36 protein-coding genes (1 of these 36 only partly in view) are annotated in these 57,370 nt (G+C 28.3%); 23 read left to right on the top strand and 13 right to left on the bottom strand.

Annotation, left to right across the window (positions count from 1 at the left end; all coding sequences use genetic code 4):
- Positions 1 to 257 (top strand): hypothetical protein (locus ACNQ12_RS01165; RefSeq protein ID WP_474623482.1); only part of this gene is annotated, 257 nt, incomplete at its 5' end.
- 131 nt (positions 258 to 388) lie between these two features.
- Positions 389 to 4,963 (top strand): hypothetical protein, encoded by a 4,575-nt coding sequence (locus tag ACNQ12_RS01160; protein WP_418036943.1) that lies wholly within the window; start codon positions 389 to 391, stop codon positions 4,961 to 4,963.
- Positions 4,964 to 5,065: 102 nt separating this feature from the next.
- On the opposite strand, the gene ACNQ12_RS01155 is transcribed toward ACNQ12_RS01160, so the two are convergent.
- The 3 genes from ACNQ12_RS01155 to ACNQ12_RS01145 form a co-directional block, all read right to left on the bottom strand.
- Entirely contained in the window at positions 5,066 to 14,650 is a 9,585-nt protein-coding gene (locus tag ACNQ12_RS01155) for a hypothetical protein (RefSeq protein ID WP_418036942.1), read from the bottom strand.
- A 163-nt stretch (positions 14,651 to 14,813) separates the two neighbouring features.
- Positions 14,814 to 16,688 (bottom strand): type I DNA topoisomerase, encoded by a 1,875-nt coding sequence (topA, locus tag ACNQ12_RS01150; protein WP_418019091.1) that lies wholly within the window; start codon positions 16,686 to 16,688, stop codon positions 14,814 to 14,816.
- Positions 16,689 to 16,814: 126 nt separating this feature from the next.
- Positions 16,815 to 18,092 (bottom strand): amidohydrolase, encoded by a 1,278-nt coding sequence (locus ACNQ12_RS01145; RefSeq protein ID WP_418036940.1) that lies wholly within the window; start codon positions 18,090 to 18,092, stop codon positions 16,815 to 16,817.
- 152 nt (positions 18,093 to 18,244) lie between these two features.
- Here ACNQ12_RS01145 and ACNQ12_RS01140 point away from each other — a divergent pair, with 152 nt between their 5' ends.
- The 6 genes from ACNQ12_RS01140 to ACNQ12_RS01115 all read left to right on the top strand — a co-directional run bounded on the left by ACNQ12_RS01140 (position 18,245) and on the right by ACNQ12_RS01115 (position 24,218).
- The gene (locus ACNQ12_RS01140; RefSeq protein WP_418036939.1) at positions 18,245 to 19,411 is read left to right on the top strand and encodes a restriction endonuclease subunit S domain-containing protein; all 1,167 of its coding nucleotides are present in this window, start codon (positions 18,245 to 18,247) and stop codon (positions 19,409 to 19,411) included.
- Positions 19,412 to 19,550: 139 nt separating this feature from the next.
- On the top strand, positions 19,551 to 20,627 hold the full coding sequence (prfA, locus tag ACNQ12_RS01135; protein WP_474623453.1) for a peptide chain release factor 1: 1,077 nt from the start codon (positions 19,551 to 19,553) through the stop codon (positions 20,625 to 20,627).
- A 3-nt stretch (positions 20,628 to 20,630) separates the two neighbouring features.
- On the top strand, positions 20,631 to 21,344 hold the full coding sequence (prmC, locus tag ACNQ12_RS01130) for a peptide chain release factor N(5)-glutamine methyltransferase (RefSeq protein WP_418027253.1): 714 nt from the start codon (positions 20,631 to 20,633) through the stop codon (positions 21,342 to 21,344).
- Between the two features lie 91 nt (positions 21,345 to 21,435).
- Positions 21,436 to 22,818: a hypothetical protein gene (locus tag ACNQ12_RS01125; RefSeq protein ID WP_418036938.1), complete on the top strand. Its 1,383-nt coding sequence runs from the start codon at positions 21,436 to 21,438 to the stop codon at positions 22,816 to 22,818.
- A 180-nt stretch (positions 22,819 to 22,998) separates the two neighbouring features.
- Entirely contained in the window at positions 22,999 to 23,511 is a 513-nt protein-coding gene (locus ACNQ12_RS01120) for a hypothetical protein (RefSeq protein WP_418042097.1), read from the top strand.
- On the top strand, positions 23,511 to 24,218 hold the full coding sequence (locus ACNQ12_RS01115) for a hypothetical protein (protein ID WP_418027250.1): 708 nt from the start codon (positions 23,511 to 23,513) through the stop codon (positions 24,216 to 24,218). The genes ACNQ12_RS01120 and ACNQ12_RS01115 overlap by 1 nt, the downstream gene beginning before the upstream one ends.
- A 382-nt stretch (positions 24,219 to 24,600) precedes the next feature.
- Here ACNQ12_RS01115 and ACNQ12_RS01110 read toward each other — a convergent pair whose 3' ends face one another.
- Positions 24,601 to 25,086 (bottom strand): hypothetical protein, encoded by a 486-nt coding sequence (locus ACNQ12_RS01110; RefSeq protein ID WP_418027248.1) that lies wholly within the window; start codon positions 25,084 to 25,086, stop codon positions 24,601 to 24,603.
- Between the two features lie 717 nt (positions 25,087 to 25,803).
- The gene (locus tag ACNQ12_RS01105; protein WP_418027247.1) at positions 25,804 to 26,631 is read right to left on the bottom strand and encodes a PTS sugar transporter subunit IIAB; all 828 of its coding nucleotides are present in this window, start codon (positions 26,629 to 26,631) and stop codon (positions 25,804 to 25,806) included.
- A 301-nt stretch (positions 26,632 to 26,932) separates the two neighbouring features.
- Between ACNQ12_RS01105 and ACNQ12_RS01100 the strand changes: the two genes are divergently transcribed.
- The gene (locus ACNQ12_RS01100) at positions 26,933 to 27,709 is read left to right on the top strand and encodes a hypothetical protein (protein ID WP_418036932.1); all 777 of its coding nucleotides are present in this window, start codon (positions 26,933 to 26,935) and stop codon (positions 27,707 to 27,709) included.
- A gap of 43 nt (positions 27,710 to 27,752) precedes the next feature.
- On the opposite strand, the gene ACNQ12_RS01095 is transcribed toward ACNQ12_RS01100, so the two are convergent.
- The gene (locus ACNQ12_RS01095) at positions 27,753 to 30,149 is read right to left on the bottom strand and encodes an MIP family Ig-specific serine endopeptidase (protein WP_418036930.1); all 2,397 of its coding nucleotides are present in this window, start codon (positions 30,147 to 30,149) and stop codon (positions 27,753 to 27,755) included.
- A gap of 113 nt (positions 30,150 to 30,262) precedes the next feature.
- Positions 30,263 to 31,570 (bottom strand): hypothetical protein, encoded by a 1,308-nt coding sequence (locus ACNQ12_RS01090; RefSeq protein ID WP_418036928.1) that lies wholly within the window; start codon positions 31,568 to 31,570, stop codon positions 30,263 to 30,265.
- Positions 31,571 to 32,527: 957 nt separating this feature from the next.
- Here ACNQ12_RS01090 and efp point away from each other — a divergent pair.
- From efp to ACNQ12_RS01035, 11 genes are all read left to right on the top strand, one after another.
- Positions 32,528 to 33,091 carry an elongation factor P gene (gene efp, locus ACNQ12_RS01085; RefSeq protein ID WP_416754215.1) on the top strand — a complete coding sequence of 188 codons (564 nt, stop codon included), beginning with the start codon at positions 32,528 to 32,530 and terminating at the stop codon, positions 33,089 to 33,091.
- Positions 33,091 to 33,408, top strand: a complete 318-nt coding sequence (locus tag ACNQ12_RS01080) for an MMB_0454 family protein (RefSeq protein ID WP_416741502.1) — start codon at positions 33,091 to 33,093, stop codon at positions 33,406 to 33,408. The genes efp and ACNQ12_RS01080 overlap by 1 nt, the downstream gene beginning before the upstream one ends.
- Position 33,409: 1 nt before the next feature.
- Positions 33,410 to 33,739, top strand: a complete 330-nt coding sequence (locus ACNQ12_RS01075; RefSeq protein WP_418036926.1) for a hypothetical protein — start codon at positions 33,410 to 33,412, stop codon at positions 33,737 to 33,739.
- An 11-nt stretch (positions 33,740 to 33,750) separates the two neighbouring features.
- Positions 33,751 to 34,800, top strand: a complete 1,050-nt coding sequence (locus tag ACNQ12_RS01070) for an MAGa3780 family membrane protein (protein WP_418036924.1) — start codon at positions 33,751 to 33,753, stop codon at positions 34,798 to 34,800.
- A 41-nt stretch (positions 34,801 to 34,841) separates the two neighbouring features.
- Positions 34,842 to 35,843, top strand: coding sequence for a nicotinate phosphoribosyltransferase (locus ACNQ12_RS01065; protein WP_418036922.1), 1,002 nt, complete (start codon positions 34,842 to 34,844; stop codon positions 35,841 to 35,843).
- A gap of 87 nt (positions 35,844 to 35,930) precedes the next feature.
- Positions 35,931 to 36,524: an FMN-dependent NADH-azoreductase gene (locus ACNQ12_RS01060; protein WP_418036920.1), complete on the top strand. Its 594-nt coding sequence runs from the start codon at positions 35,931 to 35,933 to the stop codon at positions 36,522 to 36,524.
- 105 nt (positions 36,525 to 36,629) lie between these two features.
- Positions 36,630 to 37,730 carry a hypothetical protein gene (locus ACNQ12_RS01055; protein ID WP_418036918.1) on the top strand — a complete coding sequence of 367 codons (1,101 nt, stop codon included), beginning with the start codon at positions 36,630 to 36,632 and terminating at the stop codon, positions 37,728 to 37,730.
- 108 nt (positions 37,731 to 37,838) lie between these two features.
- On the top strand, positions 37,839 to 38,858 hold the full coding sequence (locus tag ACNQ12_RS01050) for a glycosyltransferase (RefSeq protein ID WP_416754225.1): 1,020 nt from the start codon (positions 37,839 to 37,841) through the stop codon (positions 38,856 to 38,858).
- On the top strand, positions 38,858 to 39,511 hold the full coding sequence (locus ACNQ12_RS01045) for an RDD family protein (RefSeq protein ID WP_416754227.1): 654 nt from the start codon (positions 38,858 to 38,860) through the stop codon (positions 39,509 to 39,511). The genes ACNQ12_RS01050 and ACNQ12_RS01045 overlap by 1 nt, the downstream gene beginning before the upstream one ends.
- Positions 39,512 to 39,513: 2 nt before the next feature.
- Complete coding sequence (locus ACNQ12_RS01040; RefSeq protein WP_416754228.1) at positions 39,514 to 41,700, top strand: ATP-dependent helicase; 2,187 nt, start codon at positions 39,514 to 39,516, stop codon at positions 41,698 to 41,700.
- The gene (locus tag ACNQ12_RS01035; protein WP_416754230.1) at positions 41,700 to 43,346 is read left to right on the top strand and encodes an MHO_4530 family protein; all 1,647 of its coding nucleotides are present in this window, start codon (positions 41,700 to 41,702) and stop codon (positions 43,344 to 43,346) included. The genes ACNQ12_RS01040 and ACNQ12_RS01035 overlap by 1 nt, the downstream gene beginning before the upstream one ends.
- 73 nt (positions 43,347 to 43,419) lie before the next feature.
- Here ACNQ12_RS01035 and ylqF read toward each other — a convergent pair whose 3' ends face one another.
- The 5 genes from ylqF to ACNQ12_RS01010 all read right to left on the bottom strand — a co-directional run bounded on the left by ylqF (position 43,420) and on the right by ACNQ12_RS01010 (position 47,765).
- On the bottom strand, positions 43,420 to 44,274 hold the full coding sequence (gene ylqF / locus ACNQ12_RS01030) for a ribosome biogenesis GTPase YlqF (protein WP_418027236.1): 855 nt from the start codon (positions 44,272 to 44,274) through the stop codon (positions 43,420 to 43,422).
- A complete protein-coding gene (locus ACNQ12_RS01025; RefSeq protein WP_416754233.1) occupies positions 44,267 to 44,530 on the bottom strand; it encodes a DivIVA domain-containing protein in 264 nt (87 codons plus the stop codon). The genes ylqF and ACNQ12_RS01025 overlap by 8 nt, the downstream gene beginning before the upstream one ends.
- 7 nt (positions 44,531 to 44,537) lie before the next feature.
- A complete protein-coding gene (locus ACNQ12_RS01020) occupies positions 44,538 to 45,269 on the bottom strand; it encodes a TrmH family RNA methyltransferase (RefSeq protein WP_418036915.1) in 732 nt (243 codons plus the stop codon).
- Positions 45,247 to 45,789, bottom strand: coding sequence for a tRNA (cytidine(34)-2'-O)-methyltransferase (locus tag ACNQ12_RS01015; protein ID WP_416754235.1), 543 nt, complete (start codon positions 45,787 to 45,789; stop codon positions 45,247 to 45,249). Before ACNQ12_RS01015 ends, ACNQ12_RS01020 begins: the two co-directional genes overlap by 23 nt.
- Positions 45,790 to 45,893: 104 nt before the next feature.
- The gene (locus ACNQ12_RS01010; protein WP_418036913.1) at positions 45,894 to 47,765 is read right to left on the bottom strand and encodes a ribonuclease J; all 1,872 of its coding nucleotides are present in this window, start codon (positions 47,763 to 47,765) and stop codon (positions 45,894 to 45,896) included.
- A 330-nt stretch (positions 47,766 to 48,095) separates the two neighbouring features.
- On the opposite strand from ACNQ12_RS01010, the gene ACNQ12_RS01005 reads away from it, so the two are divergent.
- Entirely contained in the window at positions 48,096 to 48,317 is a 222-nt protein-coding gene (locus tag ACNQ12_RS01005; protein WP_418019075.1) for a hypothetical protein, read from the top strand.
- Between the two features lie 29 nt (positions 48,318 to 48,346).
- The gene (locus ACNQ12_RS01000; RefSeq protein WP_418036911.1) at positions 48,347 to 49,315 is read left to right on the top strand and encodes a hypothetical protein; all 969 of its coding nucleotides are present in this window, start codon (positions 48,347 to 48,349) and stop codon (positions 49,313 to 49,315) included.
- A 379-nt stretch (positions 49,316 to 49,694) separates the two neighbouring features.
- On the opposite strand, the gene ACNQ12_RS00995 is transcribed toward ACNQ12_RS01000, so the two are convergent.
- Positions 49,695 to 53,195 carry an MIP family Ig-specific serine endopeptidase gene (locus ACNQ12_RS00995; protein ID WP_418036909.1) on the bottom strand — a complete coding sequence of 1,167 codons (3,501 nt, stop codon included), beginning with the start codon at positions 53,193 to 53,195 and terminating at the stop codon, positions 49,695 to 49,697.
- A 158-nt stretch (positions 53,196 to 53,353) separates the two neighbouring features.
- On the opposite strand from ACNQ12_RS00995, the gene ACNQ12_RS00990 reads away from it, so the two are divergent.
- Positions 53,354 to 57,370: the 5' portion of a PDDEXK-like endonuclease domain-containing protein gene (locus tag ACNQ12_RS00990; RefSeq protein WP_418036907.1), read on the top strand. It continues 357 nt past the right edge of the window; the window shows 4,017 of its 4,374 coding nt (coding positions 1–4,017); the start codon lies at positions 53,354 to 53,356; its stop codon lies off the right edge, out of view.

Raw genomic sequence — 57,370 nt, 5'->3', positions numbered from 1 at the left:
GAACAACTCCAGGAACAACTCCAGGAACAACTCCAGGAACAACTCCAGGAACAACCCCTGAAGTAAAACCGGCGCCACAACCAGGAACAACCCCTGAAGTAAAACCAACTCCACAACCAGGAACAACTAGCTCTGTTACAACACCAACTGACAATAATAATGTTGATGACAGCATTGTTTATTGATTACCATTATTAATTATTGCAGGAGTAATTGGAATAACTGGGTTAATTGCAGCATTTACAAAGAAGAAATAACTATTTTAAACATTACATCATATGTTATGTATGATGTTTTGTTTTACTCTATACCACTTTTTTAAAAATATATAAATGGAATTATGAAAAATTATTATAATTTTCAAATAAAAATAAAAAGGAGATATGAAATGAAAAAGAATAAACTACTTATTAATCTCGCTAGTTTGCCATTAGTAGCTAGTATACCATTAACTTTTTTATCTACAGCTGTTACTGAAAATAATACAGATACAGCAGCTTCTTTGGCAGATATTGAAACTTTTAAAACTTGATTGCAAGAACATAAATTCGCCTCAGCTATTGGTGGACTTAGAAATGATCAAGTGAAAAAATACACAGATCAACTTAATGATGCCCAAAATATCACAAATGCAAAATTAAAAGAATTGACATCACAAGCCAATGATGACTATAACATGATGGTTAAATATTACCAAATGGCTCAAGTGAACTCACTTGGAGACCCTGAATCATATGCTGCATTAGGTTTACAACAAGGACAAATGTATAATTCAAATCAATGAGGTTCAGGATCAGACTCATTGGTTGAAAAACTTAAACCATATTTCAAAATATTCTACGCTGATTCTAATGATGAAGTAAGTGTAGAAATATTGGATGGGAAAATTGCCCAAATGGCCCAAACGTTTGAACAAGGTGTTAAAAGCACTACAAATGGTGCTCAATTCTGAGATTTATTTAATGCTTACTATAATGTAAACACCATTTTTAACACAACAAGTGAAGATATTGATTCAGTTCGTCACTCTACTTCTAGTGCCCTAGTTACATTTGCTCTAATTTATGCAGGATTAAGAGACAATTATGCAGCTGTTACAGATGCTAATGTTTTAAACACTGAATTTGTGAATATAATGCTTAAACCAGGTATGGCAATGTATAAATCATTATTGAGAGAATTTGAAAAAACATTTGGTGGTTTAACACCTGAAATATATGAAAAAAGTAATACATATAAGAACCTAACTACAGATTTCCAAAGAACAAATGCTCTTAAAGTTATTAACTATATGAATGCAAATACCAAATATTTAGCAAACGTAAAAGCAGCTAATTTTGGTACTCACACATTGCAATATGGTACTGGACAATTAACGAACCTTTTAATTGCATTATTTTCAAATAACAGTAATAGAAATATAACTTTAATTGAATCATTGAAAAGCAATTTTGATACTTCTGTAAAAATTGATGCTCCTGCTAACTATAAATATTATGAAAATGAATTAAATAATTTAAGTTATGCTCCATATACTGTTCAAACAGCAGAAGCATTAAAAGCAAATGCTAATACACCAGGAAATAAAGCAAATGTTGAAACAATGCAAGCTATAATTAACCAATATACACCTGTTACTAATGCATATAACACAATTATTGCTGCGTATAATGAACTAAAAGATATCATTAATAGTCCATTGTATACACAAGCTACTCCAGAAGTTAAAAATCAATATTTACAAGCATGAGACAATATTAAATCTACTTTAGATTTATCAGATCCAAATAGCCCTAAAGCAAATGTTACAATTTCAAATGGTCAAATTTCAGTTCCTGAAACTAATAAAACAAATATTTTAAGCAACCCAACAGAAATCGTAGCACAATTGGTTTCAGCAGCAACATCGGCGAAAAATAATCTAAATGGATACTTGAAACAAGCCCAAGATGAATTACATAATAATGTTAAACAAGCCCAAAATAATAATGAACAACATAACTCTATAACACCAGAGCAAGCTGCAAAAATTCAAGCAGCTATTAACACCATTCCAAATAGTCAAGAATCAGCAAGAATTAACAAGGATAAAGTATTTTTACAAAAATTAATAGATGATCAAAAAGATTTGAATGCTTTAAATTATCAAATTAACAATTTCCTTTCACCAGAAAATTCAAGTTTCAATATAAACCCTCAAGATTTACAAAACAAAATTGACAGTAATTTAACTAATCCAAATGGTTATGATTCTAATAATTTAAGTGATCTAAATTCTGGATTAAGTACACTAAACCAAGAAGTTGATAAAGCTATTGAATCAGAAAAGCAAAGCAGAAATAACCAAGTTAATGATTTTGTAACCAATAAAGATACAAAGTTAACTCCAGATATGCTAGCTAAAGTTAAAGAAACTTTAACAAATAGTGCATTATCATACAGCCAATTTAGTAATGCACTACAAGCTGTGCAAAATATAAATAAGGCATATACACAATTAGATAATTTAAAAAATGTTTTAACTGAAGCACAACAAAATGCTCATTTATCTAGTGAGCAAAAACAAACATTAAATGAATTATTACAACAAGTAAATAATCAAATTGCTGGAATTAAATTAGATTCATTTGATAATATAAATACCACATTAGCTCAATTAAACAGTAACATTACTGAAGATACAAATTCTTTAAGAAATAGATTAAATGGTATATATAGAGCTAATAATTCACAATTACCACAAAATATTATTCAAAACTTTATAAACACAAATCAAGTTGATCCACATTTAGATGTTTTAACTTCAAACTTTAAATCTTATCTTTCAGCAATCAATAGCGCTTCATTGCTTAATGAAGTTCAACAATATGCTCAACTTAAAGAAAAATTAGCTCAAAAGGACTACTTAAAATACATTCCACAAGATGTTTTAAATAATTTTGACAACTTATTAAATGAAGTTAAAAATTATGATTCAAAAACATCACAAGAACAATTAAGCCAAAAAGCTACTGAATTAGGCAAAACATTTGACACCATTAGAGAAAACATTTATCAAGGATTAACTAACTCAAAAGATACAAGCAGTCTACCTACAGCAATTAAAAACGCATATGCTGATGGTGATACAGAACAAAAAGTGTTAGATAACAACAGCTTTATTAACAATATCCAAGGTATTGCAAATAAAGTTACAAATAATATTGCTGCATTCAATAACCTTAAACACCTTGTTTCAGCTTCAAAACTTAACAATGACTCAGATACTTCATTAAGTGCTGATGAAAAAGAGCAAAACAAGAACACAACTTTAGCATACAAATTATCTAGCCCAGAAGAACAAAAAGCATATGATCAAGCATTTGAACAAGCACAAAACTATGTTAATAATGTTGATAATAATACAACTGCCAAGTTGGATCCTGCTCTAATTGAACAAAATAGTACTAATTTAACAACTGCTAAAAACAATTTATCTGGTAAAAACTTGTTAAATGAAATAGATGCTCAACTTAAAGCATTAAAACCTTATTTAGCAGCTGAAGCTTACAACGTTTTAGAAGCACAACGTAATAATTTAAGTTCTATACAAGCAGCAAATGAATTTAAGACTTCATTGCAAAACTCATTAACAGCTATCGAATCATTTAATAAATTATTAAATGGCGATAGTACATTAAAAGCAATGGAAAACCTAAATAGTTTTAAATACAATGATAACAATGTCAATATTCCTGCTAGCTTAAAAGAACTACAAGCAAGTGGTAATAGTACATATCAAAGTGCATTAGAAAGAAATGGTGTTTATAGTGAAAATAAAGCATTCTTAGCCTCAAATCAAGAAGTAATTAAGCAATTTTATGATGCTGCTACAAACAAATTTACTAATGCACAAGCTGATAAAATTAATAGCGTAATAACAAATGTTGATAATAAAGCAAAAGAATTAAATGCAAGTATTACTACTCAATGAAATGCATTAAATGACGAGTTAACTACATTAAACAATAATGCAAATGAGCTTAAAAATTCAAAAACTATTTCACAAATTAATGATCTTAAAGCAGCAATAGCTCAGATCGCTAATAAAGATATTAGCTCTCTTCCAACATTAAATGTGTACAAAAACTTAATTTCAGCATTAAAAAATGATTTATACAATGCTCAATTTTCAACAGAAAATTATCCTAACTTGTCAAGTGATGTACTTAAAGGATTAATTAATAAGGTAACTTCCGAAGATCAAGCATTACAAGCCACTGCACAAGAAGCAAATGAATTTAATGATGCAGCAGCTAAGCTGAAAAATGCTATTGCATATGCTTCTGAAGCTGCTCAACACAATTCCACAAATCCAAATGATTTACAAAAACTAATAAAAAATGCTAACAGTTTACTAGCAAATGGTAAATTAAATAGTGATATTTCATTAACTGATCTTAATAAACAAATTGATCAATTAACACAAGCAGCAAATGAAAATAATAAATTCTATTATGTTCAAGTAATCAATAAATTAAACTTAACTAATGAACAAAAAGCAGAATTAACAAAACAAATCCAAGCTGCTAACACTTCAGAACAATTACAAAGCATTATGACTAATGCAAATACACTAGTTGGTGCTGATAAAAATGCTAATGATGCATTGTCAAACTACCAAGACTTTGTTGATAAAAATTCAGCAAAATTACCAAATGCTTATACAAGTGCAAAACTTGAAAATGCTTATAGCACATTAAAAGATGCGCAACAAAAAGGTTTTGCCGGTATGACAGCAGATCAAATTAATAAATTAACAAACGACCTAAATAATGCAATTAATGAAAATGAAAAAGAATTAGCAGAAATGGGTGGTTCACACTTTATGTTCTGAATTCCACTATTAGTACTTAGTGTCATAACTTTTGCTGCTGGAATTATTATGTATATTGCCAAAAGTAAGGGTAGAAAAAATAAATAATCACTTTAGTATTAGCTCAAAAACATTCTCAACTTAATGAGAGTGTTTTTATTTTTTGATACAAAAAACCTCATAGGACATAACCTATGGGGCTTTAAATTATTATTTTTTCTTATAGCATAGAACAATAATTCCAGCAATTCAACCAACAGATGCGATTGCAACTAAAATAGATCATCAAGCTCAGGTACGAGACATTTGTAATTTTTGATCTAATAGAGATTGAATTAGTGGTGAAGCTTTTTGGTATTCAGAAGATTCTTTCATTTGCGCTATTTTATTTAAATCTTCTTTGGTCAATGACTTATCTTTTGCATTAGCTAAGATTGAAATGAAATCATTATCTTTCATTGCTTTAGCTAGATTTGCATTATTTTTATCAATTGGATTTAATAAGTTTATTCCTTTAGTTAATTTTGTTTGATCTTGCGTTTTGATTGCATCTAAAATTTCTTTTATACCAGCAGCGCGGGCTTTTAAGTTTTTAGATTGTGAATTTAAAAGATCACTAAATTCTGTATAAGATTCAAAATTTTGCTCACGGGTATTGTTTATTTTTTCAGTAGCAGCATCATAAACTTTATCGTTAATATATGGATTTTGCAGTTGTATTTCAAAAAGCTTTTTGTTATCTTGCAATAATTTAGTTTGTTGTCTCATTAAGTCAATTTCATTAACTAAATTTTCTTTTGCTTTAGGTTTAATAGCGTCTATTAATGTGGCATTTTGCTTGCTATTATCATTTTTATTTTCTAAAATGTCTTGCAAGTTTCTTACAACTTGATCAATTTTTGATTTTAAGTCATGATTTGTGAAGATTTGACTATCTAAAATGTCTTTTGCTTCTTTATATGTTAAAGCTTGGTTAAATTTAGATAAATTTTCTTGTGAAATTTGAGCCTTAACAAACTCTGAATTATTATTTATCGCATCTTGAATCTGAGTAATACGAGTATTGCCTTGCATAAATACTTGAGGTGAAAATTGTTTAACTTGTTCATTTAGTTTGTTTAGTTGATTTATTAGTTCTTTTAACTTAGCATTTCCTTCTTGCATATAATCAGCATGATTGTCAAAATATTTATTACTTAAATCTTTAATTTGGCTTTGTAAGGTATTTACTGATTCTTGAATTGCTTTAGGTGAATTGAATAATTTATTAGCATTAGCGTTTAAATCACTTTGCAAACTATCGACTTCGCTATGTAGCTTAGTAAATTCTTCTTCCATCACTTTAGCTTGGTTCTTTCCTTGACCAAGTAAATCAAGAGCTGTATTCAAATCACTGTTTAGTTGATTAATTTGAGCTGGTAAATTATCTATATAAACTTGGCCAGTTTCAGGAGTTATTTTACCTACGATAGCAATTATATTTTTAATAAATTGTTGTTTATTTGCGGGTGCAAAGAAGAATTCATATGGTAAGTTAGTTTCGTTTTTATATGCTTGATCAACTTTAGTGTAAGTGTCTTTTAATTCACTCATTGCTTTATCTAACTGACTGGCTTGTGTAGTAATATTAATTAATTGTTCATTATCTTTAGCTTTCGCTATAGCGTTAGCTAACGTACTTTCTTGAGCATTATTTAAGTTAGTTAAATTAACTAATGAATTTAAGGCATTTGCTTTAGCATTGTTTAATAATTGTTTATCAAGTTGTGTTTTAATTTCTTGAGCACTAGCATGTGAATTATTGCTTACTGCTTGAGATTCTCGCACAATGCTTGGAACTAATGAAGCATATTTATCATTAATTACCACAGCAGCTGCAATAGCTTTATCAAGCTCATTTGTTGCATATTTATGTTGTAATTTTTCTAATGCATTTTCTATCGCAACTACACTACTGTCTTTATTTATGTCCTTAGTTTGATTTAAAGCAGCTTTTAATTCATCTGACTTGGCATCTTCAGGCATAGTAGCAATTTTGTTTCTTAATTCTTCTAATGTTTTATAAACATCAGCAATTGTCTTTTTAGCACTTGTAACAGCATTATCCAAGGCTGCTGCAGCTGTATTATATCCAGCTTGAGTATCTTTTGCATTTGCAGCAGTTTGTGCAGCTGGAATATCATTAGTATTTAAAGCATTAACTATTTTATTTCTTAATTTGCTGTGAAGTTCTTTGTTTCCTTCTTGTAATTCTTTAACAAAGTCTTTAGCTTGATTAATAGATGCATATAATTTAGCTTTATCAATTTCATTTGCAAGTTTATCACTAGCAGTTTTAATTGCATTTTGATCAAATGTAGAATTATTTAATGCATCTTGAGCTTGTTTAATAGCTTCATCAAGCTGACTTGATTTTTCTGCTACTTGAGCTTTAGCAATTACATTAGCTAAATCATTTTTAGCTAATGATAAGTTTAATTTATCAGCTTGAGCATCATAAGTAGCTCTTGGAGTTGCTACATCTGTATTAGCATATTTTAATAATTCTAAAGCTTTAGATTTTTGTGTTTCAATTTCTTGCTTTAAGTTTTCAGGAAGAGAATCATTAATATTTGATTTAAATATGGCATCATATGCTTTTGCAAGTTTGTCTTTATTTAATTGATGCGTAATCTTAGCTAATATTTTGTCATCGCTTACTTTTGTATTTGAAGCCTGCAATTCTTCTTGGGCTCCATTTAATGTAAGTGCAAAGGCATTTGAATTTTTTAGGTCTTGAGCTAAGTTATCTTTGAATTTAGCTAGTTGATCTAAAGCAGCTAAATGTTGCACTTGACGAGCATTCACAATACCTTCGTATAAGTTTGCTTTCTTATCAAGAGCCTTAGTTACAAATTCGTTTGCGCTTTGTTTATCAGTATTGTTAGTAAAGTTTGCTATATTGGCTGTTGAAATAATTGAATTATTGTTTGCGACAATTGTATCAATCGCATTTGCAGCTTGTTTTTTAGCTTGAGCAATAGTTGTTAAAGCTAGAGCCACTTGATCGCCATTTAATGTTGTTGCATTTAAAGCGTCATTTGCTTTTGTTTTAGCATCTTCTAGCCCTTGCTTGTTTGCGTTAATAGTATTTACTTGTGATTCAAATCCAGATAATATAGTTTGACTACTATTATTAGGTTTTGTAAATTGATTAATTAAAGCGTCTAAACTTGCATTTTCTATTACCAAGTTTGCTTTAGCTGTATCTAGTTCTTTAGCTGATTTAACTTTTGCATCTAATTGAGCTTTGTTTTCAGCTTGATTTAAAGTTTCTTTAGCTGCAGACTTTTGATTTGAATTTAAATTGTTTAGGTTATCAATAGTTGCATTAGCTTTTTGCTTGTTGTCATTTCCATTTAAAGCATTTTTAGCTGTATTGATTTTATTATTGATTACTTCAATAGCAGCTTTATCAATTGCCTTATCAACTTTATCTCTAATATTTTGAGCATCATCAATAATAGTATTAAGTTCTTTTTGCTTGTCTTTATCAGCTAATTTGTAATTATCTTGTGCTTGTGTACTATTTAATGAATTTAAATTATTTTTCAATTCTTCAGAAGCTTTATCTAGTTCTTTTGCTTTTGCTATTGATTTAGCAATATCGCCCGGTCTGTTTTTTCCTTTCACTTCATTAATCAATGCTTCTTTTTGAGAACTTGATAAGTTTGGTAATATATTGATTTTGTCAGCAGCATTGTTTTGAGCTTGTTTTAAAGCATCTGCATTAGTTTTAAACTTATTAATCACATCGCTTAATTTATCACTAATTTGATTTACTTTGGTGATTTCTACACCTTGCTTTAATTTACGATTTTCTAATAATTTATTAGCTTCTTGACTAGCATCTAGGGCTTCTTGAAGCATTGCTGCATCTGCTGAACCACTTGAGGTTTGCAATGCTGTATTTACTTTATCAAGATTATTAATTAACTTTTCAGCTGCAGCTTGAGTATCTCTAACATTATCTTTAATTTTATTAGCAGCAGCAATTGTTGTTGCTTCTTTCACTTGTTGTTTAAATGTTTCAGTGGCTTGAGGAGATAAATGGCTTGCTGATGAAATTGCGCCATTTGCTTCTGCTTTAGCACGTTCTAGAAGCTCTTGACCATCTAAGCCCTTATTTGCATCATTTACTTTAGTTGTATCTTCTTTTAATGTTTTAATTAAATTACCTAATTTTTCAGCTGTGCTTAAATCAGTTGCTGAAATTGCATTTGTTATGTCATTATCTAATTTGCTTGTTGCTTCATTAAATGAATTTTTAGTTGGATTACTTGATTCTGTATATTTAGGTGTTCCTTTTACTACTTGTGCTTCTTTTTGAGCTTGTTTTGCTTTAGTAATTGCATCATTTAAATCTTTTGCTTTTGACATTAATTTATTTACTTCTTCTGGACTAGTTGAATTATCAATTGCTTCATTAATAATATCAACTTGATTTTTGTTTAAATTATTCAAGTTTTTAATTTGTTCTTTAGCTTCTTGCTTTGCATTAGTTACTTTACTATCTCCGTTTAAGGCTTTTTGTGCAGCACTTAGTCTGTCATTTAATATTTTAATTTGTTCTTTATTTTTGCCAGCTAATCCTTTTGCAAGTTCAAGTTGAGCATCTTGTAATTCAGAATCAAATTCAGTTCGTTTGTTTTCATCTGCATATTTATATTTCTTATCAGCCTTATTAAGTTTTTCTGCTGCTTTTACTGTGTTTTTAAATTCTTTAGTAATTTGATCAAGTTCACTGGCTTTTGTCACAACTGTTTGAATTTTTTCATCAGTTGTTGTGGCCAAAACTTCATGAGTCAAATCTGCTTTTTGTTGGTCAGTTAAATCAGTAAGCTTACTGATTTTATCATTGGCAGCTTTTTGTGCTTTTAAGATTTTGTCAGCTTGACTTGAGGCTTGAATAATTGCACGAGACAATGTTTCTCTAACTCCATTAATAACATCTGTTGTTGTATTTATATAAAGCTTATTGTTATCAGTCTTTAAAAATGATTTGGCTATTTCGAGTGCTTCTGTTAAGTTTTCTTTTTGGTCACGCCGCGCAAAATTGTAATCTGGTTTATCTTTAAACTTAATTGCTTCAGCTACAGTATTGATTAATTCTTTTGCAGCGGTATCTGTTGCGGTCGCTTGAATAACAATGGCTTCAATTTCCTTTATTGAACTTTTGGCATCCATTTGACTTTCAAAATGATTCTTAACTGGTGTATCGATATTTGTTAAAGATTCAATAACTGCTTTAGCAACTTTTTTAGCAGATGCTAAGTTAGCATTGCCATCAAGTGCATTTTTAGCTGATGTCAAATCACTTGCTTTGCCATTAAGGGTTTCAATAGCAGAAGTAACTTTATCTAAATCACTTTGAACTTTTGCATCATTAATTGCTTGTTTTAATGCTTCGGAAGCTTTATCTAATGCAGTTTGCTTACTATCTGTAGCTTCTTTGTATTGTGGAGTGCCTTTAATAGTTGTGCAATCTTTTAATATATTATTTGCTGTTAATATTTTTTGATCTAAAGTTGTTGTGTTCTCCGCAATAATTTCTGCTTGTTCTTTAGTTACAGCTTTATCAATTGCTTCATAAGCTGCTTGCTTAACTGATAATTCAAGATTTGATAATTTTTCAATTTTATCTTTAGCTACTTGTTTTGCTTTTTCAAGTTCTATGCCACCATCTAAAGAGTTGTATATTTGTTTAATGGTTTCAGTAATTTTGCTAATTTCTTCTGGTTTTATACTTGTTTGTACATCTTTTGAATAAGTTTGCTTATTATTGTATTCCTTATCAAATTGATTTTTACTTGTTTCAGAAGCTTGAGTGTATTTAGTTTCTGATTTAGCATTATCAAATTTATTATATGCAGCAATAAGTTCACCCATGCTTGTGTTTAATGATCTAGCATTATTTAGGGTTTCTGTTACTATAGCAGTTGTATTAGCATCTGTAGTAATTTGTGTAATTGTATTTATTTGAGATTGTGATAAATTAGCTAATTGTTTTAATGCTTCTATTGCTTGAGCTTTAGCATTTTGTAATGCTTCTTTATCAGCCTTAATTGCTTCTAGAGCTAAATTATTTACTTCAATAGCACTTGTTACAGCTGGTTGTTTTTGCCCATTAATTAATAAATTATTTACTAATAATTCACTGTTTTTCTTTTGAGCATTAGCAACTTTAGCTTTTGTTTCTTCACTTGCATTAGCATATTGTGGTTCTTGTAAAGCTGTTTCTAACTTATTGGCAGCTATTATTAAATTGCTTGCAGCTGCGTTTAAATCAGCTACTGCAGTAGCTAAATTGTTTAAATCAGCTACACTATCATTAGAATCAAGACTTTGTTTAACGCCTTCTTTATATTCATTTGACAAATGAGCACTGTTACTTAATGCTGTTTGAACCTTAGCCTTAGCATTAGAAATCAATAAATCACCATTAAGAGCAGTTTTAGCTTTATTATAATCTTCTGCACTAGCTTTTAAATTATTAGCTAATTTATTAATAGTTTCTAAATCATCAAATGAATTTATTGCCATCGCATTAGCAAGCACTTTGTCTAAATTATCTGCTTTTTCATCAAAACTTGTTTTTAAGCTTTGTTCTGCTTGTTGATAATTATTGCCTTGTTTTATGGTTACAACATCAGCTTGTGCTTTTTTAACATCCTTAATAAATCTATTTAAGCTTCCGGCTGCTTCTTTAATAGGTTTGATAGAGTTAAGTTCAGGCACTGCATCAATTTTTTCTTTAATCTTATTTCTTTGTTCAATGCTCAAATTATCTAGCGCATCAATGTCTGTTTTTTGTTCATTAAGATATTTATTTCATCTAATATCTCCATCAATATTTTTTGCTGCTTGGTTCAACTTATCAGCGAAAATTTTAATTTTCTCTGCAGTTTTACCTACCAATTCTTTTCGATAAATGATTTCAGCTTCTTTTAAAGCTGTGTCAAAGAAATCTTTAGCTTCTTTTGTAGAATTAGTATATTTTCTTGATTGTTTATCAATTGTTTTTGCTGATTCAATTGCAGTTTTAAATTGTTTTGTAGCTTGATCTATTTTTGATGCATTTGAAACTTTTTGATTAACTGATTCAATGCTTGTTGCTGAATCAATATCATTTATTAGAGCTTCTTTTTGTTCTTGTGTTAGATTTTGTAATTTTTGAATATTTTCTTTTGCGTTTTGTTGTTCTGTAGCAATTTGACTTGATAATTGGTTGATAGTAATAATTGTATTATCAATTACTTCTTTTTTAGATGCCATTTCATTTACTAAATTGTTTGGCTTCATCTTTTTACCAGATTCATCCAAAATATTATTTTTTACATAATTAATAGCTGATTCAAGTGCTCGTTTTTGCTCTGATGTTGCATTATTATATACAGGTGCATTATTTTTTAATGCTTCAGCACGTTGTAGTGAGCCTAAAATTTCACTGATAGCATGGTTTTGGCTTGTGGCTTTTGATTTAACTGCTTCAACCGCAGTTACATCTTTAGCATTGATAACTTCTTTTTTGAGTTGATCAATAACAGCTGAATTTAACTTATCTAATGTTCCTATTGTTGTAATAGCTGATGATTTAGCTTCAGCCATTTTATCATCACCATTTAGTTTTTTAACTGCGCTTTTTGCATTCAGAATTAATTCTCTAGCATCATCATCAATCACAGGAACTTTTTCCGCCGAACTATTATCAAAAACAAAATTTACTAATTCTGTTATTTTTGTGACAATTGCATCTGCTTTATTATTGAAGTCTTCTTTTAATTTATTATCAGATTCGATAAAACTAATTGTTTTTGTTACAGCTTCATCTTCTAGCTTTTGTGTTTTTAGTTTTCCTATAATATCATTTAATGATACAGCAGAGTAAACAATATCTTCTATTGAGTGTTTATTAGTTTGGGTCTTAATTAATTTTGTGATATTTTCTTTTTGAATTACTGATAAATTATCTAATTTAGAAATTTCATTTGTTCTTTCGCTAATTAGCTTATTATATTTAACTTCACCATTTAATTGTTCAGCTGCATTATTAGTTTCTTGAATAGATGTATTAAATTGCGAAATTAAATCATTTACATTTTGATATGTAGATGAATTATTTATTTCACTAATAGAGTTTAATTTATTTTCAAAATCGTTGTATCTAGTATCATAATTTGATTGTGGTTCAAAATCAGAAAACTTATATTTTGTTGTGTTTTTGATTTCTCCAAATTTTTTATTTAAATCAGACGTGTTTTTTAATACATCATCTAAGTTTTTAATTGTTTTAAATATTTCTGTTACATCATTATCAGTGGTTGCGTTAGAAATCATATTTTTAAAGGCATCAGCTGATGTTTTACTAATATTTTTATAACTTTGAATTTTAGCTAAATTACTATTTCCATTGAAATGTGACGTATCAAATTTAGGCTCTGCTGGAAAGTATTTATTATTAATAGCCTTAATTCCAGCAACAACATCAAAAATAGATTTATCATATGCAATTAATGTTTTTAGTTCTGATAGATAAGGCAAAGCATTTATCTGCGCATTATATTGACTCTTAACGGTTGGATTAGAGTATTTATAATTTTCTTCTTTTTTATTAGCTTCAAATACAGGAGAGTATTTTGCATTTAATTTTTTAAATTCTGCACTAATTATAGAAGTTTTATAAACTCAATTTATTATTTGATCCACATGACCTCTATAATAATTGTCTTGGACAGGTGGGCATTGATCCTTCATATAACAGTCTAATAATTCTTTACTTCATTTATATCCATCATATTGATTAATGTCACCAAAAAGTTGATTTGAATAAAATCAAAAATCATTTTTATAAATTGAATACATATATAATCAAAATATCTTAGTTGATATTTCTGAACGACCAAGTTCATCAAATATTCTTAGATATTTTTCGACATCTAGATTATCCCTATTTTCATAGGCATCATCCATTATTGTCTTGAACAATTTAAAGCCCTCGAATCTTATAAGACGATAATAATAAATTTCATTTTTATCTTTTACAAATTTTGATATATCATCTGAGTTATTATAATTAAATGAACTAAAATTGTTTTTAAATAAGGTGTTAATATCTCCTTCACCAAACACAATATTGAAATTTCCTAGTATTGATGTTTTTGCATGAATATCATAGAACTTATCATCATTATACATATTTCAAAGTTCACTATCTGTATTGTCTGAAGAATCAATTTTTGGGTTTTCTTTAGCTAAAGACAAACTTTTTACTCATTCTAAGAATGTATAAATTGCATAATAATCTCTTATTTTGTCATTATTTAAAATCTCTTTTAGCTTATTGAAAAATTTCTTCAAATTGTCAATAGTAACAATAGCTCTTAAATGCACATTAGATCTACCGGCAAAATGATTATTTATCTCCTGCATTATGTCATAATATTTATCAGGATCATTTAGCTCATTGAGAACAATTTCTTTAATTTTACTGTGTGATTTAATATCGCTAAATATATCTCATTTATTCAAGAAATCATCAATTGTTTGATTATTTTGCATAATTGGAAATTTTCTTATAAAAGCATCATCATTACTTTTAATTCATTCCATAATTCTTTGCACATCAATGTTCCTTAAAGCAATACTAGCCTGCTCATTTGTACTACCAACTTCTTCATTATTTTCAGAAGTTGCAATTGAAATAATAGGGGCAGCTGCCAAAGGCATTAATGCTACATATTTACTTATTTTTTTCATATTTATCTCACTTTCCTTACTATCATTCCTACTTTTATTCTATATCTTTTAAAAAATCATATTTATTTGTTAATATAATTTTTAAATCAAAAATTTAGGAGTAAATAAAAAAATCTAGAATAAACTAGATTTTAAAATCATTAAAATAAATTGCAATATTAAGTTATTCCATCTCAATATCATTAATAAATGTTTCTTCATTTGCTTCATCATCTGAAACCGTTTCAGCTTCAGGCAAGCTAGCTGTATATTTACATTTTGGGAAGTTTTTACATGCAACAAAAGGTTGATTTTTCTTATTAAATCTTTGAACTAAGATTCCGCCATCTTCTGGACATGGTGTATCAAATTCTTTTAGTGGGAATGTGTAAGTTTCAATTTTACTATCGGCTTCTTCAAATTCTGTAGCAAACTTATCTCAAAAGTTTTGCATCACAATATTTTTGCTAATTTTATCTTCAGCAATTAAGTCTAATTCATCTTCAACTTGTGCTGTATAAGTTTCATTAATGATGTTAGGGAAGCCTGAAATTAAGTCCTTAAGAACAATTTCTCCAAATTCAGTCGGAACTAAAGCATTTGATTCTTTAACTGCAAAATTTCTATCTTTAACTATTTTTACAGTAGCAGCAAAGGTAGAAGGTCTACCAACTTTTATATTGTCTAAAGCTTCAATTAATGAACCATCATTATATCTAGCTGTTGGCTTTGTTTCGTGATCTTCAAAAATAAATTCCTCTACTGGAACAACTTGGTTTACTTGGTAATTTGGATTAATATCTTCTGTTTCTTTTCCAGTAACCACATAATATCCATCATATTTAATTTTAGAATACGAATTTCTGAATGTATATGTTCCGTTTTGATATGTATAAGATGTAATTTCTCTAATTGGTTGTTTAATTAAGGCTTGTAATGTATTTTCATAAATCATTTTATAAATTTTATACTCTGAGTCTGTCAAGTTATAAAGTGCTTTTGCGCTTGCTGGAGTTAATTCAATATGCGTAGGTCTTATTGCCTCATGGGCATCCTGATCTCCACTAAATCCTTTAACTTCACTCGCAATATAATCTGCACCTCATTTTTGCTTAATATAGCTATGTGCTTGGTCTATAAAGTCTTGAGAAAGACGTGTTGAATCAGTTCTTGGATATGAAATTAACCCGCCATCTCCAAATCCTTCATAAAGTTTTTGCAACACATATTGTGTAGTTTGTGAAGAGAGTGGTGATTTACGATAAATAACAGCTTGCTTAAATGGTTGCATTGCAGCAACTTTTCTTTCGGCTACTTTTATATCTGTAACAACAAGTTCTTTTTTAGCTGTAGCAAAGTATTTTTGAAATTTTTCCAATTGTTCGTTATTTATTCAATCTTTTCGATCTCCTGAAACTGTAGCATCATAATAATAAGCAAAATTATCATTTTCTATTTTAGCTGATAATGTTGCATATTTTTCCGGCACGAATGCTCTAATTTCGTTTTCACGATCAACAATTAATTTTAAAGCAATACTTTGAACTCTTCCGGCAGTTGGAGTTCCTGGTGCTTGTTTTAATTTAGTACGCATTAGTTTTGAAAGTCTAAAACCAATAATTCTATCAAGCATTCTACGAGCCTTTTGAGCATCAATTAAGTTAAAGTCTAACTCTTGAGGTTTAGCTAAAGCTTTTAAAATTGCATCCTTAGTAATTTCGTTATATTTAATTCTTGAATATCTATCTTGTAATTTTAAATATTCAACTAAATGATATCCAATCGCTTCCCCTTCACGGTCCGGGTCAGTTGCGATATAGATATGTTTAGCATTTTTAACAGCAGCCTTTAGTTCTGAAATTACTTTTTTCTTACTTGAGTCAGCACTATATTCTGGCTCTCAATTTTCCATATCAATTCCAAAACCATAAGTTCCTGTAGTTTTCATTTTCAAAATGTGGCCAACACTAGCAATTACTTGATAGTCATCTCCCACATACTTTTGAATTGTATTTACCTTATTAGGTGATTCGACAATAATTAAATTCTTTGTTCCCATAATTAGTTATAACTATACCTTTATTTTTTGAAATTTAAAAATATTTTTTTATATTTTCTTAAAATGCTATCTCTTAATTATTTATTTAATAATTAAAAAAGATAAAGAAAAATGCCTTGTAAGCATTTACTTAATGAGTTCATGGTAAACTGCATTGACTTGTTTCATTAATTCATTTGCATCAGCTGTTTTAAATCGATGATCTTCATAAACAATTTTTCCATTAATAATAGTTGTGTAAACATCTTTACTATTTGTTGAGTAAACTAATGAATTAATAACATTAGCACTTGGTGTGTGATTAATGTTATGAATATCAACTAAAATTAAATCAGCTAAATATCCTGCTTTGACTTTCCCTAAACTTTCTTCCATGTGTAAAGCTTTAGCTCCATTAACTGTAGCCATTTTTAAAGTTTCTCAAGCAGGTAAATTAGTAGGGTTATCATATACACCTTTTTGAATTAATGAAGCAAACTTCATTTCCTCAAACATGTCTAAATTATTATTTGATGCAGCTCCATCAGTACCTAAGCAGACATTAATTCCTTCAGCTAACAATTTACTTACAGGTAAAACTCCTGAAGCAAGTTTTAAGTTTGAACAAGGGTTATGAGCTATTGAACACCCAACTTCTTTAATTAATTTAATATCTGCATCAGTTAAATGCACTCCATGTCCAACAACTGTTTGACTGGTTAAATTACCTGTTTTATATGCTTCTTGCAATGAATTCATTCCATATTTAGCAATAGCATTTTGTACTTCTGCTTTAGATTCATTTAAATGAATTGTATGCAAGTTTTTTAATTCCTTATGTAAGTTACCACAGGCTACCAAGTCAGATTCATCATTAGTATAAACTGAATGTGGTGCTACAACACTTTGAATCAAATCATTATCTTTATATTGTGTATATAATTCTTTAGTTTCTTTTAAATTACGTTCAAGTGAATCCTTAGTAATTCCAATTCCTAAATAAGCTCTAATATTAACTTCACTGGCTGCACGTGCTACCTGATCTTCATAAAAGTACATATCTAAAAATGTTGTAGTACCACTAGAAATCATTTCTAGCATTCCTAATTTTGCCCCATAATAAACATCTTTTGGAGTCATTTTACTTTCAATTGGAAAAATATTATTAAATAACCAATCTTCTAAGTTAACATCATCAGCATGATTTCTTAACATTGTCATTGCTATATGAGTATGGCAATTGATTAATCCAGGCATTAAAACATTGCCATTGGCATCAATCACTTTATCAGCTTTAAACTCAGGATCTAATTCAGGAGTAACTTTTACTATATATTTATCTTGAATATAAACGTTACCATGAGGAATAACTTTATTTTCATCTTCCATAGTAACTATTGTTGCATTTTTAATTAAAATTCTCATTTCAGCTCCTTTATTAAAAAAGTATTAAAACAATTATATTACAAAATTATTTCTTAATAGCATTCTGCTACAAAAATGCTTCATTTTAGTAACTTATTATTTAGCTATGATAAAATTATTTTATAACAAGTTAGCTTGAGATGGAGAGATATATGCAAAAGGAAAAATTAGTGCCAGAAATAAGATTTAAAGGGTTTGAAGAGGAGTGAAAAACAGCAATATTAGATGATTTTATAGATTATGAAAGGCCTGATAAGTATATTGAAAAACTACCATTGTTGGAATTTGGACGAATACCCGTGTTAACTGCGAATAAATCATTCAAATTGGGGTATACTGAAAGTAAAAACTATTATGCAAAAGGCGATTGTATTCTTTTTGATGATTTCACATTAGATAGTAAATATGTTAATTTTCCGTTCATGGTCGTTTCCTCAGCTTTAAAAATTCTAACATTAAAAAATAACCAAGACTCATTATCTTACTACTTTGCAATATTAAGTAACAATACTTTTGAAAGCCAGGGACATGCAAGACATTATATTTCTGTTGTCGCAAAAACATCAATAAAAATTAGTGACAATATCACAGAAAGAAATTTAATCGGATCATTTTGCAACTATATTGACTCTTTAATATCTTCTCAAAAACTTAAACTTAAAAAACTTAATGAAGTAAAACAATCATTATTAAGCAAAATGTTTGCTTCAGAAAATCAAAAATTCCCAGAAATAAGATTTAAAGGCTTTGTGGAAGAGTGAAAATGCCAACAATTTAATGACATAATTTATAAAACTGGTGAAAAAAATATTAATAATTTAAAATTAAAAAGCTACTCAGTTTCTAATAAATACGGGTTCATTGAACAAAATGAGCAATTTAAATTTGGCGGATTAGCAATATTTTCTGATAAATCTAAATCACAGATTATTTCTCCTCAAACATTTGCATATAATCCCGCAAGAATTGATGTTGGATCTATAGGATTTTGAAATAAGGATTTTAATATATTGATCAGTCCTATGTATGAAGCATTTAAAGTGAATAAGGAAATTCTTGATGATATTTTTCTGTATAAATGGTTAAAAACAGATATTTTTAATTTGATTGTTCAATTAAATCAAGAGGGTGGTGTAAGAACTGTATTTAATTTAGAAAAACTATTGAATAGTTTTATTAATAAGCCTTGCAGCATACTGGAACAACAAAAAATAGGTCAATTCTTCTCAAGTCTAGATTCTCTTATCCGCTCTCAAGAACTTAAGCTTGAAAAGTTAAATAACATTAAACAAGCTTTATTAGAAAAAATGTTTTGTTAATATATTTCCATTTTGGAAGTATATTTTTTATTCTTTTTATTGTCTAATATTAGCTGCAAAAAGATTTTTGTCTCACTTTCTATATAATAGGCTTAAAAAATAGTCTTTAAAATTGAGCTATATGTTAAAATATACAATTATGGAAACAACTATGTATAACTCATTGATGCAAATCAAACAAAAACATGATGAATTAGAAAAACAACTTCAAGATCCCGAAGTTATTAACGACATTAAAAAGTACACAAAGTTAAATAAGGAGATTAACTCAATCCAAGATATTGTAGATGCTTTTAATAGCTATCTAGAAGCTGAAAGCAACTTAAAAAATGCTAAAGAAATGCTTAAAGAAAATGATGATGAATTAGTTTCTTTAGCGAAAATGGAAATTGCTGAAGCCGAAAGTAAAATGGAAAAATTAACTGATGAATTAAAGATTTTAATTTTACCTAAAGATGAAAATGATGATAAAGACGTTATTGTTGAAATCCGTGGTGCAGCTGGTGGAGATGAAGCAAACATTTTTGCTGGGGACTTATTTAGAATGTATTCAAAATGAGCTAGTCAAAATGATATGAAACTTACTTTACTTGAATCTTCTGCAGCTGAAGCTGGTGGATTTACTCTAGTTGTCTTCTCGGTTAAAGGCGATAAACCTTATTCAAAACTTAAGTTTGAATCAGGAGTACACAGAGTACAAAGAATTCCTGTAACCGAAACTAAAGGTAGAGTTCATACCTCAACAGCTACAGTTACAGTTATGCCTGAAATTGATGATGATATCAACATTGAAATTAAATCAGAAGATGTAAGAATTGATGTTTATCGTTCAAGTGGTAATGGTGGACAATCAGTTAATACAACTGACTCTGCGGTTAGAATTACTCACTTGCCAACTGGAATTGTTGTTACTTGTCAAGAAGGTAAAAACCAAATTCAAAACAAGGATATTGCCTTTAGAGTGCTTAAATCTAAGTTATATGACATCGAGCTTCAAAAGAAACAAGCTGAAGAATCAGGATACCGTAAATTAGCTGGTTCTGGTGCTAGAAGTGAAAAGATTAGAACATATAACTACCCACAAGATAGAGTTACAGATCATAGAGTTTCTTATTCAACTAGCTTGCTTCCTGTTATGGAAGGTAAGTTAAATTCAATTATTGATGCACTACTTGCTGAAGAGCAAAATGAAAAGATTGCTGAAGCAGGAATTTAATTCATGCCTACAAAAGCAGATTTATTACTTGAAAAAAGAAGATATGGTTTACCTCAAACTGTATCTTCTTTTGAATTAGAGCTCCTTGAGCAAGGAATGCCAGTGCAAAAAATTATGGGATATGTTGATATGCATGACGTCAGAATCAATGTTAACCATAAAGTTCTTATTCCCCGTTATGAAACTGAAGAATTAATTTTACTTGTTGAGCAAGCGTATCAAAATAAAAACAACTTACAAGTGCTTGATTTATGCACTGGTTCAGGTTTTATTGCTATTGCACTAAAGAAAGCTAATCCCACTTGAAGTTTAACTGCTAGTGATATAGATCCAGAAGCAATAGCACAAAGTGGCGAAAATGCTTTAAGCAATCAAGTAAATATTAATATTATTCAAAGCGATTTATTTAATAATATAGAGCAAAAATTTGATGTAATTGTTTCAAATCCACCTTACATTCAAGAAAGTGAGCAGCTAGATGCTAGTGTAATTAATTTTGAACCACTACATGCCTTATATGCTCCTGAAGATGGTTTTTACTTTTATCAAACTATTATTGAACAAGGTCAAAACTACCTCAATCCAGGTGGCAAAATCTTTTTTGAAATTAATCCATTTCACAAACGATATTGAGAACAACTTCAAGCGAAATATCAAATTGAAATTCATAAAGATATGGCTGGCAAAGATCGCTTTGCCATTGTATCGTTTAACTAATTCACTCTTAGAGTGGATTTTTATATAGCAAAAAATAATAGATTTAATATATTTCTCAAATTATAAAATATAATATTTATGGAGGATATATATGGAAAATAAATTATTAAGCACACTTAATTTAATAACAACAGTTTCTAATACAATTCAGCCTAATGCCACCATTGAAAACAAAGATGCTGATAAAACAATAATAAATGGTGCAGAAAATGTCTCTTCGCTATCCGAAAGTCAAAATAAAGAGCTTATGCAACTCCAATCAACCATATCGAGTCAAAATTCTAAGCTTTTTAGTGATATCGCTGATAATATTCTTGATAATAAATTTAGTAGTAAAAAAGTCACAGAAGCAATGCCAGAAAGCGATATACAAGCACTTGCTAACGTAGCGCTAAATGAAGTATCAAAAATTAAAGGAATTAATACGGATAAAAATAATATTTCAGAGAATAACAAATTATTTATAAAGGAATTTAAAAGTAACGTCAGAAAAATCTCGCTACAAGTCAAAAAAAGTATTAAAGAAAACAAGAAAAACAATTTTCTAACAACAACAACAAATATAGAAAGAATAAGCACTACCAGCAATAACAATTGAGCAGTAAATAATGATGGTCAAATTAGTTCTAAATTTGTTTTATTGGAATTAAAAAAACTTGATGAATTATATGATAAATTTAATCAAAATAAAGTAAAACAATTAGAAACCATAAACAAATTGAATGCCACAAAAAGAAATTTAATCATTGCTTCAATTTCTTCCGCCACAATAGCAGCTGCATTATATGCTGCATCCTTTTTCTCATGAGGTGCAACAACTCCTTATGCTGTTGCTGCCACCATAACATCTACAGCTCTTTCAGTTGCAGCAGCAGCTGTAGATTATAAAATATCTATTTTAAAGAATTCATATAGTGATATAGATAAATTATATGAATTTCTTTCTTCATCTAAATTATGGTCATCCGCATCAAATATATATACATATATTAATTTGGCAGACAATATTGTTACATTAAAACAATTATCAAATGCTTTTAAATATGGACTAACCATTACCAACTCTACTGCAGCAGCTGCCTTTTTTGGAATAGGTTCAAATTTATTATCTATCGGAGTGGGGAGCATAGATTTATACAATGTTTATAAAGAAATCTCCGCAACAAACACTTTAATTGAGGCTATAAAAGAGATTTCCAATAATATATTGGATAAAAAAAGTAAGGTAGAAAAAATTGAGTGAGTTGTTGTAAACGAGACACCAATGGATAAATTATATACTGAGGGAGGCAGCGGTGGCCAAAATCTAATGTTTATGAATTTGGTAACGAAAGAAGTGAAACCTCTTGAATATTTTATATCAATGACTAAATCACAATTGCACTACATGGGATTAACAAAGGCTTATCACCCTATTACAGGATGATATATAAAAAAATTACCAAATAAAACCATGGAAGATAATTTAGGTTAGATTATGTTCTTTATTATATTTGGCTCAATAGTTATATATATTAGATTTTTTAGCAAAAGTAAAGTTTTTTCTCGAATTGTTAAAATTATTCTGCCACAAATTATGCAAGATAAAGTCATGGTAGAAAATAGCTTTTTAAAATGGTTAAATAAAAGAATCATTATTTATACGATTTTAGTTATGTTTGAATGGACATTAGGAATATTAATAGGGTCAATTGCCTTAAAAATTCTAATTTATTATGAACAACATAATTTAGTGAATACAATTTATGGCATTCTAATTAAAACTTCTAGCGCCATAAATATATTCGGCAGCCTTAGTCTGACTATAATTGCTATTGAGTATTTCAGATTATTAGATCTTCTTACCAAAATTAGAATGCAAAATTGTTCAAATTATGATTGCAAAAGGATAGATAGTTTATTTATAAGCTGTGAATCATTTCAGCAAATTAATTTAAAAAAACAATCTCGTGCACTAATTTTATTGCCAATTAATTCAAATATGTGAAATGTTTTTCTTAATATTAAAATTGATAAATATCTAAATAGTACAAGTGAAATGTGAAACTATTGTTCTATTATTTTTTGCAATCATTATAAAATAAAAGGAACAAATATAATTTTAACTCCTTGCATGCTAAAACAATATTGCCGTGAAAATGGTTTTGAAATTTCTGGAGAAAAATAATGTTGGGAATATTAGATATTATTTTATGTTTCGTTTATACACTTGTTAGTAAAAACAGAATTATGTATCCCTTATCTATTGTTTCAAGAAAATATTTTATAAAAAATAAAATAAAAATAAATAATCAAATTTTTCATTTTATATTTTCCAAACTTTTCATAGGCATTATTATTTATTTCTTCTTAATTTTTCCAACTATAGTTTTTATTGCAACATTTGAAATATTATGGCAAAATGATATAGCATTAGAACTTAAAAAATCAGACTGATTTAATTCATTTAAAATAGTGGACTACTGTGGAATTGTGATGGGATTCATATTCATATCTCTTAATTGTTTTGAAACAATTAAATTTAAATTCTGGCAAATCGAAAATAATAAATTAAGTGATGAATGCTTGCTTGGAAAAGTTATTAACAGTAAAAAAGAAACAAGTCAAGTCACTTTTAATAATTCAGAAGCTCATTATGTATATAAGGTTTATTCATTTGATATAACACAATATCTCACTAATAAAAATGCTGTTTTTGAAACACATAAATATGTAGGCTATTGAATTACTGCAAGTCGCTATTTGCAAGGAAATGATTATTGAAAATATTTATTAATATTACTACCGACAAATTGTACTATTCTAGACGGGAAAAGAATTGAACTATATTCTTATCGAGATTTCTATAATAAGTATTTTAGCAATATGCAATAAAAAGAACCACCTCATAAATAATCAAAAAACTTTACAATAGAAAATAGGCTTAAATCATTCTTTATTTTATAATGAATCATAATAAATATTTGTTTTCAGTTAATAATAAAAACGTTTCTTTCTAGTTAAATGCCTGATGATAGACTATTTTTTAAACTATCATAGTTTTTAAATCAATCTATTTAATGTAATGTAATTAAGACAACATATTATTATAAATTTTATAAAAATTACTTTCTTTTATTAATATAAGCACATAATTACTATGCAAAAGCATAGTTTTTATTTATCTACTAGAGTACTACAGCATAGCATTAAAAAACACAGGTTACCCAGTGTTAATTATTTATTCGCAATTTTATATCAAATATTAATTTACTAGTTAACTTTGAACATCCTCTTTATTAGACTCGTGTTTTTGCTCTTGTTTTCAAATGTAGTACTTAATATTAAAGAAATATTTTCGATAACCAAATTTATAGCTGTAGAAGAGTGAAATATATCTTCATAAAAGTCAACTATCGCTAGTCAAATATAGATAAACTAAGGCATGAATAGAAAATTTAGTTGGGTCGAGTTTTCAATTCAGATCTAAATACTTTCCTTTTTTAAAGTTATCTCCTAAAACCATCCGAACAAAATAAAATGCAATTGATTCAAAGGCTGTAATACAAAATAGCATTATCACGTATCCGTATGTATCATCCTTTATAGCATAATGCGGGATGCAAAGTGGTAATAGTATTACAATTTGAACAATAAAAGCTATTGCAGTATACAATGCATTTGTATTAGCTATAGCATTTACTGTTTCAAAAACTTCTATATCAGATGGGGCCTGAAATTTGATTTTAGCTTTATTGTTCATTATTTTCACCTTCAACAAATTCGATATTTAATGCTGATGCTATTTTTTTACAGTGACTAAATGGGTACATTGCCATTAATAATCTTCTATACAAAATAGTGCATTTTGAATTCTTAGTAAATATGCGAATTTGTATCAGCTCTTCAGTATCAACTTTTTTTGCGAGCTATTGCCCCAGTAATTAAAAATGAGATTATAAATACTAAAATTAAGGCTGCAAAGATAATTAAAATTGCATATAGTACATATAAGTAATAATTGTCTTTAAACATTTGTGTAAGGAATAAAATTAATCATATGATTAATTCTATCAGTAAAGCCACTGGCGATGCATACAGTAATCAAAGTATGATTCTGACAGTTGTAGCATATTTAAAAATATTGTCTTTTGTCTTTAGTTTAGTATGGATCATAATAGTCTCCAATTATTGGGCTGTAAATTAAAATATGGACATAAGTCTCAGCTAAAAATTATTACGCCTCATGTATGGCTAAAATGAGTAAAATATATATTTGCTAGCCTATTTTAATTAGGCTGGTTAGCATGCTTTATCCTTAATATTTTGTTATTGTTTCCACATTTTGTTCCATATTTTTAAAAATTTCTACGAATAAAACTTTTTTATCACTTTCGTAGTTCAAAAAGGTATGGTAGTATATCAATAACATCCGGTATTAAAAAACACAGGTTGCCCCGTGTTAATTATTAAATGTAAGTTATTTTAAAGTAAATAGTTTTTTACCAACAGTTGCATTAGCTTCTAAGTTAGTAATTTCTTGTAATTTTGAATCTTGTGTTAACACAAATAATACATCTTTATTAATGTTTTCATTATTAAATCTGTTTAAGTCTAATTCAAATAATTTATCACCAGCTTTAACTGAGTCATTTAAAGCAACAAAAGCTTTAAATCCAATTCCATCAAGCTTGTAGCTATCTTTTCCAAATAAGATAACAGCTTCAACACCATTACTTGAGTTAGATAAAATGATTTGAGATTTATTAGCTGGCATCATAGCTATTTTTCCATCAAATGGAGCAACTACTTCAGCTTTTGTTTCATTTGTTAATTTAATTCCAAATCCTTTTCCAACTAACCCTTTAGAAAACACACCATCATTTAATGATTCTAAAGAAAATGTTGTTCCTGTAACTGGTGCTAATACATCAATTTGATTTACTACTTGTGCATTAGTTTCAGTTTTAGCACATCCACAGTGTCCTTCATTATCAGCTTCTTTGACAGATGAACATAAAGGTTTTAATTCATCTTTATTAAATTTAATAAAGCAGTTTAATTCTTCAGCACATGGGAATGTTGCTTGTACGTGTCTTGCAGCGTCAAACACTTTTATATCACTTGCTCCAAGTTTTTTTAGTTCTTCAATATTAACTAATGCAATATTTTTAACATCGTATCTTAATTGAGATACTGAGTTATTAAAAGCTAAAATATTATCAAAACCACCAAATGCATCAATAATAGCAGCTAGATTGCACATATCTTTGTGATTAACTTCTTTATTTTTTATGTTTTCAAACATAAGATCTCCTTATTTAAAATATTACTTAAATTTTATCCTATTTTAGATTTCATAATCTAAAAAATAAAGATTTTTATCTTGTACTTTTTACCTACCCCCTAGGCTTAAAGAAGCTATATTTCTTAAATTGCAAAGGTAAATAGAAACTAAATAAACCTCTTGCAATATTAGATTAAATAAAAAAGTTTTATTTTATGTACAAAATTCTAAATATGGAACAAAATGTGGAAATAAATTCAATTTTAACAAGGTTTTATAACTTCTTTATATAATTAAAAAGTTAATATTTTAAGGAGTATATATGAATGAAACAAGTAATAAGAAAAAAATTTACTGGTTATTTTCAATCGGAATTATCTTAGCAATTGTGCTTATAGCAGCACTATATACACTACTACTATTGCCTGTAATTATGCCAATATTAACGGATGAAGTTAAGACTTCAAAAAACCCTAATGAAATCAAGTTTTTTATAGCAGCTGAAGTATTCTTTGGAATATGGCTTCTTATGCTAGCTCCATTTATTGCTTTCTATAATTTAAAATTTGGATTTAACCTATGAATTAGAATATTAATCAAAGATTTTGAAACACCAATTCATCGTTTTCCTAGTCAAAAAGGTAAATTACTCGCTTTTATCTACAAATATATTTACATTAAACCAACTTATGATCTTGAAGTAAATTTAAACACCGTAAAACAAGGCAATAAAAAAGCAATTGCTTGCTTAATTAATGCTTTTCCAGCACTTAATTTAATTTTTGCTCTCACAGGTTTAGGATTAATTATTAATGCCTTTGCTAATCCATCATATCATGGATCATTTATTAATTATATGTTTATGATTTATATATTTGTTATGCTTGCATTCCTTGGATTGTATCCATTAAATCGACTAGTAATTTATACAGTTATTAAAGAAAATAATTTAACTGGTAATGACTTCAATTCCAAATATACTAAACTAATGATTAAGCTATTTGGAAGCAGATTCTTCTCTTGAATTTTAAAAACTCAACTATGTACAATTGCTTCAGTTAATCATGAGGATAACTGAGAAAAAATTGAATTTGATTAATATAAAAATGCCTAAAGCGCTATATGCATTTTAGGTCATTTTTTTATTTAAATAATGCTGTTTGATAATTTGAGCCATAAACCTTGGCTAACGTTTCACGATATGAGTTTACTTGATGTGAATATTTTGTTTTATCAGTTCCATCAATAACATTATAAGGTTGGACATAACCATTAATATTGCTTGAATAAAATGGCATATTTAAAGCATAACCAACAGTTAAAGCTTTTTCTAATTGTACTTGTGCATTTTCTTTATCAATTAAAGGCTGCTTATGATTATGCCCAAATAGTAGTCCTACTGGTAAATTAGAATCATTAACCACTAATGAGCCGGAAGCTCCTCCAATAATATCACATGGCACTAAATTTTCATATGCCAGACCATAAAATCTGCTTCTAGGTTCATTATTAAATTCTGCTCCATGATCTGCAATGACATTGCCATTATATCAATCAATAGTACGTCAAAAGTTTTGATCAATATTATGTACCAGACCAGTTGAGCTGCCTAGCATAGAAGGAGCTACATTATATAGCAATTGGTTTCTGCTAGCATTGACAAATGGATATCCAGCAAAATAGTCTCAGGTAGGTTGCTTTTGAAGTTTAACGTTGCCAAAATATTTTTCAATATCATTACTTACTTTGTTAATTTTATTAATAGTGTTAGGTTGTTGAATTACGCCATCTTTAGTTCCTAAAACATTATGTGCAAATAATGCAACTGAACCATAATCCATTCCAGCATATGGTAAAGTAGAATTTTGCATTGGATAAGAACCACTTTTGAATTTTTCGATTGATAAATCCAACTCTTTGATTGCATTATTAAGCTTCTTAGTCAAAACGTTATTATCCGCTTTCATTTGTTTTAATTCTTCGATTCTAACTCTTTTTTCATTATCATTTAGCTTAGGATCAATTGTGGGTAAAGCATTGAATTTCTCTATGTCATAGTCAAATTCAATTACAGAAAACTCTGTATAGTAACGCCCTTGATATAGAGCAGAAACTTTTTGATCCATAAAGTTGTGCGCTAAAAACAAGTTTTTAGGTCACATTTCATAATTTAATTGTTTATAACTGTACTTGCGCTTTTTATTTGTTCAATTGTCAATAGCTCCTAGGCGAATATTGGTAATTGATTTTTTACGATTGGGCTGTGCATTAAAAGTAAAGTCTTTATCTGAATATAATTCAGCAGCGACATGATAATTAGTAGCAAAGAAAAGCTTATATTTAGTATCTGATTCTTTGTGATAATCTAACAATCAAATAGTTCCAGCTGTATTAGTTCCATCATTAAAATCTCAAATTAAAGAAAATGTTCGATTTAGAATGGAACTAATATAAGCTTTATTATTTTCAAGCTTCCCTTCAACACTAGTATCTAGTTTAAATTGTTTTAAGTTAGGATGTTCTTGATAATATTTCTTAATCTCTTCTGTAGAAAGTACTCTATCTTTATCAGTTTCACTTTCTTCAGAATGATCAGAAATTTGTTTTTTAAGTTTTGCAATTTCATCAAGCAATTTAGCATTTTGTTCTTGCAATGTCGCATTAGAACTATTAGCAATTTCTAAGGCACTTTTGGCGCTTGCTAATTGAGCTAAAAGTTGTTCCACTCGCTTATTTAATTGTTCTTGCTGTGTTTGTAATGAAGCAACTTTTTCTGTATTTGTCTTAATTTGTTCTTTTAATGAAACAATTGTTAGATTATTTTGCTTAATGGTAGCATTATTTGCTTCAATAGTCGCTCGCAATTCCTCATTGCTTGCAGTTAATTCTTTTACTTTTTCCTGTGCTTCTTGTAGCTGGCTTGCTACTTGATTTATTGCATCATTTTTGGCTTTTAGTGCTTGCTCTAAGTTGTTTTTATCTTTTTGAGCTTGAGCTAATTGAGCTTTTAATGTTTCAATTTGTTCTCGATCTTGAACTTGAATATCATTAGCTTGTTTTATAGTTTCTTGTAAGGATACAATTTGCTTATTTAGCTCTTTTATTTGCTTAGCAAGATTTTTATATTCTTGGTTATTTTGTAACTCTTTAACTTGTTGCTGCAATCTATTTATCTTAGTTTGATAATCAGCTATATTACTAGCATTTTGTTGTAATTGCTCATTTAACTGTTTATTTTGGCCATTTAATTCCGTAACTTGAGATACTAATGAAGCATTAGTATCTTTAGCTTGAACTAGTTGTTCTTGTACTAAAGTTAAATTGCTATTAACTTGCAATAGCTGTTTGTTTGCATTTGTTAAATCATTTTGTTTTTGCCCTAAAGCCTGATTTAGTTCATTAATTTGTTGATGTAATTGCTCAATTAACTTATTTTTCCGATCTAGTTCCTGTGCTTGCGGTTTATTACATGATAAAGTCATTAGTGGCATTAAACTTTGAACACTTATTGCTCCTAGAGCAAATTTCCATTTTTTCATAACATATTCCTTTTCTTTTATCTTTAATAATTTTAACATTCCCACTAAAATTTACAGTAAATTTACCTAATGCATAATAAAAGCCACTGTTGTGACTAATATTGAATTACTTACTATTTTGTCGCCTCATTGACAGCTGTAAACTTTTGTACAAAATCGTTATACGCTTGTTGGTATTGTACTAAAAGTTCTTCAAGCTTACTTGAATTATTTTGACTATTTGCAAATTCATTAGAGTATTTATCAATAATTGTTTGAGCATGCACTCTAGCTTGAGCATAAAGATCACTATTTGCTAGTGTTTTTAAGTAACTATAAAATTGAGATCTAAGATTCTTAAAAGGTTGATATTGTTCAGTTCCGAACCCTAGAGCTAAAAATCCTTTTTTAAGAATTGGATCAATGAAATGAAAGAAGTCTAAATATTGCTGTTGAATTTGTTTAAAAGGTTGATTTAAATTAATTTGGGCCATTTCTTTATGTTTTTCAATTTCACTACCATATTGAGCTTTAAATAAATCCATTTTCATAAAATTATTTATAGAAGTTTGCTTTCTTGACATCTCTGCAGCATAGCGCTTCAATCCTTCAATTTCCCTTTTGCCTTGATTATATAGTTCTAAATAGTCCAAAGCAGTTTGCAGAAAGTTATCTAATTGATCAAGGACTAAATCTTTATTATCAGCTAGGTAGACTTTTGTTTCCATTTCTTGCGCTAGACTATTTAATTTATTATTTTCTCATTCTCAAGATGTGTAATATTTTTCATTGCACAATGTTAGAATGTTTTGAAAAAGGTAGCTATAAAAATTAGCACTTAATGTTGGATTAGTTTGAGTATATGAATTCAAAATACTCGGTAATTGATAAAACCACTTTCAATAAATGGCTATAGTTTTAGTTGGTAAAAACTCTGATTCCTGTTTTATATTTACTATCTTACTTCATACTTTACTATTATGCAAAGCTTTTTTGATTGGTCCACTTTGCTTATTAGCTCATACTTCTAAGCTATTAGAAACACTAAGAACTTGCTCAACTTGACCTTTATACTCAGTAATATATTCATTAAATAATCGTTCCAATGAGTCATAATACTCTTTAAGGGTATCAAACGCATCTTGATCTAGACTGTTGTTTCTTAAAAAATAATTATCATTTAGATGATTATCAATTTGTTCCATGCATTCTTTTGTTTTATATGTAACATAATAATCATTCTTATCTTTAGCTTTATTTCATAGGTCAAGATATTTTTGTCTCATTTCTAAGAGAGCTGATCTGTTTTGTTTTTCTCAATCTGTTCCTTGTTTGTAATTTATAATGGCGTTAGAAATACCATAGCCAGCAGCTCCTATTCCAGAAATAATTACTAAAATTGTAAAAATAATTGATACTATTTGAAATTTATTTCTTGCCATATCTTCCTTTTAATATTATTCTATCATAAGCAATTTTTAAAGCGAACTAATAAAGATATTTAAGACAATTCATTTTGTTTAAAAAATTAATATATTCATTCGGACTCATATAATTTAATGATTTAATATTTAACAGAGTTATAAATTAATCATTTTACATATTTGATATCAAACTTATTGATATTCTTTTGAGAGAAAAGTTCCTCACGAATTCTTCCGAAAATATATTCTATTCATAAATTATCATTTGAATGGCCTTTCAACACAAATTATATTTTTCTTGTGCATTATAGTTGCAGTTATCATATAATTAAATTCGTTCCTTTTTATTTTTTATTTACACCAATTTTACAACAGGAACCAAAAAAGATGACAGTTCGACTTTAGCTTTAGTGGAATGTCATCTTTTTAATTTTTTATACATTTATTTATTCGCTATATGAAAAAACGCACTTTCGTGCGAAAAAGCATATAACTTTTTTAAACAACAAAATCTTTTTTGTACTGAAACCAATCATAGTTACATACTATGAAAACACTTTATCTATGATAAAGTTGATTACTTTTATATTTGTAGATTGATGATATTTTATGCTAAATAGCATAACTTTGTGCGATATAAATAAAAGTTAGTTTTTTATCCACTTTTTATAAAAGTTCCGGGTGTAAGTAGCACTTTTATGCAACTTACAAATTTATTATATTATTTATTTTATTGATACAGCTCAAATTCTATTTTGTTCCACATTTTTCCACATTTTGTGGAAATTTCCACATTTTATTTCCCGGAGTATCAGTTTGAAAAATAATTTTATTTCAAAATTACCTTTAGCTCCTGAATTTAAGGCAATTAAATGCTTATTTTTTTATAAAAAATAAGACTAATTTTAATATAATTATTTTAATTTAATTAAAAATATTATAAAACAAGGCTAAAAAAGTCAAAAAGGAGAAAAAATGATTAATGTTAATGAATTCAAACCAGGTATCACATTCGAAGATGAAGGTGAAATCTTTGTTGTCTTAGATGCACAACACTCAAAACAAGGGCGTGGGCAAGCAAATGTTAAAGCTAAAGTTAAAAACTTAAGAACAGGTTCAACAACCATTAAATCTTTCACAGGTGGTGATAAAGTTAAACCAGCTCACATCGACAAAAGAAGAATGAACTACCTTTATTCTGATGGAGAAAACATTATTTTAATGGATAACGAAACATTCGAACAAGTTGAAATCCCAGTTTCACACGTTGAATGAGAACTAAACTTCTTAAAAGAAGGACAAGAAGTTCAAATCAGAAAATTCCAAGAAGAAGTTTTAGACGTTGAATTACCAGCAAATGTTGACTTACTTGTAACAGAAGCACCTGATGCTGTTAAAGGAAACACAACAACTAACCCTCAAAAGAAAGTTACAGTTGAAACAGGATTTGAATTAGAAACACCTATGTTCATTAAAGAAGGTGACGTTATTTCAGTTTCAACAGATTCTGGAAAATACGTTGGAAAATCAAATAAATAATGAACTGAATTACAGTACCGTACAATTCTAATCAAAGTTATATCGTACAAGAATCTGCTATTGTGGATGCTGTATCTAACGCGATTGAAAGTACCAAATACGTTAAAAGCAATCTCTCAAACATGAGACTTAGCTTTGATGACGATCATTCTAATGTACAAATTTACATAGATGTTAAAATTCGTGGTGCACAAAGTAATGAAATTGATCCATATGCAATAATTAAAGATTTAACCTTTAAAATAGAAGAAAGTGTTAAAAGTTTAATTGATAAAAAACCTAAAAATGTACAAGTTGTATTAATGGACATTTATTAAAATGCAACGCAAAGAATTTCCTAAAGAAAAAATGTCTTTTTACCGAAAGCTTTTTAGCAATGAAGTAAAAAGTGAAATAGATAAATTTTCAAACCTAAACAAAAAAAGATATACCAAAGCAACAGAAAAATATTTAGACCAAATGAATAAGTTATTACTTGAATTGCGCGACCATAAAATCGCCGATAATGATTTAATTCCCAATAAAGTACTATTTAGACGTTTAAAAAGAGAGCACGCTTTCTTAAGAAATCGTTTATGAGCTATTTTGTTTGGAATTATTCTTTTATTGGTCATTATTACTATTATTCTGCTTGCAATCTTGCTATAAAAAAGAGATTTATGAAAAATAAAAGAATCAGAAACTATTTTTCAAGGTTATTTAGAGCTTTTAAATGACAAGATTGATTAACTTGTGCAATCGGTTTTACTTTAATTGTTACGTATATAACAATTACAATTTTGGAATGGCATTTTAGAAGTCTTTGAGTACTTGAAGCATATAATATTGCTGGACCAGGTGGACATACAATCCTTGATGATATGAAAGAAATTTATGACTCAAGTGATCCAAATGCTCAACGTGTAATCACTGAACTGGTTTATCCGAATGCCACTTATTTATTTTGAGGTGGATCAACATATTGATTCACATTTATGTCAAATGTTTTAATGGGTGTAACTCTCTTTATTTACCCATTTTACCAAAAGTCTCGTAGAGCTCAAACATTCTACTTTGCTTCTATGGTGTACATCATTATAGTGATGTTAGGATATTGAGGAGGTGTTATTTTTGATAATAGCATCATCACCCAAAATCGCCCATTTGAAATGATTAAAACATTAATCATGCATGCTGGAGCACCATTTTTAGGATTATTTACGCTATTTGCTTATGAACGTAAAAGAGTCCGGATTTCAACTAGATCAATTTGAGGTTTTGCAGCTTGACCTATTGCTTACTTACTATTTACAGTTGCAATTTACTTTATTGGTTATAAATTTATGAAGCCTTTTGGCGGAACTGAATTACAAAGAGGTGTAACGATTTACGGAGTCGTTTCTTTCTATCATCCTATAGGATACACTGGAGATAGTTTATTTGTTGTAGTAGTTTTAGATGTAGTAATGGTTTTATGTGCCATTTTTACAGCTCCCGTAATTGGATTTACACTCCGTAAAGTACTCAGAATTTTACTTCCTGGACAAAGAAAACGTAGAAAAGTTTACTTCATTCGCCCTGAAAGTCGCGAAGCTATAGCGAAACATAAAGCTGAAATTAAACAAGCCAAATTAGATAAAAAGAATCAAAAATTACTAGCAGCAAGCACTATTGAAACAAAAAATGCTGCTCTTCTTGAACAAAATAATAATCAAGATCAAACAAACTAAGCTAATTAGTTTGTTTTCTATAACTACAAAATAGGAGAATTATGCAAGAAAAAGAAAAATATATCGCTTCATATTTTCAAAAGACTAAAGATATCCTTGCAACTAAATTACCAGAAAATAAAATTGTAATGCAATTTTTTCAAAGGAAAGATGATGCAATTTTATGTGGAATTAACGAAGTACTTGACATCTTAAAAACTCAAACTGACACTAGTAAATATATTATTAGATATTTACCAGAAGGTAGTCACATCAATAGCCTAGACATTGTTCTAGAACTAGAAGGGCAATACCAAGAATTTGGAATTTGAGAAGGATTAATTGATGGGGTTTTAACTCGTAATACATCAATTGCAACAAACGCATATCACTGTGTAAAAGCTGCAAAAGGTAAGGAAGTTATTTTTATGGGCGATCGTGCTGATCACTATATTAATCAAGAAATTGATGGGTATGCAGCAAGAGTTGGTGGAATTAAGTTAGTTTCAACTTTAGCACAAAAAGACCCATCAGTTAAAGAAGAAAGTGTTTTTGGATCAATGCCTCATGTTTTAATTCAAGGGTTTAATGGAGATGTTGTTGCAGCTACGCGTGCATACCATGAATTATTTCCTAATAACAAGTTAATTGCTTTAATTGATTACCATAATGATATTATCACTGATGCTTTAAAAGTTTGAAATGCTCTAGGAGATAAAGTTTGAGGTGTTAGAATTGATACTTCAAAAAATATGGTAGATCACATGTTTGATGGTGAAGAGCCACAATATGGAGTAAACCCTGAACAAATTTTTAGACTCAGAAAAGCTTTAGACCAAGCAGGAGCAACAAATTATAAAATTGTAGTTTCATCAGGATTTAATGCTGAAAAGATTCAAATGTTTGAACAATTAAATGCGCCTGTCGATTACTATGGAGTAGGACAAAGTATTTTTAAACTTAACAATTCTTTTTCAGCTGATGCAACTGTTTTAAATGGACAGCTTCAAGCTAAAGAGGGTCGTAGTTATAGAAAAAATCCAAATTTAATTACATACAAATAGAAAGAGCAAAAGCTCTTTTTTATTAACCTTGGGAAAATTACAAAATAATGTAAAATTATTAAAAAGTTAAAAAAGGAGTGTAAAAATATGCAAAAAATATTACTTTTAGATGCACATGTACTTTCTAAGGAGGTTTCTACTTCTCATAAAATTTTAGATTTAATAGAAGAACAATACCAAAAAGAACCAAATAATCAAATTACTCGTATCGATCTAAATGAAACAGTTTTATCTAAAGTTTTTATGACTAGTCAAAATATGTCAACATACTGACAAGATGTTGAGTCAGACAAATGAATTGAATTAGTTAAAAATACTGATATATTAGTTATTTCTAATCCAATGATCAATTTCTCTGCACCAGTTATTGTTAAAAATTTTATCGATTCAATTTCTGTTGCAAATAAAACTTTTAGTTATAAATATTCAAATAAAGGCGATGCAATTGGGCTACTAACTAATCTTAAAAAAGTTATTATCGTTTCAACTCAAGGAGCTCCAGAAGGATGATATCCATGAGGAACTCATGCTTTATGATTGGAAGGAACTTTTAAATTTCTTGGTGCTCAAGAAGTGCAACACATTAAATGATATGGTACAAAAGTTAAGCCAACTAGCGAAATAAAATTAGAAGAATTACAAAATCATATTGATAATCAAATAAAAACAGCTATAAAATAGGCTTAAAACTTTAAAATATAATATTGTGGAACATTGTGAAAATTTAACAACTGGTTTCACTTTTTTTTTTTTTTTTTTTGTAAACTATATTTAAGAAAGGAATAAATGAAGAAAAAACACTGAATATTACTAACTTTTGGAAGCTTAACAACTTCAATAATACCAATGGTTGCAACACAATGTAATAACAAAACTGATGCTAATAACAATACTAACCCTGGGGAAAACCCAGTTGTTACACCTATAGTTAAAACACCAGTTAAAAAGGTCAAAAACATTGAATTAGTTGCTACAGCACCTCAACAATTAAATGCACTTCCTAAAACATTCGAGAATGAAACTAAAGCATTTATGGATGATGCATCATTTACAGATATTTCTATTCATTACAATATAAAAATAGGTGAAAAGTTTAAACTTGATAAAAAAGTTGAATATACTAAAGATGAATTTAGAACTCTCCTAGATAAAGCTAATTCAAAAACCATAGATACAAATGTTAAACTTGACACATTGCTAATTGAAATAAAAAATCAAGAAGATCTTGAAAATGCAGAAAAAGCTCTTCAAAGTGCATATAATAATTATTATGTAAATGAAGAATGATTTACAACAACTATTAAAAACATGATTAAAGAAGCTGGTGGAAGCTTACTTGGATCTGTCACACTAGAAAACGCAATTAATAAAGGTAAAAAAGAACAATATGATGCTTTAGTAAATCAAATTAAAACATTTATGGCTAAAAATGGAAATGTTAAATTAGCTCAAGATATACAAATTGCAAAAATTGACCAAGACTTGAAAAAAGGTTGATCATTGACAATCACATTGAAAAAAGATAATTTAGTTGCTAAAGGTATCAAACTTGATTTTAGAAAACCACATAAAGATTGAGATGACGCCAAAATACTAGCAAAAAATAATGAGGATTCTCAATTCGAAAAAGTAAAAGCAATGGTTGCGGAAAAAGCTTTAGCGTATAAAATGCTAATAGCTGGATTATATAAAGTTGGAGATGAAGTTTTAAAAACAATAACAGACTCTTTAATTGAAGTTATGGTTTTTGTAGCATTTAAAACACTTTTACCACTACCACTTAACATTATATGTACACATTTAATGGCTAAACCAATTATCAAATATTTAAATAATTTATCAGGTCAGTTAATCGAAACTTATTACCCAAAAACAAAACTCAGCTAATGTTGGGTTTTTTTCTTTTTCCTGATAAAAAGCACTATATTGCAAATAGTTTAAATATGAAATATTTAAATATGATAAAATTAAATTATAAATTTAAGGAGTAAAAATATGAGATTATCAATAATTTCACTTGTGGGTGACGATGCATCATATGTAGATACATTTTTAGCCTCATTAAAAGAACAAGAAACTCAAAGTTTTGAGGTTATTTTATGCATCAATAAAAACTCAGAAGCTAAAAATATTTTCAAAATCGCTCGTAAATACTATGAATTTTTTGGTAGCAGATTAGTTTTAATTACTAACTCAAAAGATAATTCATATCAACATAACCTTGTCAGTGCTTTTAGAATTGTTAAGGGCGATTATGTAACTGTAATTAATTCTGACTCAAGTATTAAAAGATATTTTATCGGTGATATGATCGAACATGCCCAACGTTTTAATGTTGATGTTTTAGAATTTAAGCCAAGACTAGTTGGAACAGTTCGTTTTAAACCGAAAGAAAGAGGAGAATTCGATAAAGTTCTAGATATTAGCAAAAATCCTAATGTTTTAGCCTACACCTATCCATTCATTTTTAACAAAATTTTTAAAAAATCATTAGTTAAAAAAGTTGCTAAATATAAACCAAAAGTTTCAAATGACACTTTAATGTGTTTAGAAGTTAACTACTTGCTAATGATGGAAGCTAAAAAATATAAATATTTAGACTTTAGAATTATTCGTGAATTCATTTCTTCAGATACTTGATTTAATACCAAAACTGCCTTAGATGCTTTTAGGGTTATTGAAGAAAACTCAAAACGTATGAATTTAAAAATTCAAGAAGAACTTAAATATGCTAAATACTACTTTGTCAAATTGCTTCTTACTGGATTTTTATCAGAAACTTATTTCGTATATAGACACTTTTCAAAAAATGATAAGGAGCAATTAGAAGAAAAAAGAAGTAAGATCTTAATTCAAAAGCATGATGAAATGCTTGAAAAAATAGAAGATAGCAATGATTTTCAAACTTTCTTAACAACTAATATGTATATGCTTGTTGATAATACTGAAACTAGCATGTTGAGAGAAAGCTATGCTAAATTAAACAAAAGTAAAATTTTGGACAATCTTGAATAATGTATAAAAACGCAGGATTCTTTAAACGATTCTTCTCGAACTTAATTGATTTTTTACTTTTTATCGCTATTGCTATTGCTATTATTTTTGTTAGCAAACCGAATGGCAATTTAACCACAAATCACAAATATTACTATGTATCTATGATTTTGATAACAATTTGATTGAATTGTTATTACATTTTATTCCCCTGCCTAATTGGTGGCAAAACTATAGGAATGTGGATTTTTAATCTGAAACTAATATCGTCCGGCGATAAGAAATTCCATTACATTTTAATTTTAAAGCGTAATATTCTAGGTTGCTTATTTGTTACATTGAATTTTATCATCGTCCTTTCAACTACTGCTTCAATTAATTTAAGTCAGTACAAAGATATTAGTGAAGCAAATCAAAATCCAACTATTCAAGCTATAACAGCCATTATTACTGCATTAATGGGAACTTGATTTTTACTCCAAACTTTAGGTTATATCCTATTAATTTTTTACAAGAAAAAACTAACTATACTTGATATCGCATTTACCTCAAGAATTGTTGAAGATAAATACATTGAAGTAATTGCAAGCAAAGATATTATTCTCATCCCATATTACTACACAGAAAGAACATTTAGATATTATAATCAAACTGACCAAATACAAGGAGATTAACTATGGACTTAATTAAAGCTGATTTACTTAGCGATTTGAATGCTAAACAACGTGAGGCTGTTGAATATTTTGACACATCATTACGTATTATTGCTGGGGCTGGTTCTGGGAAAACAAGAGTATTAACTCGTAAAATAGCTTACTTAATCAATGACTTAGGAGTTAGACCTAAAAATATTTTAGCCATGACTTTTACTAACAAAGCTGCAAATGAAATGAAGCAAAGAGTGTTGCAGTATACAAGTAAAAGTTTAAAGAATGAATTAAAAATCTCCACATTTCACTCTTTCTGTGCAGAGTTATTAAGAAAACACATTCGTTTGCTTGGGTTTCATAATGACTTCTTAATTATTGATGAACCTGATAAAGTGCAAATTCTAGGTGACATTTATCGTAGACTTGGAGTTTCAAGTCATGATATAAGTTACAAAAGTATGATCGAATACATTTCATATGCCAAAAATATGGAATTAACATACAAAGAATTAAAAGATGAGCTAAAAACATTTGAATATTCAAAAGTTGTTGCAGATGTTTATCAAGAATATTTAAACGAGCTTGTTTCAAAAGGTTCATTAGACTTTGATGACTTAGTTACACTTACTAAATTGCTTCTTGAAACTCACCCAGAAGTAGCTGCTATTTATCAAAAGCAATTTGAATATGTACTTGTAGATGAGTTTCAAGATACTTCGAGAATTCAATATGACTTAATTAAGTTACTTGTTGGCAAAAATACTCATTTTACTATTGTGGGTGACCCGGACCAAACTATTTATAATTGACGTGGTGCTGATGTTAACTTAATTTTAAACTTTGATAAAGAATTCCCGGATGCTAAAACAATTATTTTAGATATTAACTATCGTTCAACACAAAAAATTCTAGATGCTGCTAATAAATTGATCGCAAAAAACACTAACAGATTGCATAAAGATTTAGTTACAGCTAACGATCTAGGGGATGATGTAGAATTCTATCATGGATTTTCACCTGAAGCTGAAGCTAGATGAGTAATTCAAAAAATTAACGAATTAAAGAAACAAAAGAACCAACTCAAAGGAATTGCTATTTTATATCGTTCAAACTATTACTCACGTCCATTTGAAGAAGCATTAATTGAAGAAAATATTAACCACAAAATATTTAATGGAACTAAATTCTTTGAACGTTCTGAAGTTAAAGATGCTTTAGCTTTCTTAAGAGTTATTGCTGAGCAAAAAGATATTGCTTTAGAAAGAATTATTAATGTCCCTAATCGTGGAATTGGTGATGCTACATTATCTAAATTAAAAGAATATGCCAAAAAGCAAGGTAAATCATTATTCAGAACTCTACAAGAAGATATTAGAACCCTACCAATTCCAAATGACAAAATTGTTAAATCAATTTATCCATTTATGGTGCTTGTAATTAAATATGCTAAGGCATTACAACATAACAAAATTAGTATCACTTTAAATAAATTCCTTGAAGAAATTAAATACTATGAACACATTGCACTAAATGAAAACTTACGTGGATCAGCTGAGGATAATGTTAAGGAATTAATCAACTCAATTGCTAACTGAGAAGAAAAAAACAAAGATAAAACTGTCTCTGATTACTTGAATATGGTGGCATTAATGTCTGTTTCAGATGAATATGACAATGTGCCTAATTATGTTTCGTTAATGACTATTCACTCTGCTAAGGGACTTGAATTTGACAATGTTTTTATTGTCGGTATGTCTGAAGGGATTTTCCCTAACCGTAGATCATTAGAGTCTGATCATAGCTCTAAATTTTCTGCCAAAGGTAGATATTCTAATACTCTAGAAGACGAAAGACGTTTAGCTTATGTTGCTGTAACGAGAGCTAAAAATAAACTTTTTATCTCAGATTCAAGAGGTAAAATTATTGGGACTGATATTGATAAACAACCATCTAGATTTATTACTGAGATGGGGCTAGACGTTAATGACACAATTATTAATGCTAAAAATCGTTTCTTTGGTCATTTTGGCAATGAAGAAGAAACTATTACAAATAATCACATTATTGTAGGTGATATTATTAGTCACATAATGTTTGGAGAAGGTGAAGTTTTAGAAGTTACACCAAACGAAATTGTTGTCGAATTTATCAAAGACAAAAAAGTTAGAACATTAAATAAAAATCACTCCGCAATTAAGGTTATAGGTCAATAATGTCAACATCATCTATTATTGGTGTAGTAATAGGTGTTTTTATTGCAATCATCCTACTTACTATCCTATTTTTTCTAACTTTATATTTCTTTTATGCACGTTCATCATCTGGAATAATTCTTTTTATGCTAGATTCAAGTAATAAACGTGTGTTACGCTTAAGTGAAAAGAATTATGCTTTTTCAACTATTTTTGATGCCAAAAAGTTAAGATTTCAACAATACAAGTTTATTCAGCTAGATACTTTTTTAGAAGTACTTGATGGCGAAACTAAACAATACATAACTTCGTATATTGAAGAAGGTATTATGCGTAAGCAAGAAATGCCTTTTACTTTTAATACTAATGTCAAGACTTTATTAACTCCATATGAGAGATTAATATACTGATTTGATCGCATCTCACAAATTAATAGTTCATATTTTTTAAAGATTTACCCAATCGGTAACGGTCAATACAACTGTACTATTTCTTGAAGTAAGAAAAATGAAAAGTTTAATTCAATAAATAAAATATCGGGTGATAAAAATACTTTCTTTGATACACAATTTAAGCAAGAGTATAACATTATTATTGCTTTTGCTTTAAAACCTTACTATATAAAAAGAGATATTGATTCAGAATACTTAGAAGACTTATTTAATCAATTTGATTTATCCTATAAACGCACTCCTATTTTTAGGCAAAATGGATTCTTATTTATGGTAATTAAAGATAAAGGACACCACACTTATAACAATTATTTAAATAAGATTCGTAGCATCAATAATAACATTAACTTTAATAAGTGTTTTATAGCAGCTACCATTTTCCGCAACACTAAGTTAGCAACTGAATATTCACGTGAAATGTTACTTGCCAAAATTGCATATTCTTTATTTAATATTTTGAATGATTTTAATCATTATACTAACTATATTGATTTGTCTCTTGATTTTATCAATACTCCACAATTTAAAGAGTTTAATAATCAATTAGTTAGATATCGTAATGAAAATTCCTTATTAAATAAAGATTTAAATAACATGCACATTAACTTTTTTCCAATTAAAAATTATCAATCTCAAAAATCTTCAAATTTAACTATCGCATCAGTTTCGAATGATTCATACGATACAAATGATAATAAGTGAAATCACTTTTTTAGAAATATTCCAATTCTAAATTATGAATATGAAAAGTACTGATATGAATATGTTGAAAAAAACGCAAATAAAACAAACCACAATTTACTTGTTAAGATTAGTCAAGAAGTATATCTAAATAAAGATCTAAACAATACAAAAGACTCACCTATTTGTTTGATTTATGCTTATAATAATGTCTTTGATCATCTCAATTTAAAACGCAAAATTGAAGATAATTTTAGAAATTCAATTCCTACTGCATTGTATATTGATGAAATTGATAAAGCCTTAATTAATATCATTAATGATACTAAGTTAAAAGCCATTGTTATAGGTGAAAAAGTTACAAAACATCTAAATAGTACTAAAGTGTATTTTGATTGCATTAACGTTATTAACTTAGCCTCAAACAATAACATTAAGGTTATTTATGAAAACCCACCTCAAAATTTAGATGAGTTAATTGTACTTAAGGCAAAAGTATTTGCTTGTTACTACACTGAAGATAAAAATATATAAATTAAAACATCTAATCTACACGTTACAGTGTAGATTTTTTACTGTAAATAAAATGCAGCCAAATGGCTGCTTTCTAATCATATGTAACATCATTAAGATTTTTAGCTCAGTTGATAAATAAAGTATATGCACGAATTAAATCTACTTTGCCCCCATCTTTAAAAATATTATTTAAGATAGCATATTGGTGGAATTGAGCATATATTTCTACATCATTTTGGCTTGGTATAAGTCCTAAAGCTTCAATCTTTTCAGGATAGTAATCTGAAATTAATGCATAAATTTTAGTAGCGCAAAATTCTTGTGGGAAGTTTTCTAACTTAATTGCGCCCGTTACTAGTAGTTTGATAGCATTTTCTTGATTATCAAACTTAGGCAATAAAATACCTGGAGTATCTAGGAATAAAAATTCTCCATTAACTACTCATTTCTTTTCCCTGGTAACCCCTGGATAATTAGCTACTTTTAGGGTTTTCTTATCAGATACTAAGTTAATTAAAGTGCTCTTTCCACAGTTAGGAACACCAACTACAAACGATTTAATACGGGTTATTAGCATACCTTTAGCACGATTTCGTGCAATTTTGTCTTTCATAATAGATTGAATTTTATTCAAAATTACTTTTTTAGAAGACTGATTTCTTAAATCAAGTCATAATAAATTTTCGCCCTTAAATCTAGCTTGTATTTTATTTTTCTTAGTTTTATCCATCAAATCTGACTTGGTAATAATAAATAATCTAGGTTTTTGGGGAGCAATCTTATCAAAATCCTCATTATATGAACTAATTGGACATCTAGCATCAAGCACAACAATAAATAAGTCAGCTAAATTAGCATTTTCTTTTAAATCCTTCATAGCTTTAGCCATATGACCAGGATATCATTGAATTAAATTTTGATATTTGTTTTCATTTTCATTATTCATAAATCTTTTCCACCTCTTTTGATAAGCGATTATTTTCTTCCTCGAGCATTTGATTTTTTAATAATTCTTTTTGATATAGTTCTTTATATTTTTCTAGTTCCACTGTTAAAGCTTCTTTTTGAGATTGTTCGTCGATTAAATTAGCAAAAATAAGTTGCATAAAATCATCAACTTCTTTTTTGTTATATCCTTCTAAATTTAAACTAAAAGTTTGATTCTTAATTCTCTCACATAAGTCATTTACTTTATCTTTCATAAATTTATTACTCCCTATTTCTAATTTTATCTAACACTATAGCTGTAGCACAAGCAACATTTAAACTTTCAAATGAGATTGGGATATAAATAAATTCATCACTTAAGGCTTGTACTTGAGAGGTGACTCCATTGCCTTCATTCCCAACTACAATAATAAATTTATTTTGTTTAAATTTAACTTGATTTAATTTTTTAGCTTCTTTATTTAACACAGTGGCATAAATGTGATAATCTTGATTTTTTAATTCATTTAACAAAGTAACACCATCTTTAGTTCCAACTAAATTAGTTTTAAAAAAGGCTCCTTGTGATGCACGAATAGTCTTAGGATTAAAATAGTCAAACTTATTAATAATGACTGTATCAATATCAAATGATTTGGCTAGTCGAATAATGGTACCGACATTACCTGGATCTTGTAACTCATCTAGAAACAAAACTTTTGAGCCAATTTTTCCGTTCGGAATTAAAGAACAAACTCCAACAATACTTTGTGGAGTAGTTGTATCACTTAATTCCCTAATAATTTCCTTAGTGACAAGTGTTGAATTAGAATACTTAATATTTTCTGGATTAGATTCAAATGTTTCTAATAATAAGCCAGCTTGTGAAGCTTCTTGCACTAAGTGATAGCCTTCAATTAAAAATTTTCCTTCTTTAGTACGATATTTTTTGTCTTGTAATTTCTTTAGTTCTTTAATAGTGGAATTGCTTTTACTTGTGATTTTCTTCAACATAATCTCTTAAGAAGTACTTTCCTTTTTCTACTTCATATAATGATAAATCACGGAAATCAAGTTGTCTCATAACTTCAAATCCTAAAATACTTACACAGTTACCTAAATTAATTGAACGCATTGCCGATACCATTGGGATTCTTAAGCAATCATCCAAATGATCTTGTAGAACTTTTTTATCTATTCCGGTAGATTCTCTTCCAAACATTAATCAAATCTCACCTGTATTCTCAAATTGTTCTTTGTAATTTACATCTGTATATGATTTAAGGCCATATCTTGTAATATAAAAGATTCTTTTTTCACCATATTTAGCAGCAAAATCAGCATATGATTTATGAACTTCGTGAGGAATGTCTGAAAGCATTCTTCCAGCGCCATATCTTCTTAATCATTTTGGATGTAGATCAAATCCAATTGGTTTAATAATGTGTAATTTAGCTCCTAAAGCAAAACATGTGCGAATAATGTTCCCTGTATTTGGGCATATTTCTGGTTGGTATAATACTATATTTAACATAATTATATTATACAGTGTTTATCATATTTACTTTATGTGTTTTTTGCCTTGTAGCAAGTGCTAAAAGCAAAAATATCCACACATTTTACTGTGTGGATAAGTAATTAAATTTCATCCTCTTCATCGATGTCAAGTTCATCATTTTCAACTTCGCCAAAGATTGATTTCTTGGTCCTTTCAAGTTCTTGAATAAGTGATTTGCGAAGTTTTTTACCATTAGTTTCGCCTTCCATTTCACTTTCATCTTTATTATTTGTGAATTTAATTTTAGCTTTATTTAATTTTGGATCTTGAGGTTCATCTGTGTAGATTATTGTAGGTATAATAATTGGCTCTCTACGTTTTTCTTTATAGAATAAAGTAGCTAAGCGTTCACGCACAATTGCTTCTAGTTCTTCGGTGGTTCAATTTTCATTATTCTTAATGTGGTATAGCACAGCTCCATGAGCAACTCTCTTAGCTTCTTCTATTAATTCTTTTGAAGTTTTAACAAAGAAACTTCCACGAGTTACAATTTGAGGACGAGTTAGGATTGTATTTTTATTTCTATCTAACAGAAAAATAATGTTAACAAATCCTGAATCTTTTAACTGCGCTCTATCTGCTAGAATATGTTCTGAAACACTTAAAACAGTATTCCCATCAATATAAATTGGACCATATTCCACAAAACGTTCTGTTGGAGTAATTACATTATTTAGCATTTCAAAAATTTGACCTTTTTGAGGAATCATAACATTTTCTTTTTTAACACCATTAGCAACAGCTGTTTGACCATGCACAAGCGACATTCTATAATCACCATGATATGGTAAAAAGTATTTTGGTTTAGTTAATGTAAAAATCTTATCATGTTCTCATTGGTATGCATGCCCTGATGTATGCAAGTAACCATCAACACCATTTTCTTTAATAATAGCCCCTAATTTATAAAGTCTATTAACAAGTAATTCTACCACCATTCTATTTCCGGGAATTGGACTAGAAGAGAAAATGATTAAGTCTCCTTTAGTAATTTTAATAGTTGCATGCTTACCATAACTCATTCTTGATAAAGCTGCAAGTTGTTCTCCTTGTGAACCAGTTGTCAAGATAACTAAATCAGAATCTTTTACATTAGCAAGGTCTTTTTTATCAATAATAACATCATTACCAACGTTAATGTATCCTAATTTGCGACCAATTTTAACTCCTTGAATCATTGAACGTCCAAAAGTAATAACCTTTTTATTAAGTTTAGCAGCTAGTTCAATAATAACTTTTACTCTAGTTAAGTTTGAAGCAAATGCAGTAATAATAATTTTCTTTTTAGCTGAACGCATGTGACGTTCAATATCGGTTAAAATATCAGATTCACTTGGTGAGTGATTTGGACGCATTGCGTTGGTTGAATCAGAAAGCAGAACTGTTAATCCATCTTTTCCGATTTCATCCAATCTAGCAAAGTCAGTGTAATTTCCGATTGGTGTATAATCGAATCTAAAGTCTCCAGTACACATAAGTGAACCATTTGGGGTAGTTAATCTAACTCCAAAAGCATCCGGAATTGAATGTTGAGCTGTTCAAAAGTCTGCACGACATCCAAGTGGAAATTTATAAACCTCATTCTTTTCAATTTCGATAAATTCTATCTCTTTTTTAATTCTGTTTTCTTCGAATTTTAATTTAAGATATTGAATTGCTATTCTTGGCGCAAAAATCTTTTTAACTCTAGTTTGTTGTACTAAATATACAACACCACCAATGTGATCTTCGTGACCATGAGTAATGAATAAACCTTCAATTTTCTTTTCGGGTCTGTTTAAGTATGAATAGTTTGGGATAATTCCTTTAACACCTGTATTGAATGTATCGGCAAATTTAATACCTGAGTCGATAATAAAAATGTGATTATGGTGATCAACAACTAAGGTTGATTTACCAATTTCTTCAACACCACCTAAAGCAAAAATTTCTGTAGGTTGTTTTTGTTTCATAATAACTCCTTAAAAAATTATGTGAAATTAAGATAATGAAAAAACGCTTCATTAAAATTAATTATTATCTTTTGAAATAAGTGAATAAAATACATAAATGTATTTATCATGATAATTATATAGTAAAAGTGTTTTTTATTAATAAATAAGGCTATAAATATATTCAAAACCATTTTACCTTGCATAATGGCTCAAAAATACATTTTTTGTTTCTAAATAAAAGCTACATTTATTTTTCCTTTTGTTTTACAAAGCTAAAATACCAACTTTTTTGCATATTGAAAAAGCTAAATTTTATATAATTTTTAAGATATAAATAAGGAGATATATATGAAAATTAAAAATAAAGTTTTACTAAGCATTCTTGCAACAAGCTTAATTGCTACACCATTAATTTACAGTGCTATTTCATTCACAACTAGTGCAACAGTAAAGAAAAACAATATCTCCCATATCCCAAATGCAATTCGTTGCTGCTGCCCAGGTTGCTTACGCGGAATGACTAGTAAAACTATTACAATAAATTCAAGTTATAAGGACTCAACTTTTTAAACTTATAAATATTAAAATAAAGGAAAAATATGAAAAAACTAACTAAAATACTAATCCCACTTACTTTATCATCTACAGTGTTTATGCCTTTAGTAGCTGCTCAATGTGGTACTCAAGCTTCAAGTGAAGAAAATATGGTTTCATTAGCAAAAAGCATTGACACATTTATGAAAGATAAAAAACAAAATTCAAAAACTTTTGATGTTAATGTAGTTGTTTCAAGCTTTATGCCACTAAATAATAACACTCCAGAAATAACAAGCATTTCAAACACAATGCATCCAATGATGAATATAAATAGTCTATTATCACAATCATTACAATCTATGAACAACATAAATGAATCAGATTTTGCAAATTTTAGCAATTTTTATAAAGATATTTTAAATATGCCAGCTGATTTCTTTAAAATGTCAATCGGCAACGCAAAATCACCGTTAAAATATTTAGCAAATGCTGGGGAAGCAAGTGGAACTGATTTTATACAAAAATTAGACAACTTTAAAGATGCAGAAATAAAAGACCTAGGCACAGCAAATATTAATCTCAATAATATAGATATGAAATCTGTTGAGCAAGCCAATAAAATTATTCAAGATTTAATTGCCGAAACACAAAAGTTTTATAGTAACCCTCAAGCAAAACCAGTCTTACTAAAAATTTCAATTAATGTAAAAGCAAGAATAACACTAAACAAAAAATTAAATTTTGCCACATATGCTGATAATATCTTTAGTAAGAATGTAGATGCTTTATCTAAAATATATATTAATTCAACATTAGGAAATATGAACTCAGCATTAGGCCCATCAAAAGATCAGATTATTGAAATGGTTAATAAAATTGTAGATAGCGCAAAGCATAAAATTTCTGATTTAGATAATAATGTAAATGAGGAGTATGCAATACTAAATACACAAGATTTTGAAGGAATTAAAAAGCTTGGTAAATATCTTAATTCTAAGGATAACGCTATATTTTCAATTGAATTCAAATAGAAAAACATAATTAAGAGAAAATTTTAGGCACATTCCTAAATTAATAGGGGGTGCTTTTTTCATTCAAAACTACCTGTTGCAGAAAAATAAAACAAAACATATTTATCTTCTATTAATTACTATTTTAATTCAAATTTAACATATTAAATAGTTTTTTATTTAATTAATGCTTTTAAATCTTAATACACCATTGGAAGAGTGCACAATCAGAATATAAGTACTATATGATACAATTATGATATTTTTTACTTCAATATGAGTTGAAAATGTAAGAAAGTTTTTATAACTTGGTATAAAAAACACCTTATTACTTTAATATGTAACAAGGTGTACATGTATTACAGCAACATTTAAGCTTTTAATGATAAAAGAACTTAAATTATTTATTAAATAAAGCTGTTTTATATTCAGTTCCATAACGTTTAACTAACTCATGGCGATATGAATTAATTTGATATGGATAATTATTTTTATTGGTTCCATCAATTAAATTATAAGCATATAGAGTATTACTGTGTTTATTTGCTGAATAAAATAGTTTATCAAAGCTGTTTACAAATGAAACCACAACATCACGATATGAGTGCACAAGTCCTGATTCATTAAAATACTTTGTTTCTCCATTGACTATAGAGCCTCATTTTATTCCAATAGGTAAGTTATCTTGATTAACTGCTATAGAACCAGAAGACCCACCGGTCAAATTATTTACACTTGATGAATAAAATTGTAGCATATACCTATCATATAAAATACCATTATAATCTATTGTACTTTTAGGGTTAAATTCTACACTGTATTCAGCTACTGGATCAGTTAGATTGTAATTATAAATATTATCACCGGTTTCATTAAGTTTAGATCAGTCACCATTTATTTCAGTTTTATTACCATCTTTTGCTGGGTAACCCGCAATAAATACATTATTAGGCTCCTTATCAATTTTATTGTTTCCAAGTTTATTATTTATAAAGTTATCTAAATAAATAGCTGTTTTATAACTTTCAGGTTTTAAGTAATTATTAATTTTATTATCTGGGTACATCTTATTGTATTCTTTTAAAATATTTTCAGCCGACATATAATCAACTGAGATATAAGGAAGATTTGAACTAAAGTTTGCCATTTTTCGCTTTTCAACAGCTACCTTTGAAGCATCAACTTGAGCAATAGCGTCTTTAATATGTTGAACATATGCTGCTTGAAGTTGGCCTGTATTAATTAAGGTACTATATTCTTTTCTTACTTTACCACTATTACCTGCAACACTAGCTTCAGGATCATAAAATTGCACTGTTTGTGAAAAGTTTCTTGGACTTCATTTAGCAAATTCATTTAAGTCAACATATCATTCAAGCACAGCAAAATCAGCTGCTACATTACCTTTAACTTTATCTGGTGAAATAAAATTAGTCGCTATATAAAAGTTTTTAGGAATATACAAGGCGTGAGAGTCTCAATTGTTCATAAATTGGTACATGTAATATTGATTTTTGCCATCACTTCAGTTAGGATCAAACCCAATAAAACTGCTATTGGTATGGAATCCATTATCTATTTTATTTTGTTGTCTATTATCAGAATAATCATTTTTATCAATATTTGCATTAGCCACGTGTAAATTAGTGCCTAAATATAAACGATATTTATTATTCCCTAAATTAACATAATCTAATAATCAGGCTGTTCCTAGTGTGTAGGTGTATTCATTACTATTGGCATCATTTTGATTATTAAACACTATTTTAAAAGTACGTTTAAAAATAGAATCATAAATATTGTAGTTGCTAAAGGCTAAATTTCTTTGAGCTTTAATTGCTACTATAAGTTTTTCTACTGTTGCATGATTATCTTTATAAAACTTCGCAATTTCTTCTGTCCTTCTAGTTTTATTCATGTCAGCTTCAAATTTATCTCATAGTTTTTGAATATTTTCTTTAGTTTTATCGCTGTTCTGAATCTTAGAGTTTATGTCACCAAGCTTCCCAACTTTTCAATCTATCGACTCTAAAACACCTATTCCTGAAGAAATTTGTTGCAGCATAGCTTGAATTTCAGCATTTTGCTTATAGTATTGGCTAGTATTAACTCACTTATCAATTTCCGCTTGCAATTGTTTAAGAGCAGAAATTGATTTATTAACTTCTTGTTTTAAATTATTATAGTAATTTCTTATTTGTGCAGATTCATTTCTGACTTGAACCAGCTTTTCTTTTGCCTTAGTGCAAAGTTCTAATAAAATATCATAATTGTCTTTGCTATCACCAACAGCTTCCATTAGTCTTTGCAACTCTTTATAAGCAGGAAGTACATTTATATAATTTATTATGTCAAAATTATCTTTTTCAAATTCCTCAATAGCTTTTAAAGTACTGGTTTTGTTTTCATAAGCTTCTGATCTTGCTTTTTCACTTGCTTTAATCAAATTTTCTTTAATTTTAAGCAAGGTTTGAAATGAACTAAGCAAGTATTCAAAGCTTAAATTAATGTAACTTTTTCTAGTAAGCTGGTCTTTTAAATTTTGGTAGCTTTGTTTTAAATCAGGCTGTATAGAAGCGATATTCATTTGGTCACATTCCGAAATGTTTAAAGAAATGTAAGATCAAATATTAAATTTTAAATTATCACTAGCTTGACTAATTAAATTAGGTAAATTAAGTTGCTTATTATCGATAATTGGATTATAAGACACTTGGTATTTCGAAATAAGATTGAATGATTTTGCATAGCTTTCAAGTTTTCTATTGTATTGTTGAATAACTTGATTTTTGTTACGATTGATTAAAAACATTAATTCTTTTAAATATTCAATTAAATTTTTAAATTTATTCGTTGGCAATGTAATAGAATGACTTTCTAATTCGCTATTTATAATATTAAGTTTAGTAATTGAGTCTGTATATAAACTAATTGCTGACGTAAGTGCACTTGAATAACTAGCAGATAAGATAGCATCATTTTCTTTATTATTATCATTTTTAATGTCATTTACAGCTAGTTTTAATGCCTCAAACTCTAAAGCACATTCGGTTTGAAGTGGCAAGTCTGCTTCATAAATGGCTAATAAATTTTTAGCATTTGTATGCTTAGATGATTGACTGTTTGATTCCAATAACAAGGATTCAAGACTAACAATCTTTTTATTTTTGTTACTAATTTCTATTTCATGTTCTTTAAGCAACTTAATTTTTTCATTTTTAAGCTCACCAACTTGGTGATTTAGCGCTAATTTCTCCTGGCTTAAAATATCTATAATTTTCTTATTTTGGTTAATTTCATTTTGCTTTTTGGTTAAATTTTGTTCACTTTGTTCCATCTCTTTCTTTAACTGTTCAATTTGTGCATTTAAACTATTAATATTACTCTCTAACTCTGTAAGATAGGCTTTTTTGACTTCTAAACTCTTGTTTAATTTATCTATTGTATCTTGATTTGAACTCATTGAACTTTTAAGTTCTTCTAATTCAGCTTGATTAGTTTTGATCTGATTTTGGTAACTTATTTTTAAATCATTAATGCTATTAATTTTATCCAGTAATTGATCAATTTGGCTTTTTAATTCAATATTTTTAATTTTATTATTGTTTTTTAAAGTTTCTAGCTCAATATTTAATTGAGCAATATTTTCTTGGTGCTGTTTAATTTGAATATCTTTTTTAGCTAGTTGTTGGTCATATGTTTTTTTAGTTGTTTCTAATTCAGAAATTTTAGCATTTAAAGAAGTCTGAACAATTTCATTTTCATGTTCAAGTTCTTTAATTCGTTCAATTAATTTTTGGTCAGATCCAAAATTTACATAATCGCAAGCTGACGAAACAGCCGGCAATAAAGTTGCTGATGAAGCTCAAAATATTAAAAATAAATTACTCAATTTTTTCATATATAAATTTTATTCTATTATTAGCTATTTTTTTATAAATATGGAAATTATGAAAATATCACTTCATTTACCTAAAAATTCAGCAAAAAAGATTAAAGTTTGATAAACTTTAATTACTTAGTAATTAAATTTATTTAAATCATCAAAATAGGAGAATCATGTTCGAAAATATATTAAACAAACTACTTGACACATCTTTGCGTAATAATTTGGTCAAAATCAAAACCGAAAAATATTTAGCTATTGACTCAATCCAAGAAAATGCAGAGGGGTTATTTTTATTAACGAATAATGATAAAAGCATCCCATCTAAATATGGCATTATGTTGACTGATGTTTCAGATATTGAACTTAGCAAAATGGCTGATAAATTTATCAAATTTAATCGTCTTTCAATCGAAGAAACTGGTATTAACATTTTAAATTTAGCACTTGGAATTTTAAATTGAAAAGATCGTGATAATAATTTAATTAATTCACCATTATTTTGTGTTAATGCTGAATTAAGTCATGAAAAAGATAATTATTTTATCAATGCATCATTTGAAAACATTGAGCCCAACTATACTCTGGCTTTTAAATTTAAAACAGAATATAATTTTGACTTATTAGGAGTATTAGAACAATATTTAGAAACAAAAAATACTTTTGTTGAAATATTAGACAATTTAACTTGATTAGAAAACCAACTTTTAAGCTCATTAAACAGTGATCAAAAGCAAATATCTATTAAAAAGCTTGCATATTTTGGAGTATTTACATACTCTAAAATAAGCATTTATAACGATTTGATTCAAAACAAGGCCCTTCTAGATGAATCAGCTTTTTATAAGCAATTAAATGGTCAAATGCAAAACTTTAATTTTGAGCTAATTTCTGATAAAGATATTGATGAAAAAATTGACTACTTAAATTACTATCACTGCCTTGAATCTGATGGTTCTCAAGAAAAAGCTATTCAAGCTGCTATTCAAGGTCATAGTTTTGTTCTTCAAGGTCCACCTGGGACAGGAAAATCTCAAACTATTAGCAACATTATTACTGAATTAATGTCACGCGGGAAAAGAGTGCTTTTTGTTGCTGAAAAAACAGCTGCTGTTGATGTTGTTTATAATACATTATCGGAAAAGGGCTTTGGAAAGTTTATACTAAGGCTTCATAGTGATGATAATAATAAAGGATTTTGTAAAAAATTACTTGCTGATTATGAAGAAACAAAAAGCTATCCTAAATTAAATAATTCATTCAGAGACGAAATGAATCGTAACATTTCTCAATATGTCAATTTAATTAATGATTATGAAAATATATTAGTAGATAGCGATAAAAACACCACTCCTCTATTCACATTATTTAACAACTATCTTGAAATAAAAAATTATTTACCAATTTCTGAATCTTTTAGCTTTATGCGAAGTTATTCAGAAGAAGAACTTCGAGATATATATGACTTATTAAAAAATTATCAAGGTATATTATATTCATTCAATAAAATTAATTATTCAAAATGATTTTCGGTCATGCGAGCTAGTGAAGTTGACTTTAATAAAATAATTAATTGTTTAAATGTACTTAAAAATAGCTTAACTCAACTCAACTATTTACTAGGTAATAGTGATTATATCTTTATTAAAAATAATGAGTTATTTAGTGAGATTGAAAAAGTCAAAAATATTACATTTGTTTTAACTAAAACCAATTGAAATAAGAAAAATAACTTTACTTTTAATTCTGAATTAAAAACATTAAAAGAAATCTCTAAACTTTATAAACAAATTACAAAATTATTAAGTATTAATCAAGCTACTAATGCTATAAATCAAAATAATATTGCTTTTTTACAGAGCTGATTACAAGAAAATAAAAATAGCTTTTTTAGAGCATTTTCAAAACAATATAAAGCTAACAAAAATGTCTTAAGTGAACATGACTTCAAACTAAATGCTCACATTAGCTCTTATAGAAGTGCTAAAAAGTTTTATAAAGCAAGTTTAAAAGCGAAAAAAATATTTGAAAAGATTCAAAACATTTTACCTTCATTAACTTTTCAATTTGATATTAGTGATATTACTTTGGTTGATATTTTGATTCAAAACTTTGAATCTTTAGCAAACAACTTTACTGATTCAGAATTTAGTTTTGCTGTAAACTACACCAAAGAAGTTGCTCCTGTTGCACGCTTTTCATTCGAACAATTACAAGAATTGATTAACGATATCAATAGAAATTATGAGGAGTTATTCAGAAGCTTCAATGTTGAATTAGATGCCGAAAACTACTATGCAATCATGAATTTTGTTGACAGTTTACTATTAGAGCAAAATAATGGTTATGTGATAGTTACTAAAAATAATATAGAGCTGAAACTAGTTGAATTTGGCCTTGAAAACTATTTAAGTTTCTTACAATCAGGTCACTATGATAGTTTATTTGTAAACACATTTAAATGATCATATGCTAACTGAAATATTAAAAATATTTTAATTAAAAACAATTTAGCCAATGACTTTGTTAAGCTAAAAGACTTGCATGAAAGATATCAAAATGATATTGCTATATTAAATAAAAATGCCTATGCCAATGCCTTGGAAGCTTGCACCAAACAAGTACCTAATTTTCTTGGTACTGAGCGGAGCTATCTAATATTGAAGGCAGAAGCTTCAAAGTCACGTAAACTAAAATCAGTGAAAAATGTCATGTCAGAAGCTAGCGATGCTATCTTACAAATGAAACGTTGCTTAATGATGTCACCTCTTTCGGTGTCAACATACTTGAAAGATTCAAGCGCTACTTTTGATGTCCTAATTATTGATGAAGCTAGTCAAATTAAAACAGAAAATGCTTTAACTTCAATTTTTAGAGCTAACCAATACATTATTTGCGGTGATGTTGAACAATTACCACCTACCAGTTTCTTTGAAGAAAAATCCGATCTAGATGAAGTTGATGAAGAGAACTTTTATGATCTTGACGCATATGAATCAATACTTTCAGCTGGTGCGTCTTTCCTTAAATCAATTGCTTTAAAATGACACTATCGTTCAAAATATGAATCATTAATTTATTCATCTAATACCAATGTTTATGATAATACACTTATTTCTTTCCCAAGTGTTTCAAATGGAGATCGCTTTACTGGACTTAATTTTATTTATACCAATGGTACTTATGAAGAACGGGAAAATGTTTTAGATGCCGATGCTACTATTAAAAAATTAGCGCAAATTATTGACAAGTTTGGTGACAATAAAACTATTGGTGTTATTACTCTAAATATCACTATGGCGAACTATTTGGATAGGCATCTTAATAGATTTTTAAATAGTAATGAAAAATACAAGTCTTTCTTAAATCCTAAATCTAAAACAAAATTCTTTATTAAAAATATTGAAAATGTGCAAGGAGATGAAAGAGATATTATCTTGCTTGTGATTGGATTTGGCCCTAATGCTGAAGGTAAGATTTCACATAATTTCGGAGCAATTAATCAAGATGCAGGATATAAACGTTTAAATGTAGCAGCGTCACGTGCTAAAGAAGCAATGTTTATAGTTTCATCGCTTAAATATAGTGATATTGACACAAATAAAAGTCCAGCACGTGGAGTTGCTTTCTTGAAAGACTTACTTAAAAATGCTGAAGTAGGTGCTCAAAGTGTTACTTCAAACAGTGCTATGACACAAGCATTTAAAGTTCAATTAGCTGAGGAATTAACCAATTTAGGTTACATTGTACATACTAATGTTGGGGCAAGTGATTTTAAAATTGATTTAGCTATTTATGATAAAAAGAAAAACAAGTATGTGCTTGGACTTGAATGTGATGGAACAACATTTGCTTCCTCACGTGTAGCAAAAGATCGCGATTATTTACGTAGTAATGTTTTACAGAGTCGTGGTTGAGTCATTTATCGTATGTGATCAACTGATTGATTTAAGAATAAAGACTTAGAAATGGAACAATTAACTAACTTTATTCAAAAACACCTTTCTTTCCCTGAAGAAATTAAACCTAGCTTAAATGAAACTCTAGAATCAAAAAATCTTATTGAGCAAGTTGCGAAAGCAGATTTTAGAAGTTGTTTCGAACCCTTAATCAATCTAAAAGAAGTTAGAAAAAATACCCTAATTCGCGATAAAGCAATATATCTACAAGAACATATTAATGTAATTTCC

Origin of the sequence: Mycoplasma paraquilae, from assembly GCF_048284415.1 — a bacterium.
Lineage (GTDB): Bacteria > Bacillota_I > Bacilli_A > Mycoplasmatales > Metamycoplasmataceae > Mycoplasmopsis.
The sequence above is the reverse complement of the archived record's forward strand: the minus strand, read 5'-3'. Positions and strand labels throughout refer to the sequence as shown.